Here is a 57,410-nt window from a genome sequence, read left to right on the forward strand (position 1 = left end):
GCTGGAGCGGTTCGTCGCGAGTATTGCCCCATGTCTGATCAGCAAACGGCGATGATGGCACCACCAGCGTGCGGGTGTCCTCGCCCTGCTCATTCAGCCAGTCGGCAGCTTCGTGCCAGTAGCCCGGAACCTCGGAAAAACCGCCTGCCGGAGCGAGGCGGGCGCTCCACGCAGGGGCGGTGGCACTGGCGATAACCACCAGAACCAGCATCGATGCGATAGCGCGCGGGTGCTTCTCAGGGTGCAGCCACTGCTGCCAGCCAGTGGCTGCTGAATCGCTCGGCGACTGGTCAGCGCGCTCGTTCTTGTGCTCGTTCGCCGGCTCTCGCCACGGCCATGGCAGCTGGGCTGTCGCATGAGCGAAGCCGATAACAAGTGGCAGGCGCACAATTGTGTCGAATTTGTGCAGGTTGCGTACTGCTGCGAGCGTGGAATCGAGCACCTCTCGAGCCGATTCCCACACCAGCCCGAATGGCTCCGTCCAGGCCGCCACGATGACAAGCCCGATGAGCAGCATCATCAGCCACATCCGACGCAGCGGCAGTGAGCGCATGACCAAGCCAAGCAGACCAATCGCCGCTACGGCCAGAGTGGCGTAAATGAGAATGGGCTCCGCGACCAGCGCATTTCCGCCCACTCGCTCGAAAGAGACAAACGGGGTCCACGAAGTGGAGCCGCGGAGCGTCTCGCCGAGACTCAACCAACGAGTGGTCACGCCGGAGGACTCGATGTAGTCCGTAAACGGTGGTGAGTACTTGCCCAGCAGCAGTAGTGGCACAATCCACCACATGCTGACCGCTGCACACGCAGCCAGCCAACCGCCGAGCATCGCCCACGCACGCCCGCGGCGAGGCCCCGTAAAAGCGAAGAAGAGCAGCATCAGACCTGCGGGGATGCAAGCCGCAGCTGTACTGACCGCATTGACCGCGCCAGTGCACAGTACCGCTAGACCGGACAGCAATACGGCACGGGCAGTCGCACGCCAGGGCAGTTCCTCGCGCCGGGCCGCGACCCGTAGGAGCGGAAGCAGAATCCACGGTGCCAGCGCTACGGGCCAGGTCTCGGACGAAATCGCGCCCAACGTCGTAATCACACGCGGCGACAACGCGTACAATAACGCCGCCAGTACGCGAGAGGTATGCGTGCCGACGCCTATAGCTTCGGCCACGCGATATGCGCCGGTAAAAGCCAAGCAGAGAGTAAGGCTCCACCACAGCGCCTGGATCAGCCAGCCGGGCGCTAGGACATCGGGCAGCAAGCTGAACAGCGCGAAGAATGCGCCCTGCGGAAAGAGATAGCCATATGCCTGGTTTTGGAGCTGTCCCAGTGGCATGGTGTCTGACCACATGTTGAGCGAGGCGGACAAAAACCCGATGGGGTCTTCTGTCAGGTCGTGCTTTGTGTCAGCGACAGTCTTGCCGGGGGACTGGATGAATGCCAGCAGGCACAGCAAAACCCACCAAGGTACAAGCACGCGCTTACGCGCTCGAACAAAGGTGGGCATAGCGTTAAAGGAGGGTTAGCGTTAAGGGCTTAACGCTGACCGTACTCGACACCGCCAAGCAGAGCGTCATCGGTGGAAACAGCCTGTGCTTCCGGAATTCGGTCTTCGGTCAGAGCCTGGCCGATGCCGAAGATAGCGGCACCACCGAGAAGGGCGCCAATGAGCGCCGAGGCCAGGGCAGGGCCAACGCTACGACGCTGCTCGGAATCAGTTTCGTATGCCATGTTGAGGACTCCTCGTGTGCATTAAGTCAATACTGTTTATAAAACTACACTCTGTGACATCTGTAAACCAGTGGAACAGCTGGGAATCTCTCCCTGCCTTGAATTTTGGGTGGTTTCAGCGGTCATTGAGTTTTCTTAGTTGAGAGATTAACCCATTTTCTATCAGCTAAGTAAGTTTTTAAAAATTTTCTAGAAATTATTCCTTTTCCCCCGGAACGACAAGGACCGGGCGGCCAGCATTCTTCAGCAACGCGTCAGAGGTCGAGGCGGTAAACAGACCACGCAAACCAGTCACACCGCGAGTGCCGGAGATAATCACGCCCGCATCGAGGTCGTGAGCTGCATCGACGATGGCCGACCAGATAGTAGTTTCGGTCTCTACCAAGTAAGGCTCGGCGACGAAGCCGGCCTCAGCGGCAATCTGCACACCCTCACGGCAAATACGAACAGCCTCGTCGTGTGCCGGATCGCCGTCTTCAGTAGTGGCATCCCAGTCGGGCTGCATCATGCCGGAGGCGCCAGCAGTGCGAGCAGCAGCACGCTGTAGAGGCTCCCAGGCAGTCAGAATGTAGGCCTTCTTAACGCGCAGCAGTTTTCCGGCGTAGGCCAGCGCCCGCTTGGCTTCGTCGGAGCCGTCATAGGCAATGAGCATGGAATCAGAAATCGGTTCAACCATTTTCAGTTCAATCCTTACGTCAGAGATAGCCGAAAGACTGTCAATAGATACAGAAAAAGAGATGTCGCTGTAGTCCAGGATAGGACAACAGCGACATCGAGTACGTCAATCTTTAAAGCTACTCCGAACGAGCGGCTTGAATCAGATAGAGAGTCATTAACAGAAAGCGGTAACGTCCACTGTTATGGCAGCAGAACAAAATCCAGGGCAACCTCAATCAAAAGTTCCTGGGTCCTCGAAGAACGCCATTGCACTCGGCGTCCCCGTCCTTGTCATAGCCGTAATCGTTGCGGCGCTGAACTTGCGACCGAGTATCGCGTCGATCGGTCCGGTGCTCGATCAGCTCCTCTCCGACCTCGGCGCATCCTCCGCCTTTGGTGGTCTGATTACGGCCATTCCGGGGCTCGCGTTTTTCGCGATTGGGTTGTCCGCGGTGTCCGTCGGCAAGCGGATGGGCTTAAGCGGCGCGCTTACACTGTCTGCGACGTTGCTATTTGTCGGCCTTGCGGTGCGCCCGTGGGTGAGCAGCATCTGGCTATTGCTGTTGTTTACTGCGTTATCGGTTGCGGGCATTGCGCTGGGAAATGTGCTGCTACCTGCGTGGATTAAGGTGCACGGTGGTCGCCATACGGTCGTGCTGATGATGCTGTACTCCAGCATGATCGCCCTCGGCGGTGGACTGGGGCCAGCGACGGCATTTTTGATTAGCGATTCTCCCGAGACATCTGCAGGTGGTATCGAAATGTGGCGCTGGGCGCTTGCCGCATGGGCAATCACCGCCCTGGTGCAGCTCGTCGTGTGGTTGCCGCTGCGTGCACGCATCGGATTCGACTACCCGAAGGCGCCGGTCAGTGCCTCGGCAAGCACACCAATCTGGAAGTCACCGACAGCCATTGCACTGGCAGTTTTCTTCGGCGTGCAGTCGATGAACGCTTACGTGCTGATGGGCTGGATGCCGAAAATGCTTATCGACGCAGGCATCAGCGTCAGCGTAGCTACCGCGGCATCCATGATTGTTCAAGGGCTGGGCATCATCGGCGGTCTGCTGATGCCACCGCTGATTGCACGGCTCCGCACCATGTCCTACGTCGCCTTTGGTCTCGGCTGCCTTTTCTTCCTCGGGTACGCGTTGATGATTCTGATCGACCAGCGGGGAGCGGCGGAAACTGGTGTTGGATACGCGATTGGGGCTGCGTTCCTGCTGGGCGTGGGTGGTTTTTGTTTCCCCATGGCTATCGCGCTGATTCCGGGCCGCACGCGCAGCCATGAGCTGACCGCGCGGCTGTCCGGCTTCGTGCAGCCAATCGGCTACATTTTCTCCGCAGTCGGGCCATTCCTGGTGGGTGTGGCCGCTGGAACGACGGAAACGTGGACACCTATTCTGGTCGTACTGCTTGGTACTACGGTCGTGCTTGCAGTGCTTGGGCTGGCTGTCGGTCGGCCAACGTACATTGATGACGAACTGGCCGACCGAGGTATCGGTGAAAAGAAGCCGGGGCGTATTCAGCTCGACTGAATTTAGGGGAGTTAGCTCCACTGCATTTGAACCCGGGCCAACTTAGCTTTGAACCTATGACAAAGAAAAAGAATTTAATCGCGCTGGCCTGGAGTTTTATTCTCGGACTGCTGTTCATTCCGGGTTTGATTGCCTCTGTTGTGCTTCTGCCGTGGATTCCGCTCATCGGCCGAGGTGCCGACTGGCTCTCTCGCTGGGTGGCATCGTGGTCCGGCACCCCGATTGCCAACCGCGTGACCAATCGTTGGTTCGACATCCGCAACTTCGTCAACTTGCTCGTCCAGTTGGCCATTGGCTTTGTCACCTTCACAGCGTGGGTCGGCGGCGGCTTCACTGTCGGTGTGCTCTTCGCTGCACCTTTCCTGGTTGATGAAGTGCAGTTTTTCAGCTGGACTCTGACGGACCCAACACAGAAAATTGCTGTTGCCTGGGTTTTCGCCATCCTCTTTTTGGCGCTGACCATCGCCATCAACTTCGGTGCCGGCCTGCTGTCCATTTGGCTCTCCCGCGTCATCCTCGCACCATCCAGCGAAGAAGTTACCCAATCCCGCGACGTGCTCATTGACTCCTTCTCAGGCGAGCGCCGCCGCATCGAACGCGAGCTTCACGACGGCCCTCAGCAACACCTGACCGCCTTGAAACTCAACATTGCCGCTGCTCGCATGGGTAAGACTGAAGAAGAGGTAGCCGAGGCGCTCACCGCCGCCGATAACAATGCAACGCAGGCGCTTGCACAGCTGCGCTCGGTGGTGCTTGGCATTGCTCCGCCGGTACTGTTTGAAAACGGTCTGGTGGCAGCAGTGGAGGAACTGGCCGCGCACTCCGGAATGCAGGTAGCCGTCCATGAAGATGGTGTCTCCGACTTCGGCCCGCTCGATGAGACCACAGCGTTGCTGGCGTACCACTGTGCAGCGGAAGCGTTGACCAATGCCACCAAACATGGTCACGCCGACAGCGCCGAGATCACTCTTGCGGTTCAGGCTCCAAAGAAGGCGCTCGTGTCCCATCTCGGTACGCTTACGGTCACCGTGCGCGACAATGGCGTAGGCCTGGAAGCACCATCGGGGGCGGACGCTGTAGATCTCGTAAAGCATGACGATGGAACCGGCATTGCAGGCCTGCGGGAACGGGCGGCAGCGCTCGGTGGCACCGTGTCGCTCACCAACGCCGACGGTGGTGCCGAATTGCGGTTGGAACTGCCCGTTCGCCAAGGAAGGACACGATGAAAATACTGCTGGCAGAGGACTCCGTACTCCTGCGCGAGGGGCTAACCGGCCTGCTGCGGGCGCTGGGGCACGAGGTCGTCGCCGTCGGCGATGCGGATCAGCTGCTCGCCACCGCCGAAGGGCAAGCGTTCGATGTCATCGTCACCGATGTCCGGATGCCGCCGAACATGCGTGACGACGGACTGCTCGCGGTCTCCACACTTCGCCAGGACAACCCTGACCAGCCGGTTGTGGTGCTCAGTCAATACGTAGCGGCCAGTTATCTGGATCGCCTGCTGCAGCATGGTGGCTTTGGGTACCTGCTTAAGGAACGCGTCTCGGATGTCGACCACTTCGTCGCAGCACTGGAAGAAGTGCGTGGTGGTGGTACCGTGGTTGACCCTGAAGTGGTCGCAACGCTGCTTACTGCAAAGCAGGACGGCATCGCCGCGCTGACCCCGCGCGAGCGCGAAGTGCTCGACCTGATGGCGCAGGGGCTTAGTAATAAGGAAATGGAAAAGCGCCTGGTGCTGACCGCTGGTGCAGTGAGTAAGCATGTGGCGAATGTGTTTTTAAAGCTCGGCTTCCAGCCGGAGGATAGCAACCGTCGTGTTAAAGCAGTGTTGCGGTGGCTGAGATACACTGCACCGTCGCCGTCGCCGTCGTCGTCGCCGTCGGCTTAGGTTGCGCCCCTGAATCAGCTCCATACCCACGCAAAAGCCCCCGCGCCGACTCCTTCGAAACGGGAGTCGGCGTGGGGATTATGGGTAATTGGTGCTACTCGGATATAAGAAAGGCGAGGGTGGAAGCCTCGTCATCGACGAGACGCAGGCTCCGACCGTGCGGTTGATCTACCAGCTGTTCCTTGATGGGATAGCGATCAGTGAGATTAAAACCGAGCTCGCTGCCCGCAAGATTCTCACCCCGCGCGGGAAAGAAGTGTGGTCAACCTCGACAGTGTGCTCCATCCTGTCCAACGAAAAATACAAGGACGACGCCCTGCTGCAAAAGACGTTCACCACCGATTTCCTTACTAAGAAGATGAAGGTCAACGAAGGCGAAGTACCCCAATACTATGTATCAGGTAATCATGAGCCGATTACCGAACCGCGTATCTGGGATCAGATGCAATACGAACTCGCCACCAGGCATGGCAACATATAGTCAGCGAAAGTCGGGTTGTTCTCCACCCGGCTGGAATGTGCTCGGTGTGGGGCGTGGTATGGGCGTAAAACGTGGGCGTCGAACACGAAATGCAAAGACGCAGTTTGGCAATGCAACCATAAATACACAGACGAACATCCCTGCAGCAGCGCGACGGTGAAAGACGAGCAGATCGAAGCGCTGATTGCGGAAAACCAGCGGTGTGCGCTCGACCAGGACGCCTGCCAATCCGCGTACGCCGAACTCGATACTACCTACCGTAAGACGCTCGCACGTAGAACAAGCCTGGAAAAAGATATCGCAGCGAACACCGCCAAGCACGCCGCCATCACCACAACCCTGAATGATCTGACAGGGGAACCTGTGAGCGAGTTTCACCCCGCACAATGGAGCGCACTTATCGACCACGCCATTGTCACCGAGGACGCGATCCGGTTCGTGTTCCGCACCGGTGAACAGGTGAGGATTGCCCTGAAAGGGTGATGTTCGTATCAGTTGACGTGCACAGTAGACACACCTCCCAGAAATATAGTAAGGTTAGGCATGCCTAAGAAGGATGGTGCTTACGTGAACGAAAGTGCAACGGATCGGGTTGTTGAAGGCGAGTATGGGTCGGCGAAGGAAAAATCAGTCGCTGGCCAGAACGCGATCCGTCAGCTATCGCAGCCGGTGAAAGGCAAACTGTTTATCGCGCAGGCCTTAACGTTCGCCTCTGGGGTGTTGGCTATCGCACCCTATGTGGCTTTGGTGGAGCTGGGAGCTGCGCTGATGCAAGACCGGGTGGACCCGGCGCGGGTGAACTGGATCGTGATGCTCCTTGTTTCTGCTTACATGGCGCGGTTGACTTTGTATTTTGTTGCGTTGGGCGTGACGCATTTTATTGACCTGTCGTTGCGTAATCAGATGCGTCGGCAAATTGCCGCCCGAATGTCGACTGCTCCGCTGTCGTGGTTTACCCGCGAGGGCGAAGGGAAGATCCGCAAGACCATTCAGGATGATACGGCCACGGTGCACACAGTGATCGCACACGGGCCGATCGAGAAACTGAACGCAATCGTCTCCCCGCTCGCCTTGTTGGCCTATGCGTTCGTGGTGGATTGGCGGCTCGCTCTGCTGTCGATTGCGACGATTCCGGTTTATGTGGGCATGTATGGCATGTCGATGCGTGGGATGAATGAGAAGACCGCGGAAATGGACACCAAGCTTGCTCAGGTTTCGGCAACGATGGCCGAGTTCGTTGCCGGTATCTCAGTGGTGAAAGCGTTCGGCAAGGTTGGCCAAGCACATAAAGCCTATTTAGATGCAGCTAACGAGTTTTCTAAGTTCTACCGGGCGTGGTGTATGCCGCTGGTGTCGATGTCGGTCGCCTCATTTTCGTGGGTGTCGATCCCGGTGTTGTTGATCGTGAACCTTGGCGGTGGCGCGTTGATGATGAACGCCGGTTGGGTGAGCATCTACGAGGTGATAGCGACGACGTTGATTGCCTTGGTGCTGCCGGGAGCGTTGATGGCAGTCGCAACCATCGCCTGGTCTTATCAGCTCGCAGGTTCAGCGGCAGTACGGCTGGTGAATGTCATGGAGCTACCGGCGTTGAGTCAGCCCGATGCGCCACAGACACCACACGGTCATGATATCGAGATTCGGGGTGTGTCGTATGCCTATGACGACACCCAGGCATTAGACGAGGTGAGCCTGAGCATTCCGGCAGGCACGGTGACCGCGCTGGTTGGCCCGTCGGGTGCGGGGAAGTCGACGTTGGCGAGTTTGATGGCCCGCTTTGATGACCCGGACGCTGGCACGATCACCATCGGCGGGGTTGATCTAAAGAGCATTTCCCAGGATGTGTTGTATTCGACGGTCGCATTCGTCCTGCAAGATGCACAGCTTATTCGCGACACCATCCACAACAACATTGCCCTGGGCGCGCGAGACGCAACCTTGGATCAGGTGCGGCAGGCGGCGAGAGCAGCGCAGATCGACGAGTTCATCATGAGCCTGCCAGATGGTTACGACACTGTGTTGGGGGAGGACACCCACGTTTCGGGCGGGCAGGCAGCCCGTATCGCGATCGCCCGGGCGCTCATGGTTGATGCCCCAGTGTTGGTGCTGGACGAGGCGACGGCGATGGCGGACCCGGAATCGGAATCGAAAATCCAACAAGCTCTCTCGACTCTTGCCAAAGGCAGAACCGTGATTGTGATCGCCCACCGACTGGCCTCGATCAGGGGCGCGGATCAGATTGTCGTCATGGAACGCGGGGGCATTGCTGTGGTCGGTAAACACGACGAGTTGTTGGGTAATGCGCACTATCAGGCACTTCTTGCCCAAGGTGCATGCGAGGAGATGACACGATGAATCAACTATTGCTGCCACGCTTTAAGCGTTTGATGGAACCCGCCTCGTGGCGAGACCTTTCGGTTGGTCAAGCGTGGGGTGCGGTCTCAGGACTGTGTCACGGCTTTGCCCTGCTCGCGCTACTCCCTGCAGCAAGCGCCTTGGCGACCGGAATGCCGGTGTGGGGGCTGTCGTTTTGGGGCTGGCTCATCGCCTTGGCGGTGTTCGCGGTGCTGGGCGTGGGCACGGAGTTTTATGGCATGCGCACCGGCTATATCGGCGCGCTTGGATTCATTCACGACGTCCACCAGGCAGTAGGTAACAAAGTAGCCCGCCTACCGTTGGGAGTGTTCGATTCGGGTAGCTCTGGACGGCTGTCGCGCATGGTCACCCAGGAAATGATGAACTTGGGCGAGTCGGCGGCACATTTCATTTTCTCTCTCGTCCAAAAACTCTCGGCCGTGCTGGTGATCACTGTGGGAACCTGGTTCTGGGATTGGCGGCTGGGACTGACCTTGACGATCGCGTTCCCGATCATGCTTGCCTTCCTCCATATTTCCCGTGTGCTTCTCGATAAGGGCAAGAAGGTTTCCGAACCAGCCGAATCGGAGCTGGCGGCTCGCATGGTCGAATTCGCCACCTGCCAAGGCGCGCTGCGCTCCTGCCATGTCGCCGACGACTACCCGGCCCTTGATCGGGCATTCAAACAGGCTGACCGCAAGGGTCGCAAAGCATTGTGGATCGAAACACTAGCGAACCTGATTAATGGGATGTTCGTTCAAGCGCTCATTGTGGTGATGATCTGGCTGACCGCCCAACTCGCCCTCGGCGGGCAAATGAATGCGCTGAACGCCGTGGTCACAATCGGCATGTGCCTGCGGTTCACCACCATGCTCCAAGACATCGGTGGCTGCATGACCGGGCTGGAAGAACGCCGCCAGCAGATGAACCACGTCGACAAGGTCATGGATGCCCCCGAACTGTCCGAACCCGATGCCTCTACACCGATAAACGCCCCTGGTGATGTTCGTTTCGAGGACGTCACCTTCGGCTACGATCCGGACACCCCGGTTCTCCGTGATATTTCCTTCCATGTCCCGCAAGGTGGCATGTGTGCCCTGGTTGGTCCATCTGGGTGCGGGAAGACGACGATCGCCCGGTTGGTTGCACGTTTCTGGGATGTGCAGTCCGGCAGCGTGCGCGTTGGCGGAGTGGACGTGCGCGAGCAGACCACCGAAGATTTGATGCGCCAGGTGTCTCTTGTCTTCCAAGACGTCTACTTATTCAACGACACTCTCGAAGCCAACATTCGCCTTGGCAACCCAGAAGCCACCGATGAAGAAATCAGGTGGGCCGCTGACCTGTCGGGCGTGACGGAAATCGTCAACCGCCTCCCAGATGGCTGGAATTCATTGGCGGGTTCTGGCGGGCGTGCACTGTCAGGTGGGGAACGGCAACGCGTCTCTATCGCTCGCGCCTTGGTGAAGAAGGCCCCGATCGTGCTTTTCGATGAGGCCACCAGCGCATTGGACGCGGAAAATGAAGCCAATATTGTTGCGGCGATGAATGAGCTACGCAAGCACTCCACGCTGATCGTGATCGCCCACAAACTTGAAACCATTCGACAAGCTGACCAAATTATTGTGCTCTCCCACGGTGGGCGTATCGCCCAGCGCGGGTGCCACGACGAGCTGGTCAACCAGCCGGGTCAATACCGCGATTTCTGGCAAGAGCGCATCAACGCAGGCGGATGGCAACTCGTCTAAACACAGCGCATATCAGCACATAAAAGGAAAAACTATGTCCACACCCACATCCTCGCGCCTCAACGCGCGCGACTTCATCAATATCGGCGTCTTCACTGCCTTGATGTTCGTCATCGTGTTTGCATTCGGAATGCTCGGGTTCATTCCGGCTGCCATGTATGCCGGCTTCTTGCTTTCTATCCTCGTTAACGGCATCGTCTTTGCGCTGTTTACTGCCCGCACTCCGAAGATGGGGGCGTTGACAATCATGCTGATTATCATCGAAATCCTCTTCTTCGTGACCGGCCACTGGGTGGGAGGAATTGCGATCGCCGCTGTGTTCGGCCTGCTCGCTGACTTGGTGATCACCAAGGGGCCGAAGAGCGTGAAAGTTCGTGTCCCGCTGGCATATGCACTGTTTATTCTGCCGATCTATGTTTCCCCGTGGATTCCGCTATTTATGAACCAAGACGCATATATGTCGCAGATCGCCGAACAAATGGGTGCCGAGTATGCCGCCAAGATGGCACAGGTCGTCACGATTCCGATTCTGCTGGGCTTCTTCGGCGTGATGCTCATCGTGGGCTGGCTTGCTGGTCTGTTGGGAACCAGGGTCGCGCGCAAACACTTTGAACGGGCCGGTCTTGTCTAAACTTCCCGACCCGCGCACCATTATCGCAGCGCTCGTCATCGTCTCCACCACGATCTACAGTGCCTACTCGCCGTGGTTCGTGTGTACTCTGGGCGGATTCGCCGCCGTGATGCTGACGAGCGCTACGATCAACCCCAACACGCTCGTGCGCCCGAGCTGGGTGGCCGTCTACCTGGCCACGTTTGCGGCTCTCGGCACACTCGTCTTCGTGATACCCCTGGTCTGGAAATCAACAGCCAGCGCGTTCCTCGTGCTGTTTCTGCAGTGGATGTGGCGATTCAGCGTCAGCGCAGGAATGGGAGCCTACGCGATCGGCGTAATCCGACCCGCCACCTTGCAAAAAGCACTCGCCAGCTCACGAATCCCGACCTGTTTCACGATCCCGATCTCAGTCGCGTTACGTGTGCTGCCCGTGATCGGCCACGAAGTTAAAGCGATCTCAGATGCCATGAAACTACGCGGCATGTCCGTGCTCTCACTGCGTGCGGCGCAATACTTCACAATCCCTCTGCTATCGACCGTGGTACGCAGCGGGGACGAACTGGCATCGGCCGCCCTCGTGCGCGGACTGGGCGGAACCGCAAAGCCCACCTCAGTCACAGTCGTGAAATTCCGAGTGGTCGACGCAGTCATTCTGCTCATCGTTATCGGCTTCGCGATATGGAGAATCGTCCTATGACAATAGCCCAAGCAACTAGGGTCACCTTCACCTATCGAGGAGCAGACCACCCCTCAATCAACGACGCAACCATCACCATCACACCCGGAACCGTCACCTTGCTGTGTGGCGCATCCGGGTCAGGAAAAACCACCGCACTACGGCTATTTAACGGGCTCATCCCGCACTTCCACGACGGCGACCTTACCGGAAACGTCACAGTCGACGACATTGACGTGGCACAAACAGACCTGCCACGCCTTGCCCACCACTGTTCGACAGTGTTTCAAAACCCGCGCACCCAGTTCTACACCACCCACGTGCGCCAAGAACTCGCCTTCGGCCCAGAAAATCTCGGCCGCGACCCGCAGGAGATCTGTGCCCGCATTGACGAGGTCGCAGCCGAGTTAGGTATCGCCGACCTGCTGGAATCCCGCGTCACACAACTATCAGGCGGACAGATGCAACGCGTGGCCTGCTCCGTCGCCATGTGCAACAACACGTCGCTGATCGTCTTTGACGAGCCAACCGCGAACTTGTCCGCTGACGTTATCGACCAACTCGCCACACTCATCGCCAGGCTCAAAGCCGATGGACACACCATCATCATTGCTGAACACCGGCTAAGTTTCCTTTCCGGGATCGTCGACCGTGTCTACTGCTTCGACAAAGGCAAGATTGTCCTCACCGCAACCGGCGAAGAGTTCTACGCTACCTCGGATGAGGAGCGCAAACAGCTTGGGCTGCGATCCCTAGTGCCCGTATCCATGCCGAGCCTGCCCGAACCAGAAGGTGAAGGGCTCACAATCGACAACCTCGCCTTTGCCTACCGCCACGGAAACACAGTCCTCAATATTAACCACGTGTTGTTTCCGGCAGGGAAAATCACGGCACTCCTCGGCCCGTGCGGGTCAGGCAAATCAACACTGGCACGCATTGTTTGCGGACTAGAAAAAGCCAAACATGCATCCATCACACTCGGCGGACAAAAATTCACCAGCCGCGACGCCTACCTTGTGATGCAAGACCCTACCCGACAGTTGTTCTCAGATACCGTCATCGACGAAGTCACGCTCGGCACGACCAAAGCCGAAAAGCAACACATCGATGCCCACGCGATCCTTGAAGAACTCGACCTTGCCGACCACGAGGCTGATCATCCGCAAGCACTCTCTGGCGGGCAACGTCAACGTCTGGTTATTGCTACAGCGCTTGCTGCGAACAAGAAAGTTTACATCTTCGACGAGCCCACGTCCGGTGTTGGCTACAAACACCTTGTCGCGATTTCCCGAGTAATGCGTAAACTCGCTGACACTGGTGCCGTCGTCATCGTCATCACCCACGATGCTGAACTCGTTACCGAGGTCGCCGACCACGCTATCCACCTCGACCAAATCAACGCCTGCTAACGCAAACGCTCACTCAGCCGAAAGAGAGGAAAGTGTTTCTACAGGTCAGAGTTAACGCGCTATACACTCGCTAACGCAAGCGATTTTCTTGACCCCCTTGGGGCATACTCGCTAACGCAAACGCCTACTTATCATTTTCGACGTCTAAGTGGAGCCGATGACGGGAATCGAACCCGCGCCGCCTGCTTGGGAAGCAGGAGTTCTACCATTGAACTACATCGGCACACAGTAGGCGGAATGATTAAAAGCACGCCACGGGATTGGCACAGTAGGTGTGGCATGCAGGAAATCAGTCGCCCTCTGTAACTTCAATGTAGCACTCTCGATTCGCGTCGAAAAAATTGGTTGGCAGCAGCTCCGCTGAATTTATCGCGGGCATATCCTGCAACCCGCGCACGCTGTGCATTACAGAGCGGTTAAGCTGGTCTATGTGTTGCTCTCAGATCGTGATATTCGTGCCGCTATCGATGCCGAAGGCTCCGGCCATCTCGGCATTGATCCTTTTGACCCGAAGATGATTCAGCCTTCGTCCATCGACGTGCGTCTGGACAAGTTCTTCCGAGTTTTTAACAACTCGCAGTACACGCACATCGATCCGAAGTTGCCGCAGGAAGAACTGACGTCCCCGCACGAGGTTCCAGAAGGGCAGCCCTTCATTCTTCACCCGGGCGAGTTCGTCCTGGCATCGACCCTGGAGTACTTCACTATTCCTCCGAACTTGGCAGGCCGCCTGGAAGGTAAGTCTTCGCTGGGGCGTCTGGGCCTGGCAACGCACTCGACCGCCGGCTTTATTGATCCAGGGTTTTCAGGTCACATCACGCTGGAGCTATCCAATGTGGCGAACTTGCCTATCGCACTGTGGCCAAATATGAAGGTCGGCCAGCTGGCACTGTTCAAGATGTCCTCGCCGGCAGAAGTGCCTTACGGTTCCGGCAAGCTCGGTTCGAAGTATCAGGGGCAGCGCGGCCCGACGCCGTCGCGTGCGTACCTGAACTTCCGTGATGAGGAATAAGGCACCTGAAACTCGGGATATGAACTCGGAATATAAATGAATTGTGAATAGCCCCGAGTGAATTCTCGGTGAAGAAATGGAAACAATTGTTCAATAAAGAGTTTCCGCAGGTGAAAAGCCTAAATATGGGCCTTTAGTTCACACCATTTAAGGGTTAAATCGGCTTGAGGGCCTTTTATCTTTCGATAAATAATAGCCCTTATGCGTATTACGGTTATTGGTACGGGTTACCTTGGCGCCACTCATGCCGCGGCAATGGCGGAGTTAGGCCACGAGGTTCTCGGCGTAGATGTTGATCCCGCCAAGATTGAGGCATTGTCCGCAGGTCAAGTTCCTTTCTTTGAGCCTGGCTTGCCCGAACTGCTAAAGAAGCACGTTGAGTCGGGGCGACTACGTTTCACCACTAACTACGACGAAGCCGTTGAATTTGCGAACGTCCACTTCGTAGGTGTCGGAACTCCGCAGGTTAAGGGCTCGTACGCCGCCGATGTTCGCTATGTGGACGCAGCTATTACCGAATTGGCTAAGCGCGTCGTCGGCAAGCATTTAGTGTTTGGTAAGTCCACTGTGCCCGTCGGTACCGCACCGCGCCTGCAGGAGCTGGCTGCGAAGATGATCGGTGAGCGCGCCGCAGCCGGTGATGAGCAGTTGAAGAACACCAGCCTCGAGATCGCCTGGAACCCGGAGTTCCTGCGCGAGGGCTTCGCGGTAAAGGACACCCTGGAGCCGGACCGTGTGGTGCTGGGCACCCAGAAGCCGGGCATGATCCTCAATGGTGCTGGTCAGGAGGTCGAGTCAATCGCTGAGGACAGCCTGCGCGAGTGCTTCGGCCCTATCTTTGAGCGTGAGACGCCGTTTATCGTCGCGGACACCGCCACCGCAGAGCTGGTGAAGGTGTCGGCGAATGCATTCCTCGCCACCAAGATTTCCTTCATCAACGCGGTCTCTGAAATCTGTGAGGTCACAGGTGCGGATATCACCACGCTTGCCGACGCCATCGGTATGGACGCTCGAATTGGCCGCCGCTTCCTCAATGCGGGGCTGGGCTTCGGCGGCGGTTGCCTGCCGAAGGATATCCGCGCATTCATGGCCCGCGCTGGTGAGCTGGGCGTTGACCAGGCGCTGACTTTCCTGCGCGAGGTCGATGCAATCAACATGCGTCGCCGTGAAAAGACCGTTGACCTGGTACGCGGCAGCTTCGGTGGCTCGTTGCTCGGTCACACCGTGACTGTGCTGGGTGCGGCTTTCAAGCCGAACTCTGACGATGTGCGTGACTCCCCGGCGCTGTCGATTGCCGGTTCGCTGTCGTTGGCAGGCGCTTCGGTGAGCGTTTACGACCCACAGGCCATGGAGAACGCCAAGAAGAATTTCCCGACCTTGGAGTACGCACCGAGCATCGAAGCAGCTCTGGAAGGCTCGGAGATGGTTGTCGTCGCCACCGAGTGGCAGCAGTTCCGCGACATCGACCCGGTGGCTGCGAAGAAACTGGTCAAGCGCGCAGCGGTCCTTGACGGCCGCAACTGCCTGCCAACCGATCAGTGGCGTGCCGCAGGCTGGGACGTCACCTGCCTCGGCCGCGGCTAAATACTGGCCGCTCTCGAGCGCTTCGGGAACTTCATACCCTCCGGAGCCACGGTATAGGCGGCGATGAGGGTGGTAATCGGCACCGCGAGTACCAAAGCGACCGCACCGATGGTGGAACGCAGCAGCTCTGTGGCCACTACATCGGAGGTCAACGACTGCATCAGCGGCCGGTCGGAGACGCTTAACAAAATCGATAGCGGCAGTGCGGTGCCGAGGTACGCCAGTACCAGTGTGTAGACCATCGACGCGATGTGGTCGCGACCGACGCGCATTGCCGAACGGAAGACCTCCATAGGCCGCGACCGCGGAGCTGCTTCGTAGAGCTCCTGGACGGTAGAGGCCTGGGCGATGGTGACGTCGTTAAGCACACCCAACGCGCCGATGATGAATCCCGCCAGAAGCAGACCTGTGACGGAGACGTCAGGCAGGTAAAGCTGAATAAGTAGGTTGTCCTCGTTGCCGAGACCACGTAGCTGCGACGTGGAGATTGCGAGGTTGGCCAGGCCCGCCGCCAGCACCATCGTGGTGAGTGTTCCCGCCAGTGCGGAAGCTGACTTCCAGTTGATGCCATGAACGAGGAAGAGCACAGGGAAGAGAATCGCCGCGCCCGCCGTGATGGCTAAGGCCACAGAATCGCCGCCGCGTAGCAGTGCCGGAACCAGAAATCCCATCACTGCGGCCAACGTGATGCCAAGACCAATGAGGCTCAAGACCCCGCGAGTCATGCCGACGAGGATGATGAGAAGTACTGCCGCGCCGAGCCACAACCAGATTGTCGTGGTGCGATCCATGTCCAGGAAGGTGTAGGTGTTCCCGATGCTAGCGGTGTCGACAACCTGATGAGGTGCGAGGTCGACGACGTTAGTGTCGGCCGCGGGAGCCTCGGGGGCAGGTGGTGCGGGTGGAGCAGGAGCAGCAGGAGCTTCTGCGCCGGATTCAGGTGCTGGTTCCTGCTCCGGAGCCGGAGCTGGTGCCGGAGCCGGTGCGGGAGTCTCTGGGGCTGGTGCAGGCGCATCCTCTGCGCCCTCAGGGGCAGGCGCGGGAACAATGCCGGGAGGTGGTGTCATCAACCCCGGATTCGGCACGGCACCATTGTCGACAGCTCCGGTACCGGCAGCGTTTGGACGGTGAATTGCCAGGACGACCTTGTCGCCCTCCGCCAGCTCAATCTCGCCGGGCAGGCCGGATGCCTCCAGAAGAGTCTTCTTGCCCTCGTCTGGGCCCGAGGTCAGTTCAATAACCGAGAGCTGGCACTTCGGCGCCGCGGGATCGTTGAGCGAAGCCGTCAGCCCTGGCCGCGGCTGGTCGTCGAAGACACGTCCGTTGTCAGGCGAATTGCACGCGCCGACGCTGTGCTTTACGACGGTTCCCTTGACCGTCTCTGCAGCTGATGTCTGTGACTGCAGGAATCCCGGCCCCGGACTCGGAGCTTCACCCGATGGCCAGAGCCCAATCACTGCGAGGAAAGTCGCAATGCCAGCAACTGTAAGAACTGTGGCCAGTAAGCGACGTGCTCTTGTGGGGTTGTGCCGCGGTTTTGTCGGTTTTGGTTTGGCTTGTGCAGGTTCGGTTTGCCGCTCCGGTGCTGGTTTTGAATGTGCGGCTGGTTCTGCATGTCGTGCTGGGGCAGCCGAGGTTGCAGAGTTGGGTTGATTCGCGGTATTGACAGCCCGGAACCGGCCGGTAGGGGAGCCGCTGTTCGAGTTCTTCAGTACGTCGAGATGCGCACCTATGTCGGAACCCGGAGCAACGCGAAAAGGTTGCTGGTTGTCAGAGTTCATTGAATCTTTTGAATGCCTGCCCACCCTTAATAACCTAATCGCTGCACCAGCACCGGAAGGCGTACCGCCATTCCGGCGCGCCGGGCCGTGGTCATCAGCGCTATGGCCCACCTATCGATGCAATACTCACTCATCGATGCGCTCCAGTGTGTCCATAAGTGAATAGCGCATCGATATGTGAGAAGGGCAGAACCAGTAGCGTGCGCAACCTTAAGTACTGCTATTGCTTGTAGCTGACCAGGAAGTTGCCCAGGCGCTCGATGGCTTCCTTCAGGTCGCGTGCCCACGGCAGGGTGACAATTCGGAAGTGATCCGGCGTCGGGTAGTTGAAGCCAGAGCCGCCGACCATCAGGATCTTCTCTTCACGCAGGATGTCGAGCATCAGCTTTTCGTCATCGTGAATTTCGTAGACGTTCGGATCCAGCTTCGGGAATGCGTACATGGCGCCCATCGGCTTCACGCAGCTCACGCCCGGAATTGAGGTCAGTCCCTCGTAGGCGACATTGCGCTGCTCCAGAAGGCGACCCCCTGGCAGGATCAAGTCCTCGATGGACTGGTAACCGCCAAGTGCCACCTGAATGCCGTGTTGAGCAGGGACATTCGGGCATAGACGGGTGCTGGCCAGCAAGTTGATGCCCTCGATAAAGCCCTCTGCGTGGCGCTTCGGGCCAGTCAGCACCATCCAGCCAGCGCGGTAGCCGGCCACACGGTAGGTCTTGGACAGGCCGTTGAAGGTGATACAGAGCAAATCCGGGGCCAAGGAGGCAGTGGAAATGTGCTCTGCATCGTCGTAGAGGATGCGGTCGTAGATTTCGTCGGAAAGCAGCAGGAGTGAGTGCTCACGAGCGATATCCACGATGGCTTCGAGTGTCTGGCGTGTGTAGACCGCGCCGGTCGGATTGTTCGGGTTGATGATGACAATCGCCTTCGTGCGATCCGTCACCTTCGAGCGAATGTCTTCGACATCCGGGGCCCAGTTATTCTCCTCATCGCACGTGTAGTGGACGGCCTTGCCGCCGGCGAGGGTGGTTGCTGCAGTCCAGAGCGGGTAATCCGGAGCTGGAATGAGGACCTCATCGCCCTCGTTGAGCAGCGCCTGCGTGGTGATGGAAATCAGCTCGGAGACGCCGTTGCCCAGCCAGACGTCGTTGACGTCGAAACGGGGGAAGTCCGGGTCCATCTCATAGCGCGTGACGACGGCACGGCGTGCGGAGTAAATACCCTTGGACTCGGAATAGCCCTGTGCGTGGGGGAGAGCGCGGACCATGTCCTGCACGATGGTGTCAGGTGCATCAAAGCCGAACTTCGCCGGATTGCCAGTGTTGAGCATCATGATGCGGTGGCCGTCGGCCTCCATCTGCTCGGCGAGAGTAGTCACCGGACCGCGAATGTCGTAGAGGACGTTCTGCAGCTTGGAGGATTGGTCCAGTGTCTTCAGTGGAGTGCGGCGAGGTGCCCTGATGTTTCCACGACGGGCGGCAACACGGGCAGCACGGGACTGCTCGGCCTGAGCGGCCTGCGCAGCCTGAGCGTCCTGCGTTGTCTCGTTGGTGGTTTCGGTGCCCTGGGAAGTGTCTTTACTGGAACTCACCTGTCTAAGCATGCCACTTTTTTGCTCCCGCACCATGCTTTTCTCACAGCGGGGGCAGATTAATTGCACATTAATTGCGCAAAAGCGCCCTGCATGAGGATGCAGGACGCTTTACTGGGTTGCGGGCAGCTGGGGTTCTGGCTGCTAGTTACTGCTTAACTGCGGAGCCGTCGATCTGCAGGGAAATCTCGTTGCCAAGGAGCAGGCCGCCAGTCTTAATAGGAGCGTTGTAATCGATGCCGAAATCGGTGCGGTCAATCTTGGTGGCTGCCTCGAAGCCAACGCGAGTCTGCCCCCATGGGTCTTCAGCGGAGCCGAAAATGTCGACATCCAGGGTGACCGGCTTGATGATGCCGTTGATGGTCAGGTCGCCGGTAACGGTGGCCTTTTCTTCGCTCTGGAGCTCGATAGCGGTGGAAACGAATTCGAAGGTTGGGTTTTCGTCGGTGCCGAAGAAGTCCTTCGAGCGCAGGTGGTTGTCACGCTCTTCATTGTTGGTGTTGATGGAGTTCGCCTGAATGGTCGCCTTTGCCGTGGAATTCTCCGGCTTGTCGGCATCAAAATTAATAACGGACTCAAACTCAGTGAACTGACCGTGGACCTTAGTGATCATTGCGTGACGAACGGTGAATCCAACGGTGGAGTGCTGTGCATCAAGAACGTAGTTGCCAGACTGAAGAGCCATAGTGAATCTCCTAAAAGTTAAAAGTATCTCGAATGTTTCGAAGTATTTTTGTCCGCCGGAACCAACTTCCGGTGTTGACGTGTCAACGATAACTCTAGATGTGATGATGTGTCAACAAATTTCAAAGAAAATGCCGAATATTTTTTAGAAGCGCACATCCGGTCGGGCGATCGGTTCGGGGTTTTGTCATGGCTGGGCGAGGCTCCTTTGGTTGGAGGCGGTTCATATGGAGTCGTTTTAAGTGCTTATGCCCAGCATAACAGGCGTTGACATGTCAACAACCGCTATTTAGGATTGAGAATTATGCAATTCGGAATTTTTACAATTGGCGACGTCACAAAAGATCCCACGACCGGACAAATCCCTACTGAACATGAGCGAATTAAGGCAACTGTCGCCCTAGCGAAGAAGGCCGAAGAGGTCGGCCTCGATGTATTTGCTACTGGCCAGCACCACAATCCACCGTTTGTGGCACCGGCGAATCCGCCGATTTTATTAGCCAACCTCACAGCACAGACCGAAAATCTGATTCTGTCGACCTCGACAACGCTGATTACCACCACCGACCCCGTGCGCATCGCCGAGGATTACGCCTACCTCCAGCACCTTTCCGAAGGTCGCATTGATCTGATGATGGGCCGCGGCAACACCGGGCCGGTTTATCCGTGGTTTGGCAAGGATATTCGCAAGGGAATTCCGCTGGCCATCGAGAACTATCACCTGCTGCGCACCCTTTGGCGTGAGGAGAATGTGGATTGGCAAGGTCAATTCCGCACTCCGCTGCAGTCATTTACGTCCACACCGCGCCCGCTCGACGGTGTAGCACCTTTCGTGTGGCACGGCTCAATCCGCTCCACTGAGATTGCTGAGCAGGCCGCCTTCTATGGGGACGGCTTCTTCCATAACCACATTTTCTGGAATATCGAGCACACCACAGCCATGGTCAACCTCTACCGCCAGCGCTATGAGCACTACGGCCATGGTGCTGCTGATCAGGCAATCGTCGGGCTTGGCGGGCAGGTCTTCGCCGCTGAGACGGAGAAGAAGGCCAAGGAGATTTTCCGCCCATACTTCGACAATGCCCCGGTCTATGGACATGGGCCATCTCTGGAAGAATTCGAGAACATCACTCCACTGACCGTCGGCACGCCTGAGCAAATCATCGAACGTTACCTGGGCTATGCAGACGCCGTTGGCGACTACCAGCGTCAGCTCTTCCTTATCGATCACGCCGGCCTGCCGCTGGAAATGGCGTTGGAGCAGGTTGAAATCCTGGGAACCGAAATCGTTCCGGTCCTGCGTGAAGAGTTCGAGCGCCGCCGTCCGGCGCACGTGCCTTCCGACCCGCCGACGCATGCCTCGCTGGTTGCCGAGGGCGCAGATTCCCCGCACCTTCTCGTCCGCCCGGCTGAAAGGAATCAGTAGTGAAAAAGCTCGTCGTCGTAAGTGCCGGTGTTTCCGATCCATCAACCACGCGCATCCTTGCCGACCGCATCGCGGAGGCCGTCGAGGCGCAGGTCTCCAAGCGTGGCGAGGGGGTCCAAGTTGAGTACGTCGAGCTGCGCGAACTCGCTGTCAGCCTCGGCACTGTGATGTCCACAGGGCTTTACGACGAAAAATTGCGCGCCGCCCTCGATACTGTCAGCGGTGCTGATGGATTGATTGCCGCGCCCCCGGTGTTCGCAGCGTCCTACTCGGGGTTGTTCAAGATGTTTTTCGACGCCCTGGATAAGGATGCGCTGACTTCCATGCCGGTCATTATTGCTGCGACGGCTGGCACAGCACGACATTCGTTGGTGCTGGAGTATGCGATGCGTCCGCTGTTTAGCTACCTGCGCGGCACGGTTATGCCGACTGCTGTATTTGCAGCCACTGAGGACTTTGGTGCTGGCGATGGTGCCGGAAATGGCGCCGGCGGAGTGTCCGGCGCGGAGATGAACAATCGCGTCTTGCGTGCAGCTCGTGAGCTTGCCGAGTACCTTGTCGGTGTTCGCTCGGCCGTAGTCGGTTTTGGTCCAGATTTTGGGAACGAAGCTGAAGAAAAGGGTGCGGAGCATTCAGCGGGCGGGGCCAGCGAGGGGAATCGGGGTGTTGGCGAGCCGAACCAGCGACGCAGTACAAACACGCGGGTGGATACTAACGTCACGGATTTTGCCACGCTGCTAGAGGGGCTCGACGGTACCGCGAAGTAGCCGTGCGCTCACGTGAAGGGAGGGCAGGGGAGGGCGGCGTCAGCGCTCTTTAGCGGCACCACGGCAGGTTGTAGTAGTCGCAAGAGAAGGTATCGGAAAGAGCGTATTCCTTAACCTGCAGGTCGTCGCTGCTGGTCGTAGCTGTCGGTGCTGCGGTAGCGGCCGGGGCGCCGGTCAGCGCGCCCAGGGAAAGTGCTGCGGATGCAATGGTGGTAGCAAGAACAGAAGTGCGTCGAAACATTAGGTAGTACTCCGAAAGATATCTGCCTCGGCAAAGTGTCAGGGCTTTGTGGACTGCCGGACTTCGCCAGTGATTAATAAAGAAATCATAACTATTTAATCAAGAGTGTGAAGTGTGGAGGTCTCTCTACCTGCCCGCGCCTGGGGGTGGCCATTCGGCTACTCTCTGGTGTCTTTATGTAGGTGGGCTAGTGGCCGAAATGTTGATTGTCTAGTACCAAGTGGCCGACCGAGGCATTTTTGAATTGGTTCAAAAGGCGTAGTTCTAATGCGTTTAAATTGATCGCCGAAATCTTATTGTGGCGCCCATAATCGCTGGTCAGGGTCAATTAGATGTCGTATTTTCGCGTGGCAGAAATCGGTGAGATTCCATTTTTACTATGTGGATAATTGCTGCGGCCGTCGTAAAGCCAGTCGAAAATTTTCCATTACAAAACGCTGAATTTCGACTTACCTTTGCAGGTGTCAGTTCAAGTATTTCCTTACGAGTTGCTCGTCACATCCTGAAAGGATTTCGCCGTGAAGAAGACCCTGCTCTCCGGCTCCATTGCAGCCCTGGTTACCATGTCCTCGCTGGCTGTCGCCCCGATGGCGGAAGCTGCCCCAGCCCCTACCCCGGGCACCGTCGGTGGCACCTGCTCCGTTGAAGGCCAGTCCGGCCAGTCCCTGAAGATCACCGGCTCGAAGTTCGAGGTCGAAGGTACTGCGACTGTCGCTAACTACGGCGACACCGACCTGCCGCTGACCCAGACCCTGAAGGAGGGCAAGACCAAGTCCTGGAACGTCGGCGGTTCGGTCGACTTCGACCTGCTCAAGCTCTTCCATGTCACCTTTAGCGCCGGCTACCAGTCCACTCAGACCTGGGAAGTTGGCCAGACCCTCGGCCCGTACCCAGTCAAGCCTGGCTACACCGGTGTTCTGGAGTATGGCTTCCTGAATCAGTCCTTCGAAGGTACTCACCTGACCTGTAAGGGCGGAAAGTGGATTGACGCGGGTCGTCCGTACTGGGGCACCATCCCGAAGGAGCGTCACATTCGCGTTTCCATGCGCGCCAACGAAGCTGATCGCTCCGTCGACGGTGCTGCTCCGCAGGTCAAGGAGTACGCCGTTTAAGGCGGCCAGAGCCCCTAAAGCCTCGAAGTAGAAGGAAGTTTCTCCATGTTGAGCGTGAAAAAGAAGGCCCTGGCCTGCGCGGTGATGGGTGCAAGTCTTCTTGCGCCAGGCATCGTTGGACAGGTCGCGGCGACCCCGCTGACCCAGACCCCTGACCAAGATGAGCACCACACCGGTTTCACCAACACGGATAAGTGTGACCCGGTCAAGGATGCCAAGCGTCACCCCTGGGAGCAGTGGATTACCGACGAATGGGACCGCTACAACGGCACTAACTCATTCACCAACCGCACTGACCGCCCTATTCAGTACACCCTCGAGGTGACAGAGGGAGTCAACGAGTCTGTGAAGGCCATGAGCTCCGGAAATATGTGGGACGTGTTCCTCCACGGGGTGAAGAACAAGTACGGCATCGTCGAGGTCAGTCAGTGGTCGGTTGGCGACAAGCTGGGCCCGGTGACCGTCAACCCCGGTGAGACTGTTCGCGCAGACTACGGCGTGCACATGAAGTCCTTCATTGGCCGTGTTCGCACCTGTGACCAGAAGACCGGCCTGTGGCGCGGTGAGCCCTACTTCGGTGAGTACAACGGCAAGGGGCCGTCGACTCGCTTCGTGGTCTGGCACAAGACCACCAAGGAGGGCGAGCACCGTCAGCAGTGGGCGCCTGTCAGCGGTAACTCCGGTGACGGCGGCCCGGCATCCGCCACGATTAACGACTAGGAGCAGTTATGAAAAAGCGTGTTGTCGCCATGTGCTTGACGACGGTCTTTGCGCTCGGACTCGGTGCTCCGACAGCGGTGGCCGCCCCGAATCCAGGAGCCGGTGAACCGTTCGCGCCGGAGGAGTGGGTACCAGTGCCCAAGCCGGCGGCAGTTGACCGCGGTCCGGCACCGGGAACCACTTGTGAAGCTCCGGGTTCGGTGGCTGAGTTCGTGGAAATCACCGGCTCTCGCTACGACGTTGAGGGCGTTGTCTCTACGAAGAATGACATCGGTGATGAGCCGATTCCGCTGACGCAGACCATCAAGGAGTCCAAGACCAAGAAGTGGTGGACCAATATCTCTGTCAGCGTGAAGGTCAGTAAGGAGCTCAACCGCAAGTACTCCTGGGAATACTCCCGAGAGATGGTTTGGAGCCTCGGGCAGAAGATCGGACCATACGAAGTGCGCAAGGGTGAAACTGGTCGTCTGAGCTGGGGATTCCTGGTTGACGAGTTCGCCGGACAGACAGTTCGCTGCAACGCCAACTCGAAGACGTGGGAGCCAATTGGGCGCAGCTACTTCGGTGTGGCTCCGCGCGAGCGACATGTCGAGGTGACCATCCAGTAGTTACACAGTTCTCTCTCCACACTCAGCACGGGTAAAAGGGGCATATTCACGAAAGCGAATATGCCCCTTTTTGCTATCTATCTCGGGCTTGCAAAGGCTCGATTCAGAGCCGCTACCCGGCCAAATCTCAGAGCCTCTGGTTATTCTGCGGCAGCGGATGCCGGCGGGTGGAAGCCCGCATCTATTGCTTTCAGCGCCAGGTCCAGGCGAGAGGTAGCTCCAAACTTATTGAACATGCTGGAGAGGTGCTTCTTGATAGTGCCCGGCGACTTGCCGAGTTCCTTGGCGATGTCGTGGTTTGACTTACCGCGGCAGATTAGGCCGAGAACCTCTCGCTCGGCTTGAGTGATCTTGTACGAGGAAATGTTGCGGGACGGCAGAGTTTTAATCAGCCGAGTCGCAGAAATCGGCGAGATGACGGTGCCACCCTGGAAGACATCTTCAACGGTGCCAATGACAGATTCCGGGCGGGCAGTTTTGAGAATGTAGCCATTTCCGCCGAGACTCAAGATTTTCAGCATTGTTTCATCGGTATCAAATGAGGTGATAGCGATGAATTTCGGTGGATTCTCCACCTTCTTAATGCGCTCAAGTAGCTCAACGCCGTCCATGTTGGGCATATGAATATCGGTCAAAACTACGTCAACGCCACCACGGGCAATAATGTTGAGAGCTTCGTGGCCATCGCTGGCTTCATCGACCACGGTGATATGCGGTGCCTTCTTGAAATAGGTTCGCAGCGTCGAGAGTACGAGTGGGTCGTCGTCGACAATGAGAACCTTAATGTCAGACATCCGCGAACCTTTCATAGAAGTTATAAAAACCGAACAATATCTGTCATCGTGTGATATTACTACGCTAACCAGGACTTTTCGAGAGATATCTTCGTCACAGGCGGCTACTACATCAATCTTACGCTAGCGTAACCTACTGGTTGGTAGGTGGCATGTGGAGTTTGCAATTCCACACATTTCCTTCTCGTTCTGACGTGATGGAACCGTCCCACGGTCGCACTCGCCGATGCAGTGAGGAAAGCCCCAAACCGCTCGAGAGCATCGCCCGCGGCAGAAAATGCGGTAGCGCCTTCGATATCTGATTGCTGATGTCGAGCGTGAAGCCATCTTCCTCATTGCTCAGCGCCAGAATGTGAACGTTCGTTTGCGGTTCGCCGTACTTCTGAATGTTCGTGCAGAACTCCGACAGCGCCGGCGAGATAACCTCTGAAATCTGCGTCAAAGAGGGCTCGGTTTCAATCTTCGTGGCCAGCGAAACGTTAAACCCAGCTTCCTGCAGTTCATCCTTGGCCTGTTGGAGCACCTTGTTCATGCTGGGAACTCGCTCATCCTGGCCGATAGCTGAGGTCAAAGAACTCTCGTCGTCAGCTGATTTCAGCAATGAAAGCAACTGGCGAAGCTGTAGCAGGCCTTCTCGGGAGGTCTCTGCGATGTCCTCCAGGGATTCTTCAAGTTTTTCATCGGACCCTTCTCGCTCGATGGCGAGCGCCTGCGCCAGCATGGTTACGCGAGTAAAGGACTTGGCGGTGGAGTCGTGCAGTACGGTCGCCAACTCAAGGCGTTGTTCTTCCAGAGCGCGGTTAGATTCAATCGTTGCCCGCCGGCGTTGTTCTTTGTAGCGGCTGCGCATCATGCCGATGGCGTAGGCAATCACAAAAAGCAGTGTTGTCACAAAGGTCGCGACATGGTCGCGTGCGAAAGTACTTGTGTTTACGTCGTAGTTTGAAATCACCAACAACAGCAACGCAGTGATTCTCGCCGGCATCTTGTTGTTGTTAGCACGCATCACTTCCACGATGAGAAGCGCGCAGAAAATCTGCATTGGAGCCTGCTCTGTGGGAAGGAAAGTCAACGCCAAGAAATTCGCTGGGACAACCACCATGGCAAAGAGCGGCAAATACGTCGCCACTGCAACAAGAATGACCTGAAGGCCACCGATAATGGTCGGCAACAATAGATCAGAGTTGCTCTCGCGGAAAATTAGCGCATCGAGAGCAGTGAGGATCAGCGCAATGACCATCTCCACTGACCCCGGAGTCCTCAGAAAGTCCCTTATCTGTGACAGCGATTTCTTAATCACTACGCCAAGACCTCTTTCCACACCACAACGCGGTCATCTCTAACGGGATGCAGTAATCAATATGCAGTAATCAATATATTGTCAGTGCGGTTGAGAGTGCCATTTGCATGATTAATGCCGTGGCGCAGGGATCGTCGTAAAGCACAAAAAATCCGCCCGGGAAGAATAACCTCTCGGGCGGATTCCTGCTTACTTAGCGAGCGCTACTTACGTCGCGCCGATCCTGGCAGCGGAACTCCGTGCTGGTTGCGCGGAAGGTTCTTAGCGCTTGCCGACGGCGCCTGCGTCTCCTCGGCTGGGGCCTCAGTGGCCTGCTCGGTGGAGGCGGCATCTTCCGCCGACTGCTGTTCAGTAACCTCTGGCTGCGCCGGAGCCTGCTCTGCCACTGGCTGAGCAGGAGCCTCCTGAGCTTCGGTTTCCTCTGCTGCCGGGGCAGGGGTGCTAGCGACTGGCTTGGCCTTGCGTGCGCCACCCGGGATTGGAGCGCCCTTGCGTGCGCCGCCCGGAACCGGAGCACCGGATGCGGTCTTCGGCTGCTCAGCTGCTGGCTGGTCAGCTGCTGGCTGCTCGGACTCGGTGGCCGCTACTTCAGCAGCGGTGTCCTCGGCGGGAGCGGTTTCCTCGGCCTTCGGCTTGGCGGCCGGGGCTGCCTTCTTAGCACCACCTGGAACCGGGGCACCCTTGCGTGCGCCACCCGGAATCGGAGCGCCCTTGGTTGCCTTCGGAGCCTCAGCCGGAGCTTCGGTTTCTGCAGCTGCTGGCTCTGCCTGCGCGGCCGGCTTAGCGGCCTTGGCGCCGCCCGGAACTGGAGCGCCCTTCTTAGCGCCACCTGGAACCGGTGCGCCGGCCTTTGCTCCGCCTGGCTTCGGAGCGCCGCCCGGAGCTGGAGCACCCTTCTTGGCACCGCCTGGGGTCGGGGCGCCGCCCTTTGCACCACCTGGAACCGGGGCGCCGGCCTTGGCGCCGCCTGGCTTCGGAGCGCCACCCGGAGCAGGAGCACCCTTCTTGGCGCCACCCGGAGTTGGTGCGCCGGCCTTGGCACCGCCTGGCTTTGGAGCACCACCCGGAGTCGGAGCGCCCTTCTTGGCACCACCTGGGGTCGGTGCGCCGCCCTTGGCACCACCCGGCTTCGGAGCACCACCCGGAGTCGGAGCGCCACCCTTGGCGGCAGCGCCTGCAGCAGCACCAGCAGCTGCGGCACCAGCGCCGGCAGCGGAAGCCTTCTCTGCCTTCTTCTTCTCGGCAGCCTCAGCCTTCTTGCGCTTAGCTTCCTCTTCCTCGAGGCGCTGACGCTCTTCCTCTTCAGCCTTCTTCGGATCGACCCAGCCACGCTCCGGCTGCTCAATCCACTCCGGTTCGCGTGCCTGCGGCAGCTCGCCGTCGACCTTCACGGAGTCGCGGAGCATCTGGGCGATGTCCAGGACCTCCGGCTTCTTCTCGTCGTCCTCGATGACGTTGTTGACGCCATCGTTCATCATCGTCTTACAGAACGGGCAGCCGATGGCAATTGCCTCAGCGCCGGTTCCGACAGCCTCTTCGGTGCGGTTTACGTTGATGCGCTGACCGATGGTCTCTTCCATCCACATGCGAGCGCCACCAGCACCACAGCAGAAGCCGGTGTTCTTATTACGTGGCATTTCGACGAGGTTGGCGCCGGACGCGCCAATCAGCTCACGCGGAGCTTCGAATACCTTGTTGTGGCGGCCCAGGAAGCATGGGTCGTGGTAGGTGACCTGGCGGCCCTGACCCGAAGCAACCGGCTGCAGGCGGTTAGCACGAACCAGCTTGTTCAGCAGCTGGGTGTGGTGGACAACTTCGTACTGTCCGCCCAGCTCCGGGTACTCGTTCTTGAAGGTGTTGAAGCAGTGCGCACAGGTGACGACAATCTTGCGCTGCTTAGGCGGCACACCGTCGAAGACCTCGTCGAGCTGCTCGATGTTCTGCTCAGCCAACATCTGGAAGAGGAATTCGTTACCAGCACGGCGAGCGGAGTCGCCAGTACAACCCTCGGCCTGGGAGAGCACAGCGTACTTCACACCTGCGGTGTAAAGCATCTCTGCAACAGCCTTGGTGGTCTTCTTCGCATTGTCGTCGTAAGCACCGGCACAACCGACCCAGAACAGGTACTCGGTATCGTCGAAGCTCTCGACATCCTCGCCCCAAATCGGGACAACGACGCCTTCCTTGCGGACCTCATTGATCCAGTCGGCGCGAGTGGAAGCGTTCTGGCCCCACGGGTTGCCCTTGGTCTCAAGGTTCTTGAACAGGCCAGCCAGCTCGGTCGGGAAGTCCGACTCCACCAGGACCTGGTAGCGACGCATATCAACGATGTGGTCGATGTGCTCAATGTCAACCGGGCACTGCTCAACACAGGCACCACAGTTGGTGCAGGACCACAGAACGTCCTGGTCGATGATGCCCTCGTCGCCGTCGCCAACCAGCGGCTTGGTCAGGAGTGCTGCGCCAGCACCTTCGCCCTCGCGAGCGGTTTCGATGGTCTCGCCAGCCAACAGGTACGGGGCAGAAGCGTAAGCGTGGTCACGCAGCTGGTTAACCAGCAGCTTCGGGGACAGCGGCTTGGAAGTGTTCCATGCCGGGCACTGCTCCTGGCAGCGACCACACTCGGTGCAGGAGGTGAAGTCCAGCAGAGCCTTCCAGGAGTGGTCGGTGACTACGCCGGTGCCCATGGAGTCAACCTCCGGGTCAGCCTCTTCCAGGTTCAGGATTTCGCCGTTAGAGGTCATCGGCTTAGCCCCAGCGAGGGCGTTGTAGCCGTCAGCGTTGCGCTTGAGCAGGATGTTGGCGAACGCCAGGAAGCGGTGCCATGCGACACCCCAAGTTAGGTTGCGGCCAACAACGAAGAGCCAGACCATACCGGACAGCAGCTTAATCAGCGCGAAGATGGACACCATGACTTCGGAGGCCGGCAGAATCTGTGCGATACCACCGGTGACGAAGTTCGCCCAGGTCCAGACCTCGGCGCCAGTGTTACCGTGGTCGCCGTAGGTAGCCAGCTTGGCAGCCTTGACGAACATCATGCCCAGGCCCTCGATGAGGACGACAGTCTCAACGAAGTAGGCAGCCTTGGCGTTGGAGCCGTAGAAGCGGCTCAGGCGCTCCTTGCCCAGGTTGGTCTGGCGGACGAGAATCAGTGCCAGGATGCCCAGGGTGGTGCCCAGACCGAGGATTTCGTCAATGAAGTGCCAGACCGTCCAGTCCTTCAGAAGAGGCCAACCGCCAGCGGGCCAGAAGGTCTGAATGTACGCCTCGAACCACACTAGGGAACCGAGGAGGAAGCCCACCATGACGAACCAGTGAGCCACAGCAACGCCGGGCTTCTTGGCCATCTTGGTGTGACCGACGATCTCTCGGATCATGGTCCAAATACGGGTTCCCCATTCACCGGTGTGACCGTACGTCTTTTGGCCCACCATGATGGTCTTCACCATATGGGTGAATCCCTTAATAAAGATGAACCAGCAGGGCAGGGACAACAGGACGCCAATAACGCCGACTGCGACGGTGAATCCAGTAGATTCCGGAATCGCCGTGTCAGCCGTCGCCGCGGCGAGGTTGAGCACGCTCATAATGTTCCTTCTAGGCTGGCTCAGCCAGGGTGATGGCTGAGTGAAAATAGTTCTCTTGTGAGTTGTATCACGAGCCACGGACGCGTACATAACTAACGCCGTAATTAGTGCTGAAATCATGGCTATGTGGTGTAACCTGCGCATTTTCGGCGATTTTCGCAACGAATGGGTTTCTTAATTCCGCCCGCTGATCATGCTCTAAATATATTCCATTAGAAAAATAAGGGTGTACAGGGTGGCGTGCGTCACTTTATGCTGACTTTTGCGCTCCACAGTTTTACAAACGAAACGAAATACGCTAATGCAAACTGTTTTCAAAAAGTGTGGGGTTGTACGTCAGTTGTTTTCCGACTAATCAAGGAGTTGATTGATCATGACCTCCGTGCAGTCAGACCGTGTCCGTTCCGGGCAATCCTCCCAGTTCACCGCCGCAGTTGTTGATGAATTTGGGCCAAACCTCAATGTTCGCGATGTCGATCTGCCAAAGCCGGGGCCGAATCAGGCGCTCGTGAAGTTGATTGCCTCCGGCGTCTGTCACACTGACTTGCATGCGACAGAGGGGGACTGGCCGGTCAAGCCGGAGCCGCCTTTCATTCCGGGGCATGAGGGAATCGGCGAGGTGGTCGAGCTTGGCCCTGGAAAGCATTCGGTCAGCGTGGGTGACATTGTCGGCAATGCATGGCTGTGGTCCGCGTGTGGTGACTGTGAGTACTGCCGGACCGGCCGCGAGACTCAGTGCAACGACGCCGAGTATGGCGGCTATACCCAGGACGGTTCCTTTGGCGAGTACATGCTGGTCGACACGCGGTATGCTGCTCGCATACCGGAGGGCGTGGACTACCTGGAGGCCGCGCCGATTCTCTGCGCCGGCGTGACTGTATATAAGGGCCTCAAGGTTTCCGAGACGAAGCCGGGGCAGTTTATGGTGGTTTCTGGCGTCGGTGGATTGGGGCATTTGGCGGTCCAATACGCCAAGGCGATGGGTATGCGCGTAATTGCCGTGGATATCGCGGAAGACAAACTCGACCACGCAAAGGAGTGGGGTGCCGAGTTCGTTGTGAACGCTAAGGATGAGGATCCGGTCCAGGCGGTTCAGGCCTATACCGATGGTGGGGCTCACGGCATTCTGGTCACTGCTGTCCATAGGGGTGCGTTCGGCCAGGCGCTTGGCATGGCGCGCCGCGATGGAACCATTGTTTTCAATGGCCTTCCGCCGGGGGAGTTCCCAGCGAGCGTGTTCGACATTGTCTTCCGCAATCTCACTATTCGTGGTTCGCTCGTCGGCACGCGTCAGGATATGGCCGAGGCTCTCGACTTCTACGCCCGCGGGCTGGTCAAGCCGACAGTTAAGGAGTGCTCGCTGCACGAAATTAACGATGTCTTCGAGCTGATGCGGCAGGGCAAGATTGATGGTCGCATGGCCATTCGCTACTAGTCCTAGGCTCTAGTCGGCGCCTCTATTTCTCGACCGCCCGTCTCATCTGGTCCGCAGATAGCCATACTCCGAAAAGGTCGCCGTCGGGTCTGAATCGCTTGCCGACGCTCACGTCAACGGGCACCGGTTCAAATCCGAAGGCTTCGACTGTTGCTCGTGCGGCCTCGAGGGCCGCAGGGTCTGTCGACATGACTGCAATCGCTCGGCGCGGTGCGCCCTCGGCGATCTCTTCCGGGGTTCGGTAATCGCTAATCAGTTCCTCGTAAGAGACGTGGTTTAGTGTCTTGGCGATGTGGGCCCCTGGGAATCGCTTGGCGAGGTCCGCCGTTGTTACGGACTCTGGGGAGTCGGTTCCGGTGGCCTCCCAGGGGGTGGTGGCGCTCTTGGCCCCGGGGTGGCCTCGCCTGCCCCCCCAGAAACATTTTTGCCAGCTTTTTGTAGGAAGTAGCGCCGAATTCGCGGTTACTTCCTACAAAAAGCTGGCAAAAAGTACTTGGGTCGCGCCGCCGCGCCTCGCACCCAACGCCGCCGCGCGCTCTTACGAGTTGGTGAAGTTTGCCTCGCGCTTTTCAGTGAAAGCGGCCATGCCTTCCTTCTGGTCATTGGAGGAGAACAGGGAGTGGAAGGTGCGACGCTCAAAGAGCAGTCCCTGCGACAGCGTCATTTCGTAGGCCTGGTTGATCTGTTCCTTAATCTGGGTAGTGGCAACCAGCGACTTCGACGCAATGGTGTCGGCGACCTTCAGGGCCTCGTCGAGAAGCGCTTCCGGCTCGACGACGCGGGCGACCAGACCCGCGCATTCAGCTTCTTCGGCGCCCATCATGCGGCCGGTGAGGCACATCTCCATTGCCTTAGCCTTGCCGATTGCGCGGGTGAGACGCTGCGAGCCGCCCATGCCCGGAGAGATACCGAGGTTGACTTCAGGCTGACCGAACTTGGCCTTAGCGCCAGCGATGATGAAGTCCGCCATCATAGCGACCTCGCAGCCACCGCCCAGGGCATAGCCATTGACGGCGGCGATAACTGGAGTGCGGACGGAAGTCAGAACATCCCAACGTGCGAACCAGTCAGAGACATACATCTCGGTGCCGGACTTGTCCGCCATCTCCTTAATGTCCGCACCTGCGGCAAACGCCTTCTCGGAGCCGGTGATGATAATCGCGCCGATTCCCGAGTCGTTGTCGAAAGCGGTGGCTGCTGCGCCGATCTCTTCCATGGTCTTGTGGTTCAGGGCGTTCAGTGCCTTCGGGCGGTTCAGGGTGATAATGCCGACGCGACCTCGGGTTTCGGTAAGGATGTTTTCGTAGGTGGTCATTAGATACTCCTTTGGGATGGCTTGAGTTTGGTGAAAGTTGTGTATGTAGCCCGCAATTCCAAAATCTGAAGAACGTGGCTGCGGCTTGAAAAGTCTTTCCTGTATGCGAGGGTACCTGCGGTAGCGGGTGTCGTCAGGCTGTTTGAGCTGATAGGTGCAGGGTGGGGCGAGTTGGTGTCTTTTAGTGCTCGATGTGCCGGTGGCCATATTGGCTAACTAGACAGCTTTGTCTATATACTTCGCTTTATGTCGAACAAGAACACCGCAAACACGCACGAACTATGGGACATTGCTCGCAAGCTTCGGGAAAACCACACCTATGTTGACTTGACTCACGCGTTTCACGCCGGTCAGCCGAAATTCCCTGCGCTTCCCGACGAACAGCGAACACGGCTTTTCACCGTTGCTGAGCATGGATTTGAAATCGACCAGTATCAGTTTGTTGGCCAGTGGGGTACGCATGTGGATCCGCCTGTGCATTTCGTCCAAGAGACGAGAACTCTTGACAATATTGGCGTCGAGCAGATGATCCTGCCTTTGGTCGTCCTAGATTTCACTGCTGAAGTCGCTCGGGATAATGATTTCTCCCCTTCGATTGCTGATGTCGAGGCGTGGGAGGAACGCAATGGTTTGATTCCGGGCGGTGCATTTGTCGCATTTCGCAGTGACTGGTCAAAGCGGTGGCCTGACGCTGAGGCAATGGCCAATGCGGATGAAGAGGGCGTGACTCACTACCCAGGATGGAACGTTGAGGTTGTCGAATGGTTGATAGACAACCGTGGCGTTGTGGCGATTGGGCACGAGACCACTGATACGGACCCCGGCATCGTGGCTCATGGTGGCAGCTTGCCGACGGAACTCTATCTATTAGGGCGTGACCGATGGCAGATTGAACTTCTGGCTGGGCTCGACCAGGTGCCGGAAACGGGGGCTCTCGTGGTTGCCTCCTGGCCGAAGCCAAAGGATGGGACGGGGTTCCCAGCTCGAGTTTTTGCTGTTTTGCCAGTGTAATCCTCCCACTGCCTTCGAACGGTTTTCGAATACGCCATAAAGCTTCGCCTAACTCAATCCGAGCCTAGATGCGTGATTCAGCCGTCATTGTTTGAGAGCTTTGCATTGTCCGTTCACTGCGTCGACCGAAACGACGAGCCGACAGCACGGATTATCCTCCGGCGTGCATTGTCAAGATCGGCCGGCTCTATGTGCTCGCATGGGGTGAGCTCTGTGAAGGCATGGGCGGCAGTGCCGCGGTGAAGGCGGATTCCCGAGTGGCAATCCGCCTGTGGTCTTAACCTCGCTTACGCAGTGAAACTACCAATGCGGCAATACCGGTCAGCGCGCCCACGAGGCCGAGCCCCAGGCCCCAGCCGCCAAGCGTGCTGCTCGAATCCTCGCTGGTAGCAGCTGCGGAATGCTCCACGTCGTCTGAGCGGCTATCGCCGTGGTTTGTCTCGCTGGTGCCATGGTTGTGGCTGTGGTCGTGACCGTGGCTATGTTCATTGTCTTCCGACTTCTCAATCAGCTCCACAGTTGGAACCGGGTAGTCACTATCGTGGTCCTTTTCAGCCCAGTTCATCGAACCCTTTTCACAGGTTTGCAGCGTCGGCACCTCAACTGTCGACGGCTTTGCGTCATCAGCCACCTTCACGCTGAGCGTCAGAGAATCCTTCAGGTCCGACGGCAGTGGAGTCTTTGCGGTGTAGATGACCTTCTGCACCTTTTCATTCTTGCCAGAGCCGGTCGACTCCTTGGTGACATCCCAGTTCGCGTTCACGTTCGGCGTAACCTTTTCGAACTCCTCCGGGATGGTGAACTCGACCTTCGTCGTCGGCGAACCGTCGCAGCCATGGCCGACCCCGAAAGCCAGATCCGCGTAGCCGCCAATCGGGGCAGACGACGGGGTTGCATGCACATGTGCGGATGCAATGGCAGGGAAGGCGAGGGTTAGTGCGGCGCTTGCCGACGCTACTGCGAGCCCACGGAAAAAGGGGAAATGGTGTCGCTGTGCATTCTGAGGCACGAAAAACTCCTAAATAAGTGGGATGAATTCTTGGCTCAATCGCCCCGTAAATGGGGAGAATTTAGACATGTATTAGTGGAGCCGCCAGAGCTGATTCGGTGTCAGGCCATGGGGTAACAAGGGCATGGCCTGTTGATGAGCCGGTGGCTGCAAAACACGTCAGGGGATTAGTCGGTTCGCTGTGCAGGAAAGTTCCCAGGGCTAGTGCTAGGAAATTCTTTGTCCCCCTGGAGTCCAGAGGCAGGATTCTGTATAGAAAATTGCGCTGTCGGCTACCGTGAGTGGCTTTAGAGCATAGTCTTGTAAAAATCTTTTATCGCGGTGACCTGCGGTGATGACGGTTTTTTTAGAAAAGTTGAGTCGGGTTGGAATAACTTTGTCCCATAGTCCGTTGCATAGCATGACAAACATTGAGTCGGACACACTCAAGTTTGCTTGACAGATTTTCTACGGCAATGCAGACTTGAGCGCGTAAGACTTAAGGGCAATTCTTTTACTCTTCTAGAAAGGTGTTCATCATGGGACGCGCTGTTGGTATTGACTTGGGTACGACGAACTCCTGTGTCTCCGTCCTCGAGGGCGGCGAGGCTCAGGTGATTGCGAACGCTGAGGGTTCGCGCACCACTCCGTCGGTGGTTGCATTTGCAAAGAATGGTGAGGTCCTGGTTGGCCAGTCCGCTAAGAACCAGGCTGTCACTAACGTTGATCGCACTATTCGTTCGGTCAAGCGCCACATGGGTACTGACTGGAGCATCGAGATTGATGACAAGAAGTACACTCCGCAGGAGATTTCCGCTCGTACGCTGATGAAGCTGAAGCGCGACGCTGAGTCTTACCTGGGTGACGACGTCACTGATGCGGTTATTACCGTTCCGGCTTACTTCAACGACGCTGAGCGTCAGGCAACCAAGGAAGCGGGTCAGATTGCTGGCCTGAACGTCCTGCGCATTGTCAATGAGCCGACTGCTGCTGCACTTGCTTACGGTCTGGAGAAGTCCGACAAGGAGCAGACCATTCTGGTCTTCGACCTCGGTGGCGGTACCTTCGACGTCTCCCTGCTGGAGATCGGCGACGGTGTTGTTGAGGTTCGCGCAACTGCTGGTGACAACAAGCTCGGTGGCGATGACTGGGATCAGCGCATCGTTGACTGGTTGGTTGAGAAGTTCCAGTCCAGCAACGGCATTGACCTGACCAAGGACAAGATGGCTCTGCAGCGTCTGCGTGAGGCTGCTGAGAAGGCCAAGATTGAGCTGTCCTCCTCGCAGCAGGCATCTATCAACCTGCCGTACATCACCGTTGATGCTGACAAGAACCCGCTGTTCCTGGACGAGACCCTGTCCCGTACTGAGTTCCAGCGCATCACCTCTGATTTGCTTGACCGCACTCGTAAGCCGTTCCAGCAGGTCATTGCTGACGCTGATGTTTCGGTTTCCGACATTGACCACGTCGTGCTGGTCGGTGGTTCCACCCGTATGCCGGCAGTCTCCGAGCTGGTCAAGGAACTGACCGGTGGTCGTGAGCCGAACAAGGGCGTTAACCCGGACGAGGTTGTCGCAGTTGGTGCTGCTCTGCAGGCCGGCGTTCTGCGCGGTGAGGTCAAGGACGTGCTGCTGCTCGACGTCACCCCGCTGTCGCTGGGTATTGAGACCAAGGGCGGTGTCATGACCAAGCTGATCGAACGCAACACCACTATCCCGACCAAGCGTTCGGAGACCTTCACCACTGCTGAAGACAACCAGCCGAGCGTTCAGATTCAGGTCTTCCAGGGCGAGCGTGAGATGGCTGCAGCTAACAAGCTGCTGGGCTCTTTCGAGCTGGGCGGTATCGCTCCGGCACCGCGTGGTGTCCCGCAGATTGAGGTCACCTTCGACATCGACGCCAACGGCATTGTCCACGTCACCGCTAAGGACAAGGGCACTGGTAAGGAAAACACGATCACCATCCAGGACGGCTCCGGCCTCTCCAAGGAGGAGATCGACCAGATGATCAAGGACGCTGAGAAGCACGCTGACGAGGACAAGAAGCGCCGCGAGGAGCAGGAAGTCCGCAACTCGGCTGAGTCCATGGCTTACCAGACCCGCAAGTTCGCATCGGAGAACGAGGACAAGGTTTCCCAGGACATCCGCGACCGCGTTGAAGAGGCCGCCAAGGAAGTCGACGAGGCTCTGAAGGGCTCCGACATCGAGGCCATCAAGTCCGCCGTCGAGAAGCTGTCCACCGAGAGCCAGGAGATGGGTAAGGCTATCTACGAGGCTCAGGCAGCTGAGGGTGCAACCGCAGCCGAGGGTGCTGAGGCCGCTGACGCTGACGACAACGTCGTTGACGCTGAGGTCGTCGACGAGGACGAGAAGGACAAGTAAGAATGACTGACCAGGATCAGGGAAACCAGCCCACCCCGGAGGAGCCGGCCAACCTGGCCGATCAGGTCAACGAGGTCTTCGAGCAGGCCAAGCTTGACGACGACGTGGAGCCGGCGACCGAAGGTGCCGCCGGCGACACCGCCGCGGAGGAAGCTGCAGACCCAGTTGCAGCCATCCAGCGTGAGTTGGATGAGCGCACGGAGGACCTGCAGCGCCTGTCGGCGGAGTTCGCAAACTACCGTCGTCGAGTTGACCGAGACCGTGAAGCCGAGCGCGTACAGGCGAAGGCAAAGCTGGCTGGAGAACTGCTGGTTTTGGCTGATGACCTCGACCGGGCTGAAGAGCACGGCGACTTGGCAGACGGCACGCCGCTGAAGGCTTTCGCGGATAAATTCCGTGGCGTGCTGACCGCACAGGGTGTTGAGGAATTTGGTGCCGCAGGAGAGGAGTTCAACCCGGACATCCACGAGGCTGTCCAGGATCTCTCTGAAGGGGATGACAAGGTTCTAGCCAATGTGCTGCGCAAGGGCTACCGAATTAATGACCGTGTCATTCGTACGGCGATGGTAATCATCGGCGATCCGCAGTAGCGGAGACACAAGTGACGCAGATTTCTTTGAATTAGTTTTTCTGAAAGGAGGAGATGCACCATGACTCAACGGGAATGGGCAGATAAGGACTATTACGCTGACTTGGGCGTCTCTAAGTCTGCGTCACTCGACGAGATTAAAAAGGCCTACCGCAAGTTAGCCCGGGAGAACCACCCGGACAAGAACCCGGGTAACAAGGCCGCTGAAGATAAGTTCAAGCGAATCTCCGAGGCATACTCGGTGGTCGGTGACGAGGACAAGCGCCGCGAATACGATGAGCTGCGTGCAGCTCTCGCAGGTGGTTTCCGATTCCCCGGTGCCGCAGGTGCCGGCGGAGCCGGTGCTGCCGGTGCACGTGGATTCGACTTCGACGTGTCGGATCTCTTCGGCGGAGGTGCCGGATTCGGTGGCAATGCTGGTGGTGCAGGTGGCCTAGGTGATTTCCTGGGCGGCTTCGTAAACCGCAATGGTGGCGCTGGTGCTGCCGGGCGGCAGAAGGCCCGCCGTGGTGCGGATGTGGAGACAGAGATTACGCTCGATTTCCGCGAGGCTGCCCAAGGTGTCACCATCCCGCTGCAGCTCACCAACCCGTCGCCATGCACGAACTGCAATGGTTCGGGTGCAGCGCCGGGAACCTCACCGGTGACGTGTACCACCTGTCATGGTTCGGGATATGTCAAGGAGCAAAAGGGGGCCTTCGGCTTCTCCAGTCCGTGTGCGGACTGTGGTGGCCAGAGCACTCGTATCGAGAACCCTTGCTCGCAGTGTAACGGCACCGGTGTGACCACCCGCCGTCGTACCATCACCGTTCGCGTCCCCGCAGGTGTGGTGGACGGCCAGAAGGTCCGTCTTGCGGGCCAAGGTGAAGCGGGACTGCGGGGACGTCCGGCCGGTGACCTCTTTGTCACCGTTCATGTTCGCCCGGATGAAGTCTTCACCCGCAGCGGCAACGACCTTGAGGTCACGGTGCCCGTGAGCTTCGGCGAGCTCGCACTCGGCGGCACCATTACCGTGCCGACGTTGGGTGACAAGATTCGCGTGCGTGTCCCGGCTGGCACAGCCGATGGCCGAACACTGCGTGTGCGCGGTCGAGGAATCCCGAAGCGCAATGGCACTCCGGGTGACCTGCTGGTAACCGTGCGTGTGAAGGTGCCGACCAATTTGGACGACAATGCCACTTCGGCATTGCGCTCCTACGTCGAAGCGGAACGTGCCAGCGGGTTCAATCCTCGTGAGGGTTGGGCAGGTGCGAAATAATGTCCGACAACACTGAGGTCTATGTCATATCCGTAGCCGCGAATCTCGCGGGCATGCATGCGCAGACGCTGCGCAATTATGACCGACTCGGGTTGGTAACTCCGCAGCGAACCTCCGGCGGAGGTCGGCGCTACACCAAACGCGATGTGGCGCTGCTGCGTGAGATTCAGCGTCTGAGTCAGGAAGACGGCGTCAACCTGGCCGGTATTAAGGCCATCATCGACCTGACTGAGCGGGTGGATTCGCTTGAGCAGGAAAATGCAGAACTGCGAGAGCAGCTCTATCAAGCAAAGGCACAGGCTCGTCGTTCGCGAGGCGAACTGGTTCACGTCCCACGCTCTACGGCAGTGGTGATGTGGGAGCCGCGCACGCGGCGCGGGCGCAGAGGTGATCGTGGCGGGGAAGGATAACTCACACGGGTGATTGAACGGACTAAGCAGCGTCGGCTGGTTAGTCCGTTTTCTCTTGGCTTGTTAATTTGGGCCGCGGATAAGCAACTGTTGATCTGAGACGCCGGTCAGCTATCAGTTAGCCACCGGTTGGTCTCGCGAGTGAAAACTTCATCGTCAAAGTAGTGTTCGATGTGTGGGTTGCCCTGAACGTGCCGATACTTTTGAGGAATATCCTGCACGGGAGTGACCATGAATTCGGCCAAGTCTCGCATGGACAGGCCACGCTCACTCAGGTTGAGTGCGTACGCGCCGAAGTCTTTATCCGCCGGGTTTTTCCCATGAATCCCCAGTTCGGCAGGAATCCGAATGGGGTCCATCGGGGACGTCGCCACCGCCACACGGTGGCTATTTTCATATTCGGGTCGGGCTGTACCGTCCGGCTTGAGCAGTTTCATGTCGTTTGCACGCTCCAGTCCAGGGCCAACACCTGGCGGAGCTATGAGCAGCACCCTATCCGCGTAGAGGCCACTACCAAGGGAGGCCTGCGAGACCACCGTCGCCCCATAGCTATAGCCGGCGACAACGTGCCGCTGAGTAGGAGACTGGGCATGGGCGGTAGCGCCACCGGCAACTGCAGTGTCACCGCTATCGACACCACCGGAACGCTCAATCAAACCGGCTTGCAAGTGCTGCAGCCGCTCTGCAGCAAAATTGTGATACTCGGTGCGTATGGCCTCACGGAGGTTGGGTGGCGCGTCATAGGAAAACAACACCACCGCCACATCCTCCGGATTTCCACCGGCGGCGTGGAAGGTCGCGGCTACACGCTCGAACTGCTTGCTAGCGTCCTCCGCGCTAGAGCTGGTACCGGGGACGAGAGTGATCACAGTCGATGCTCGCTCAACGTCACCGAACGCAATCGCAGAATGTCCAGGCGAGGACTCCAATAGTTGTCCAGGAGGCAGCCCCAAAGCCCTGGCGCGAGCGGACATGGCGGCATCTATCTCTGATAGCGGGCTACTCGAATACGCCCCAGCCCATCCGCTCCCAACTTCCAAGTCCCAACCACCGTCAATCTCTTTGTCGCTAGTGGTGCCAGTACCACGACCAGCCTGCGATGGCTGCAATCTACCCGAGCCACTAGCTCCGCTTGCCACCAGTGGTGAAAGAGCTGAGATTGCGCCCGCCGCCTTCTCATCGAGTCGGTTGAGTTCAGCCAAGGCCGACTGAATCCGAAGCTGCGAGGTTGCACGCCATTCGGCCATGGTGAAAGGCCCGGAAGGAATTTTGGGATGAACGAGGCTGCGCGCAATCGTAGACAGCATGCCCTCCGGCGGAGTCACCGCACCAGAAACCAGATTCACCTGAAACCCCAGGTTGGTTGCCTGGTTTACCGCGTCGGTAAGTTCGCGGATGACGTCGTTAAGCATGGCGGCGGTATCGCTGCAGCAGGCGGCGAGACGTTCGAGCGCTACGCTGCTCCGGCGCAGACGCGTGGAGCTGTGGGTGACAGAAGCCTCGGCGGCGCTGCGGTTGTCGCCGGCGAAGTCATCCTCTGAAAGCGCGTTGAGTGCGCCCTGGGAACTGTCGGCGGAATCGGTGAGGGCGCGCGCCCCGGAACGCAGCGCCCGGGCGAGGATCTCCAGCGAATCCACACGCCACAGCAGCGCTTCGCCTACCGTGACCATGACGGCTTTTCCAAGGCGGCGGACTGGTCATGCTCGTGCGCGAGAGCGCTGACCGCGAGGGCATCGGCAGCCTGCGCAACAACGTCGATGTTTGTGCACGCGGCAAGCAATGATTCCGACCACTTCCCACAAGTAGTGGAGGCAGCGGGGACAATCCGTGAGCCGGGCAGGGCAGAGGTGAGGTCGGCACTTCCCGGGGCAGCTGCGACGATGGTGGAAAGACCATCAATACGAGTGGAGATCTGCTGGTAAGAGCGGCTTAAGGCGGATAGTTGAGCTGGATTGACTGTGATGTGTTCGGCCATGTTTTTGATTCTGCTGGGTGGCGAAAGGCAGCGGAAGAGCATCTTCAGCGAACTGTGGATAACTCTGAGCGATAGCAACGCACGGCGACGTCCTGTGGATAACTTCAGGACAGTCAATCCGGGGGAGCCGGTAACATTTAGGCATGCGTATTGCACTGGCTCAGTTGGAATTGTCAGCATCGGTTGAAGAGAATCTGGACGCGGTAAAGGTGACTATCGCGCGAGCAGCACAGGACAACGCCGATTTGGTGGTCTTCCCCGAGGCCACGATGAAGGCGTTCAATTCCGGTCGCCTGGATGCCGTGGCGGAGTCCAGCAGCGATAGGTTCGTAGCGGAGGTCTCGCAGGCCGCTCACGATGCCGGAATCAGCGTGGTAGTCGGCATGTTCCGCCCGGCAGATGAAGTGGAGCGCGACGGTAAGACGATGCACCGTGTCTTCAATTCGCTGCTCCTGGCTTGGCGTGATGAGGACGGCCCCGGTGTCGAGTTCTACGACAAGCTCCACCTCTTCGACGCTTTCGGGTTTCGCGAATCCGATACCGTCGCGCCGGGCAACGCGCACGTGGTGTGTGATGTCCCGCTTGTCGACGGATCGTCGGTCGCCCTCGGCCTTGCGACATGCTTTGACATCAGGTTTCCGGAGCAATTCATTCAACTGGCCAACCTGGGCGCGGAGGTCATCGCGCTGCCTGCATCGTGGAATGATGGTCCGGGCAAGGTGACGCAGTGGCAGACTCTGGTCTCGGCGCGTGCGCTGGATAGCACTTGTGTGATTGCAGCAGTTGATGCGGCCCGGCCTGGCGGGGCTAAGGCAGCGGGGAAGGATGAGGGGCCAACTGGCGCGGGGCACTCCATGCTGGTCAATGCGGACGGCGGGGTTATTGCCTCGGCGGGCTACAGCCCGCAGTTGCTTGTCGCCGATGTTGATATAGCGGAGGTGGAGCGGATTCGCCGCTCGATTCCGGTGCTGGAGATTCGCGATCAGGGCTAGCTGGGAAGCAATGAAGAGGGCCGAGCCGAGCTGAAAGCAGGAGTGGGGGAGCGAAGATTGCGGGATATTAGCCTATAGTTCTACCGATTCGGGCGAAGTCCTTTATATTTCTTATCATGCTGCTCCACATCCTCTGGGTCATTGGAATTACGGCCGAAGGCGTCACCGGTGCGCTGGCGGCCGGTCGAATGCGCATGGATCTCTTTGGGGTTTCAACAATTGCGTGCATGACTGCCATCGGCGGTGGCACCCTGCGAGATGTCATTCTCGGCCACTATCCGTTGGTGTGGGTTGCAAGCCCACAATATTTGCTGGTTATCGTCGGTGCCGCACTGATCACGGTGCTGTTGGCCGACTTCCTGATGAAGCACTTCCGAGTCGTGTTCTTGGTCGCTGACGCGATCGGTTTGTCGGCGTTTTCCATCATCGGTGCCCGCGTGGCCATGGAGATGGGGCACGGTGTCATCATCGCTATTGTCGGCGCCGTTCTTACCGGTGCGTTTGGAGGTGTGCTCCGCGACCTGATGTGTGACCGCGTCCCACTGGTGTTCCAAAAGGAGCTCTATGCCTCCATCGCAGTCGTCGCGGCGACGCTTTACTACGTGCTCGACATGGTTGGCCTGCACGAGAGCATCAACATTATCTGCGCTGTACTGTCGGCGCTGTTCATTCGACTAGCGGCGCTGTGGCGTGGCTGGTCGCTGCCGGTATTTGACTACCAGGGGCGCGATTAAAAAAAACTCCCGCACCAAGAAAAACCTGGTGCGGGAGTTTTTAGTTGCGCTAGCGGCTACCTAGAGGCGCCCACAAGCGCAGATGCACAGCGAAGCGCAAATGCACAGCGGACGATTAGGAAATCGAAGCCTCGTAGATGCCCTTGACGGACTCAGCCATGGTTGCGTTGAAGTCTTCGTCGGACTGCTGAGCAGACAGGCCCTCAGACAGTGCACGGGAGAAGGAAGCAATCATGCCGTGGTTGCGGGACAGGCGCTCGTTGGCGTCCTCGCGCTCGTAGCCACCGGACAGGGCAACGACGCGCATGACCTTCGGGTGCTCAATCAGCGGCTTGTACAGGTCATCCTTGGTCGGGATGGAAACCTTGATCATGACCTTCTGGTCATCGGCCAGGTCATCCAGGCCGGCGAGCAGCTCGCGCAGGACAATGTCCTCAGCCTCTGCCTTGTCGGCAGCGTTGATGTCGACCTCCGGCTCCAGAATCGGAACCAGACCGTGGGACAGAACCTGCTTGCCGAACTCGAACTGCTGAGCAATGTTGGCCTTGATGCCCTCTTCGTTTGCCTCAGCAATAAAGGAACGCATCTTGGTGCCGAAAATGCCCTTAGCGACACCACGCTCCAGCAGCTCATCCAGGCCCGGGCACGGCTTCATAAGCTGAACGCCGTTTTCCTTGTCTGCCAGGCCCTTGTCGGTCTTCAGGAACGGGACGATGCCCTTCTTTTCCCACAGGTACTGAGCGGTCGGGATTCCCTCAATGTCGCGATCCATGGTCTGCTCGAAGAGAATCGCGCCAATAATCTGCTCAGAGTTGAAGGACGGGGAAGTGATGATGCGGGTACGCATCTCGTGAACCAGGTCGAACATTTCATCTTCGTTCGAGTACTGATCCTCGTTGATGCCGTACAGGCGCAGAGCCTTCGGGGTGGATCCACCGGACTGGTCGAGAGCGGCGATGAAGCCCTTGCCCTCAGTCATCTGACGTGCCTGCTCGATGTTCATTCGAGTCCTTTCGTGAGAATGAAAGAATGTCATCTACCAGGGTAACCAAAACAGTATGAGTGCGCTGCCCGCCCATCACTCACATGGGGGAAGTCGAAGCAGGCGGGAGTGCGCTGGTGAGGGCGTCGGACGGCGTATTGGAGTGCGTCCGCGCGTGGTTTCTGGAGCTCTCCAATGTTTTCTAGTGCTTTCCGGTGCGCTACTGCGCTTAACGACGCTGCCGAGCGCAATCCTTTTCGCTGTGGATGTGGCGTGAATCACAGTATGAAATTGTAAAATTTGAAGTTGAGTGGAACAGACTCAAGGCTGAATACGTTATGGGTAGTGAATGACAAAGTTGAGTCAAAGGGGCGCAAGTTATGAGTTTTACACCAACAACTAAGACTGGAGAAGTTCTCCAGGAAGCTATGAAGGCCGCGACCAGCGCGGGTAACCCGGATATTCGGCCTGGGCACATTCTGGTAGCGCTGCTGGAGCAAAAGGAGGGTATTGCGGCTCCGCTGCTTGAGGCAGCGGGTGTTAATCCTTCCGGGGTTTTGACCCGCGCTAAGGAGCTGGTCGCGGGGTACCCGTCGGCAAGCGGGGCGAATATGGCGAACCCGCAGTTTAATAGGGATGCCGTTAATGCACTGAACGCTGCCGAGGAGCTGGCGGGCGAGCTTGGAGACGAGTATGTCTCCACGGAAATTCTGCTTATCGGTGTAGCAACTGGCCAGTCGGAGGCGGCAACTGTGCTGCAGTCGGCGGGCGCTACTGCCGAGGCATTAAAGGGCGCGCTGACTAGCGTGCGTGGATCGAGGAAGGTTACAACGGAAAATCCAGAAGAGCAGTACCAGGCTCTGGAAAAGTATGCGACGGACTTAACCGCGCGGGCGCGTGAGGGCAAGATTGACCCTGTTATCGGCCGCGATGCGGAGATTCGTCGCGTGGTTCAGGTCCTAAGTCGTCGCACCAAGAACAACCCTGTGCTCATTGGTGAGCCGGGCGTTGGTAAGACGGCCATTGTCGAGGGGCTGGCGCGACGCATTGTTGCGGGTGATGTGCCGGAATCTCTGAAGGGCAAGACGCTGATGAGCCTGGATCTAGGCTCCATGGTCGCCGGTGCGAAGTACCGCGGTGAGTTCGAGGAGCGCCTGAAGGCGGTTCTGGACGAGATTAAGGAATCCGACGGTCAGATTATTACCTTCATCGATGAGATTCACACCATCGTTGGCGCTGGCGCCACGGGTGATGGCTCGATGGATGCGGGCAACATGATTAAGCCGATGCTGGCTCGTGGTGAGCTCCGCCTGGTCGGTGCGACGACCTTGGATGAGTACCGCAAGTACATCGAGAAGGATGCTGCGCTGGAGCGTCGTTTCCAGCAGGTCTTTGTCGGTGAGCCGAGCGTTGAGGACGCCATCGGTATTCTGCGTGGCCTGAAGGAACGCTACGAGGTCCACCACGGTGTTCGTATCCAGGATTCCGCGCTGGTGGCTGCGGCAACGCTGTCGGATCGCTACATCACATCCCGCTTCCTGCCGGATAAGGCCATTGACCTGGTGGATGAGGCCGCATCGCGTTTGCGTATGGAGATTGACTCCTCGCCGGAGGAAATCGACTCCGCGGAACGTATTGTGCGCCGCCTCGAAATCGAGGAAATGGCCCTGGAGAAGGAAACTGACATCGCGTCGAAGGAGCGTCTGGACAAGCTCCGTGAGGAACTTGCAGATGAGCGCGAGAAGCTCAACGCTCTGAAGACTCGCTGGCAGAACGAGAAGTCCTCGATTGATGATGTTCGCTCCGTTCGCGAAGAGCTCGATGCCCTGCGCACTGAGTCCGAAAAGGCTGAGCGCGAAGGTGACTACGGGCGCGTCGCAGAGCTGCGTTACGGGCGCATTCCTGAGTTGGAGAAGAAGCTGGAGGCCGCCGAGGAATCGGTCGCTGACGCAGAGGAAAACTCCATGCTCAAGGAGGAGGTCACGCCTCAGGAAGTCGCTGAGGTTGTCTCCGCCTGGACGGGTATCCCGGCTGGCAAGATGATGCAGGGCGAAACCGAGAAGCTACTGGAAATGGAGCTCAACCTCGGCCGTCGCGTCGTTGGTCAGAATGCCGCTGTGGAGGCTGTCTCCGATGCTGTCCGCCGTTCGCGTGCGGGTGTTGCCGATCCGAACCGTCCGACTGGTTCCTTCCTGTTCCTCGGTCCAACTGGCGTTGGTAAGACGGAGCTGGCCAAGGCGCTGGCGGAGTTCCTCTTCGACGATGAGCGTGCGATGGTTCGCATCGATATGTCCGAGTACGGCGAGAAGCACTCTGTCGCTCGTCTGATTGGTGCCCCTCCCGGATACGTCGGCTACGACGCTGGCGGTCAGCTCACCGAGGCTGTTCGTCGCCGTCCGTACACCGTCGTGCTTTTCGACGAGGTTGAGAAGGCTCACCCGGACGTGTTCGATGTGCTCCTGCAGGTGCTCGATGAGGGGCGCCTGACTGATGGTCAGGGTCGAACCGTGGACTTCCGAAACACGATTCTGATTCTCACCTCCAACCTCGGTGCTGGTGGTACGCATGAACAGATCATGGATGCGGTCAAGATGGCCTTCAAGCCGGAGTTCATCAATCGTCTCGACGATGTAGTGATCTTCGATCCGCTGACCTCCGAGCAGCTGCGCGGCATTGTGGACATTCAGGTTCGCAACCTGGCGGAGCGTCTGGCTGCACGTCGTCTGGTGCTGGATGTCTCCGATGGGGCACTGGATTGGCTGTCGGAGCGCGGCTACGACCCGGCCTATGGTGCCCGTCCGCTGCGTCGCCTGGTGCAGAAGGCAATCGGCGATGAGCTGGCACGTCGACTGCTCGCGGGCGATGTTCGCGATGGTGACCGAGTAGAGGTTACGGTTGCTGACGATGGCGAGTCGCTGAAGGTTGTCGGCTATGGCGAGGACGGCGTAGCCCGGGGCTAGGGCGCCCAATCCTCAGGGCGATACCTGTTCAGCAGGCTGTCCGTTTGTTGGGGCGGTTTGGGAGATTTTTCTCCTGAACTGCCCCTTTTTGTGCTTTTGTTGTCCGGGCTTATGTTCCTTGCGGCCGATCGCGTGGGCTTGTTGCATTCCGGTCGGCCTGGGGTGCACCGGTATAGTGCGCAAATATGACTAACTTTCAGTGGCGACCAGCGACAGACTCCGACCGCCCCTTCATTGCCTGGATGGACGAACTAACGGAAACGTTCGGAGATGAAAGTCAGCCACTGCCGGAAGACTATGTAGTGACGAGGCGTCAATACGTCGACCAGTGGGACGCGAGTCAGGGCGGGGTTATCCTTTTCGCCACTTCGCTTGACGACGCTGACCTCGAGTCGCTCAGTGGCGACATGACCCGCACTGACCCGTTTGAACCGAGAGTTTCTCGCGAAGCTACCTATAGTGCGGCCGCCATTAAGGCGGAATGGTTGGAGCGCGGGGATTCGTCGTCAAGCGAAGAATGCGAGAGCTATGAAGTGCCGGTAGGGGCGGCCTGGCTGCGTACGTTTACGAAGGGCGATCCGGGGTACGGTTTTGTGGAAAATGGGATTCCTGAGGTAGCGATTGCGCTGCGTCCGGGTGTAGTCGGACGCAGGCTGTCGCAGCCGATGATTGCGGGGCTTCTTGAGTATGCGCGTGAGCTGGGGTACCCGGGGGTTAGTCTGGCTGTCCATGATGCCAACCCGCGGGCGGCGAAAGCTTATGTGAAGGCGGGGTTTGAGCTAGTGGGGCGCTCGAGCTTCCCGGACCACGATGTGATGGTGGTGCGGTTTTAGGCTTTCGGCGTGCAGTTTTTTTTGGGGGGGGCTGCGCGGGTGGTGAGGGACTGCGCGAGTTGGTGGGGTTTTCAGGGCGGATGGTGGGGTGTTTAGGCGCTGGAAGCGAGGCAGCGTTTCGGAAAAAGGTTCGAAAAAGTTGACTTAGGGGGTTGTGGTGTGTCGAATGGGTGTGCGATAATGTGGGGGAGGGAAATTAGTTAGTCCATTTGGGGATTCGGATTGCTAGCGTTTTAAAAGGGGGGGTGGGGAAATGTCTACACCATCGGCGTCAAACGGCGGTGGACCGCTTTCGACATCGCAGGTTTTAGATGCGGTTGCGCAGTTTGAAGCTCTGTCGACAGTCATCGTGGAGAACTTCGAAGTACTTGCACCGGATCATGCGCACGACGCATATAAGTCGATTGAGAAAGCGCGAAAACGACTCGCAGTAATTGATGCGACTTATGTGGAGACAATGAAAGGGCGGATGCCCAGCGCGGAGCACCGAAGGATCGCGTGGCTAGCGCAGGAGATGCGAATCTCGCGAGCAGAAGCGAGGCAGCGTATCAATGTCGTCGGACGTCTGAGTAGGAATGTTGATCCGTTTGCTCCGGCGAATGAGGATGTGCGAATGCCGAACCTTCGTCAGAAAGTTGAGGAAGGTGTTGTCGGTGCGGATGCTGTTGCGAAGATTGACAAAGCCGTTCGCGAGCTGCCGGCAACGGAGCATGCACAGCTGTCTAGGCTGCTGGACAAGCACATTGCAGATTTAGTGGACAAAATCCGTGTTGATGATCTCAATAAATTGCCGAACCGTCTGCGGGCGATGCTGGGGGTTGATGACCCGTATACGGATGAGGACCGTGCTCGGAAACGAAGCCTAAAAATCGGTGCTCAAGGGCCGGATGGCATGAGCCGGTTGAGCGGTGTGGTTACGCCTTCGTTTGCGGCGGTGCTCAAAAGGCTGCAGGCAGATTATGCGCGACCTGGCGGGTTGCTCGAAGAAGGTGCCGATGACCAGCGGAATCCGGAGCAGCGTTTCCATGATGCCGTGGAAGCGGCGGTGAATGGGGGCTTTCAACCGGGCGGTGAGCTTCAGCCGGCGCGGGGGACGACATCGGTGGTCACCGTCGCGCATATCGCAGATGTGGCAGCGTTAGCTGGAGTCTCCCTGCCTGAGGGGGAAGATTTTGTACTTCCTGGATCGGGTAAAGCGGTCTCAGACGCGGGAGTGCGAATTTCCATTAGTCAGGCCGTGCAACAGATGGTCGATAGAAATTCGTTCCTCCAAGTCTTGGGGAATGAGGGGCAGACCTTGTACTTTGGTCGATCCCGCAGGCTGGGGACTTTGCCGCAGTATCTGGCCCTTCTTGGAGAGGAAGGAGGTTCCTCCGCGCCGGGCATGGGCACTCCGGGAGCTATGTGCGATGTTCACCATGTGCAGTCGTGGGCTTCCGGTGGTGGCACTGACCTGGATAATCTCACGTTGGTGGATCCGGGTACGCATCGAAAGATCGATGATGCTCGATGTGATGAAAATGCTTGGTGGACGCTCCGGCCGGATGAGGTGCCGGAGATTCTAGGAACTGACGAAGGGGACGGGGTTAGCGGGGAGTGTGAGCCGGCCTCTACTGATCGTGTGGTCTGGGTGCCCCCGAAAGACGAGGAAGGAAACCGGAAAGCGGAATCCAATGAGGACCCCGATACGTTCGATAGCCCGGGGCGCTGGTTGCGTCGTAAAGCGCGAGAGAAACGGACGAGGGACACAGCGGATGGCAATGGTGGGACGGGACAGGATCCCGGTGGGTAGTCGGATTGGGAGGCGGGGCCTGGCTTAGAGGTTGATCTTCCGTTTCGTAGTCAGCTTTGCGTTAATGAAGCGGTTAAGAAAAGGGGTGCCGACGCTGGCGGCATAGTGCAGTAGTTTTTCTGCGGTGGCACAGCCGATTCCATGGCCGGTGCCTGAGATGAAAACGGCCAGGTGGGCAGCATCTTCAGGCACCTTCCCAAGCTCCTAGTTTTAATAACGTACATATCGCGCTACCAAGTCAATCGATTTAGAATCCGGAATTATGACAACATCCATCTCGGTACAAGAGCTTCGTGACAAGATTGCCGGCGGCGGTCGTATCGTCGTCGTTGACGCACGCTGGTCGCGTGCTAAAAAACCATATGACTCCTACGCCACGGCTCACATCCCACTGGCCGTGTTCTGTGATCCCGAGTTGGACCTAGCAGGTGTTCCAAGCCGAGAAGCTGGTCGCAACCCGTTGCCGGATATCGAGCGTGTGCGCGATGCCGTCCGTCGATGGGGAGTCCGCTCGGAGCATCTCGTGATCGTCTACGACGCGGGCGATGGACTGTTCGCGTCACGTGCTTGGTGGATTCTGCGCTGGGCAGGTTTGGAGAATGTGCGTGTCCTCACCGGTGGGTTAGCTGCTTGGGAAGCAGATGGAAACGAGACTGCCTTCGGGCCCGGAAATCTGCCGCGGCCTGGAACGATTGCGGTGAGTGAAGGCAATATGCCTGTTGCCAGCCTCGATGACGTACGCACCTGGTCTGAGCGTGGAATTTTGGTGGATGCGCGTGAGCCCAGCCGTTTTGAAGGTCGTAGTGAGCGCGTCGATCTGCAGGCAGGTCACATCCCGGGTGCCGTGAACCTGGCGGCTCGCAGTCTGCAAAATGCCGACGGCTCCTTCCTGCCTGTTGAGCAGCTCCGTGAGCGCTTTGCCTCCGTCGGTATCGAAGACGGTCGCAATGTAGCGGTCTACTCCGGTTCCGGTCTTCATTCCTCGCTGTTCATTCAGGCTATGGAAGAAGCGGGCATCACGGGGGCCTCTCTGTATGTCGGTGGCTGGTCCCAGTGGGCTGGCAATCCGAGCCTGCCTATCGTCCGCTTCTAAGCGGGCCCGGGCCAGGGCGACCGCCCCAGGGCCCCAGATGTGCCGTCCATGTGGCTTTTGCCCCTCGCCCTTTACCGTCCTAGAGAGTCCCGTACGCTCTCTCCTCGGGCATTGGCATTGCGCCAGACGGGGGACGGCATCTTGTCGCTGACCAAATAGAACGGCTTCTGGCTTAAGCTAGGAGATTAATGATTCCCCTAGTATTCACCCTCGCAGCGATTCTCATCATCGCCGCAGTCGCGCTGTTCGTTGTCGACCGCCGCCGTCGCAGCACAAGTGAGACTGCTGTGGCGTCTCCGTCATCGCCATCGCTTTACGACGAGCCCTCGGACTCCACCGGCGAAGTAACCGGTGTGGCGGCAGAAGATGTTGTGTCCGAACAGTCGGATTCTTCGGAGCAAGGCAGCCCCGAGACAACTTCTGTGGCGAGACCGAATGTCGCAGCTGACGCTGACTCTGAGGTTGCCGCTGAGACTGATAGCGCCGCTGAAGTTGATTCTGAAACTGAGGTTTCGACGACAGAACTGGGGACTTCAGCTGTAGAAAAGACACCGACGGAGCCTGAATCTGTCTCGGGAATCGAGCCGGCGGCCACTGCTGAAATGCCCGAAGCAACAGAAGACGCGGGTGCTGCCGAAACATCGGAAGCAGCAGCTGATCTGAATGCGGGAACGGACGTGACTCTCCGAAGCGGCGCGGAGTCTGGCACAGAATCTGGAGCAGGGCCTGGCATGGAGCCAGCCGAGTCGGTGACTGCTGAAGATACCGATACCACGGATGAGCCCGAGACAGGTTTAGTGGACAACACCAGTGCCATAGATGCCAACAGCACCACTGCTCCTGACGCTCGCATTGGAACTGTTGACGGTGCAGAATTCGAGGCTGTGCCCGGCGAAAATGCCGAGACTGACGAAGTGCCGCAATCATCCGATCGTGCGGCGCGCACCCAGGCCACCCAGGCCACCCCGCCCACTGTGTCCACCCAGCCCGCGCAACCGCAGCGCGCTCAGCAGCAATCAGTGGCCCCTATCCGTCGACGTATCAGCGGTCGCCGTGTGCGTCACTTGCGGAAAGCCTGGGCGCAGGAACGTAATTCTGTCTATAACCGTGTGGACCATGAGCTGCCGTCGTACTGGCAGCGTACGCCGGACGGCGATGCCAAGGCCGTGGTCTCCGGTTTCGCCTTTGGCCGGGAAATGCACCTCGCCGATGTCGGCGGCATCACCACCATCGCCATCCGCCGCTCTGTATCCAGCGATGAGGTTTTCGAGTTGCGCCGCAGCGGCGGCACGACGCTGCCTCACGTAGCTACCGAAGCCGGCCTGGTAGTCGCAGCTACCGACCCAGAGCTCATTCATCGCATCTTCGACGACCGTGCAACCCGCATGCTTGCCGACGTACACCCGGCCATTACCCGCATGTGGTCCGAAAACTCCTGGTCCTTGGCTCAGCTGATTGATAATTCAGTGCCAGAGGACTGGGACGGTGCACTGGCATCGCTGTCGGACTTCTCCGACATTGCGCGCAGGTTGCCACCGGCGGAAGGCGAAACCGTCGCTCCGGACACTAATCAGTGGGATCCCACTCGTTTGCAGCTCACCGAGCAGTCCGTTGACTCTGGTTCCTTGATTTCGGATGGAACCGGGCGTGGGCACTTGCACGCGGTACCAGATCAGCGTCGCAACGGTTCTGCTAACCACGAATCGCAGGATCACAGCTCACAGAACGGGCATGCCCAGAGTCACAGCGCGCAGAATAGCAAGGGCGAAGAGCCGCTGGACGTTGAGGAAATTGTTTACGCAGATTCTCCTTCGTCCTCGTCCGCTGCTACCGCGGATGCAACCACGGATGATTCGCAGTGGCCGTCGCAAAGCAATGCACAACCCACGGTGGTGCAGGCGATTGACGGTTCGTCGTGGCGCCCTACGCGGGATATACCGCTGGATCCGACGGCGCTGCCTTCGCGGTCAACGGCACGAAAGATGGGTGCAAACGTTGGTGAGTCGGAGGACATTGGGGATTCTGGCCAGCAGATTCCTGCGCTTGGTGAGGACCCCGAACATAGCCGGATGCGCTCGAGCCAGGGGCGTGTGGTGCGATCAATTGTGAAGCCCGCCAGTATTTTTACCGACGCCGCCCCAGACCTCGACAGCAGCGACGACCCCACCGAATCTGTATCCGAGGACAAGGGCGCAACCCCTGATTCCGCGGACGAGTAGAACCAGACATATCCTTGAGCACACAGTCGTTTATTTAGGAGACAACCTCAGATGAGCATCCACACGAGCAATGTCAATCAGGAGAAGCTGCAGCGTTTGGCCGAGTTGGTCAAGGAGCTGGCGGTTGTCCATGGCAAGGTCACGCTGTCGTCTGGACGTGAGGCTGACTACTACGTTGACCTGCGCCGCGCCACCCTACATCATGAGGCCTCGCGTCTGATTGGTTCCCTGCTACGGGAGCTCACTGCAGACTGGGACTACGCGCACGTCGGTGGTCTGACGCTTGGCGCGGACCCGGTGGCTACCTCTGTCATGCACGCCGAAGGGCGCCCAATTGATGCCTTTGTGGTGCGTAAGGAAGCCAAGAAGCACGGCATGCAGCGCCGCATCGAGGGGCCGGACATTGTGGGCAAGAAGGTCCTGGTTGTTGAGGACACCACCACGACGGGCAACTCTCCGCTGACTGCCGTCGCTGCCCTACGTGAGGCCGGTGCTGAGGTTGTCGGTGTCGCCACGGTGGTTGACCGCGCGACGGGTGCCGGCGAGGTCATCAAGGCTGAAGGCCTGGAGTACCGTTATCTGCTCGGTTTGGATGACTTGGGTCTGGCCTAAGAATCTGAGCGCTAGAGCTATCGCCGAGCCTCACCCTGCTCGCCGAGCCTCACCCTGCTCACCGAGCCTCACCCAGCTCACCGCCCCAACGCAGTCCCACGAAAGAGGAACATCCCCATGACCACCAAGCGCGCAGGACTCCTGTCCAAGCTCACCACGACCAAACTTCCCGGCACAAAGGAAACCGTCGCTGACATGTTTGTGCGTCGCACGGGCGAGGGCCTCGGCGCACTCGTCGGTATCGCCAGCGCGAGCTCCGACACTCGCCGTGCCCCAGAACGTGCCGGCTACATCGCCGCCAGTGCGGTCAACGTTGTCTCCAGTGCCTTCGGCTGGGAGACTCCACGTCGAGTTTCCAAGACTGTCCTCATGCCACTGTTGGCGGCCAATGTTTGGCGCCGTCGCCACGAGACGTCTCGCTTTACGACGACCACCCTGCTCATCGGCCTCGCCGGCGGTTGGCTGGGCGACTTGATTCTCATGCCGAATAAGCCGAACCTGAACCGCGGTTCTGTGCCGTTCGCAGTTAACCAGGTTGCCTACCACGTGCTGCTGTGGCGTGCCGGAGCTCGGATTAGCGCGCTGCGTGCTGCCATTCGCTTCCCACTGTGGGCTGGTTCGGTACCGCTGGTCGGTGCTGTAAAGCCCGAGGCGCTGCCCGCTGCTGTTGGCTACGGTCCGCTGCTGGCTGTGACCTCCGCACTGGCCGATGACCCGGCGCTGCTGGAGGGTGCCGGTGCTGTCGGTACTGATGAGCAGACCGGCCTACCGATTGCCGATGCCGCCTACGGCCTCGGCCACGGTGGCAACCTGTTCCTCGTCTCCGACACGCTACTGATGGCTCGAAAGATGTTTGCGGAGGAGGGCGTCGTCGGCAAGCTTCTGAATGCGGCAGTGATGGACACCTACACCGTGGCGCAGTTGTTCCTGGTCGAGGGGCTGTTGGCTCTTGACCGCGCCTGAGCCCGGGAAGGGGCCGACGGAATGGTTTGAGGCTCGTGTCGGGGTGGGGCCGTGGGAGCAGGAGCACCCGAACGAACCCCGGCCGACCGGCCCAGAATACGATGAGCAGCTTCTGGATGAGGGCGACCGACGTAATGTCGTCGATGCCTACCGCTACTGGACGATGGAGGCTATCGTCGCGGAGCTGGATAAGCGTCGTCATCCGTTGCATATCGCCATCGAGAATTTTGAGAATGACTCCAACATTGGCACCGTGGTACGCACCGCAAATGCCTTCCTGGTGGAGGCCGTGCACATCGTGGGGCGCAAGCGTTGGAATCGTCGCGGCGCGATGGTGACTGACCGCTACCAGCACTTGCTGCACCACGAGACGGTGTCGGAGGTCATTAGCTGGGCGCGCGAGCATGATTTGGCTGTCGTGGCCGTGGACAATGTGCCGGGCTCCGTACCCATCGAAACCGTTGAGTTGCCCGAGCGTTGTCTTTTGCTCTTCGGCCAGGAGGGGCCGGGAGTGACTGAAGAAGCACAGCAGGCGGCGGATTTGACGGTGTCGATTGCCCAATTTGGCTCGACGCGTTCGATAAATGCGGGGGTAGCGGCGGGTATTGCCATGCACTCTTGGATTCGTACTCATGCAGATATCACCGCGGCCTGGTAATTGTCTGCTTAGGTGTTTTATTTCGAAGGCTGTTTTAGAGCTGTTTCACAGCCGTTTTAAGGAGAGCCAGTGGTTCTAAAAATGTCGCGTCCGGAGGCCGAAACGTGGGCCTATCGTGCGGACGTGGCTGAACAGGCGATTCGCAACCGTCATGCGGCGAAGCTGTGGGGTCTTCCGGGCACGAATTTGGCAATGGCTTCCTGGCCCGCGCCGCTTCGACATAAGGTCTTCATCAACTGGCATTACTGGTGGCAGGCGCAGTATCTCGACTGCCTGGTAGACGCAGCCAAGCGCGTGCCTTCTAAGGAGAAGTACCGCGCTATCCGCCAGACCACTCGGGGTATCCGCATTCGCAACCTCACGCTGCTGACCAAGAACAAGTACTACGACGATCGCGCGTGGATGGCGTTGGCGCTCGGGCGTGCCGACGCTGTCCTCGGCGCATCGGTGCCCAAGAAGACGACAGCACGGCTGATTTCATGCTTGGGCGATGGTCGGCAGGAGTCCACGGGTGTGCTGCCGTGGCGTGAGCAGGACCTCTTTTTCAACGTCCCCTCGAACGGTCCTGCAGCCATCGCTCTGGCCCGGGCTGGTCGTATCAAGGAGGCAGAGGAACTTATCGATTGGGTTTACGCCAACCTCCTGTCGGACTCAGGGCTGCTCTACGACGGCATTCGCTTGTCCATGGCAGGTGCCGTCGTGCAGAAGGGCATGTTTACGTACAACCAGGGTGTCATGATTGGCGCTTGCCTCGAAGTGGGACTTGCGCTTCGGGCGCACGGCCAGCGTGAACAGGCGACGAAGTATTTCACGCGCGTGCAAAACCTCATCCACGCGGTGGCAAAGGATTTGGCGACCACCGACAATGTTATCGCCGGTGCCGGTGGCGGCGATGGTGGTCTGTTCAACGGCATCCTGGTGCGATACCTCGCCGATGCGGCGGTGCGTTTGCCTGGAGACAATCGCATGAATCGCGCGGCAGCTCGCATTGCTCGCCGACTGGTTCTGGCTTCGGGGGAGAAGTGCTGGTACCACCGCCTCGAGGTTGATGGCCTGCCGCTTTTCCCCGCAGATTGGAACGATAATGCTCAGTTCCCACAGGGCGGTTCGGTTGCGCAATCAGTCGGTGGCGCGGTTCGCGGTTCGGCGATTAAGGAGCGTGACCTCTCTGTCCAACTGTCGGGTTGGATGCTGATGGAAGCGTGCGCCCGAGTGGCCGATTTTGTTGCGACCAAGCTGGAAAATGGTGAGTCGTTGGATTCGACGAAGCCGAGCTGCCCGGAGTAGTCGGGGAACGCTAGTTGGTCGTCATCTGGCGCTTGCCGACGTTGTACCACCGCGCTGTGCCCGCCGTTGCCAACAGGGAGTCACCTACTGAGCCCCTGCCATCGCCACGTGATGCCTGGCACAATAGGACGCATGAAACTCAATGACATGATGGCTCCTGCTCCCGTGAAGCTCCCCGTTCTTGACGAGGCCGTTGCTGCCCGCAACGGTGGCGCAAGCCCGGAGGCCGTGGTTCGCGCATGCCCGCGCGATTCCCAGGCTTGGGCGGATTTGGCTGAAAGCGCCTTGTCCGAGGGCCAGGAGATTCAGGCCTATGCCTTCGCTCGCACTGGTTACCACCGCGGTCTGGACCTGCTGCGTGGAAACGGCTGGAAGGGGTTCGGAGCCATTCCGTGGGAGCACGAGCCGAATCGTGGTGTGCTCCGCGCCTTCGCAGCGTTGGCTAAGGCTGCTAAGGCTATCGGCGAGGATGATGAATTCGATCGCATGATGGCGTTGCTGCGTGACAGTGATGAATCCGCGTTGCCAGAACTGGGTCTTTAATCGCGCACAGAGATTCAGCGGGCACATAAGAGTGCACAACAGCACAACGGGTACATAAAAAGCGCACAGTTTTTTACATGAGGATG

General features: G+C 58.5%; 51 protein-coding genes and 1 tRNA gene (1 of these 52 only partly in view). 35 read left to right on the top strand and 17 right to left on the bottom strand.

Annotation, left to right across the window (positions count from 1 at the left end):
- The 3 genes from HMPREF3053_RS00460 to HMPREF3053_RS00470 all read right to left on the bottom strand — a co-directional run.
- Positions 1-1,504, bottom strand: partial view of an alpha-(1->3)-arabinofuranosyltransferase domain-containing protein gene (locus HMPREF3053_RS00460; RefSeq protein ID WP_070767109.1) — the 5' portion only. The gene continues 2,099 nt to the left of window position 1, outside the view; 1,504 of the gene's 3,603 nt are visible here — the first part of the coding sequence; it begins with the start codon at positions 1,502-1,504; the stop codon falls past the left edge of the window.
- A gap of 29 nt (positions 1,505-1,533) precedes the next feature.
- Entirely contained in the window at positions 1,534-1,728 is a 195-nt protein-coding gene (locus HMPREF3053_RS00465) for a DUF2613 domain-containing protein (protein WP_005510537.1), read from the bottom strand.
- Between the two features lie 196 nt (positions 1,729-1,924).
- Positions 1,925-2,404 carry a universal stress protein gene (locus tag HMPREF3053_RS00470; protein ID WP_005510532.1) on the bottom strand — a complete coding sequence of 160 codons (480 nt, stop codon included), beginning with the start codon at positions 2,402-2,404 and terminating at the stop codon, positions 1,925-1,927.
- A gap of 184 nt (positions 2,405-2,588) precedes the next feature.
- Between HMPREF3053_RS00470 and HMPREF3053_RS00475 the strand changes: the two genes are divergently transcribed.
- From HMPREF3053_RS00475 to HMPREF3053_RS00520, 10 genes are all read left to right on the top strand, one after another.
- Positions 2,589-3,920, top strand: coding sequence for an MFS transporter (locus tag HMPREF3053_RS00475; RefSeq protein ID WP_083317196.1), 1,332 nt, complete (start codon positions 2,589-2,591; stop codon positions 3,918-3,920).
- A gap of 56 nt (positions 3,921-3,976) precedes the next feature.
- A complete protein-coding gene (locus HMPREF3053_RS00480) occupies positions 3,977-5,146 on the top strand; it encodes a sensor histidine kinase (protein WP_070437227.1) in 1,170 nt (389 codons plus the stop codon).
- Positions 5,143-5,808, top strand: coding sequence for a response regulator transcription factor (locus HMPREF3053_RS00485; protein ID WP_070437225.1), 666 nt, complete (start codon positions 5,143-5,145; stop codon positions 5,806-5,808). Before HMPREF3053_RS00480 ends, HMPREF3053_RS00485 begins: the two co-directional genes overlap by 4 nt.
- Positions 5,809-5,899: 91 nt before the next feature.
- Positions 5,900-6,289 (top strand): recombinase family protein, encoded by a 390-nt coding sequence (locus tag HMPREF3053_RS11155; RefSeq protein WP_070429408.1) that lies wholly within the window; start codon positions 5,900-5,902, stop codon positions 6,287-6,289.
- 15 nt (positions 6,290-6,304) lie between these two features.
- Complete coding sequence (locus tag HMPREF3053_RS11165) at positions 6,305-6,772, top strand: recombinase zinc ribbon domain-containing protein (protein WP_224433374.1); 468 nt, start codon at positions 6,305-6,307, stop codon at positions 6,770-6,772.
- Positions 6,773-6,856: 84 nt separating this feature from the next.
- A complete protein-coding gene (locus HMPREF3053_RS00500; protein WP_070437316.1) occupies positions 6,857-8,644 on the top strand; it encodes an ABC transporter ATP-binding protein in 1,788 nt (595 codons plus the stop codon).
- Complete coding sequence (locus HMPREF3053_RS00505) at positions 8,641-10,389, top strand: ABC transporter ATP-binding protein (protein WP_070437222.1); 1,749 nt, start codon at positions 8,641-8,643, stop codon at positions 10,387-10,389. Before HMPREF3053_RS00500 ends, HMPREF3053_RS00505 begins: the two co-directional genes overlap by 4 nt.
- 34 nt (positions 10,390-10,423) lie before the next feature.
- Positions 10,424-11,020 (top strand): MptD family putative ECF transporter S component, encoded by a 597-nt coding sequence (locus tag HMPREF3053_RS00510; protein WP_070437219.1) that lies wholly within the window; start codon positions 10,424-10,426, stop codon positions 11,018-11,020.
- Positions 11,013-11,699 (top strand): energy-coupling factor transporter transmembrane component T family protein, encoded by a 687-nt coding sequence (locus HMPREF3053_RS00515; protein WP_070437217.1) that lies wholly within the window; start codon positions 11,013-11,015, stop codon positions 11,697-11,699. The genes HMPREF3053_RS00510 and HMPREF3053_RS00515 overlap by 8 nt, the downstream gene beginning before the upstream one ends.
- Positions 11,696-13,087: an ABC transporter ATP-binding protein gene (locus tag HMPREF3053_RS00520; protein ID WP_070602388.1), complete on the top strand. Its 1,392-nt coding sequence runs from the start codon at positions 11,696-11,698 to the stop codon at positions 13,085-13,087. The genes HMPREF3053_RS00515 and HMPREF3053_RS00520 overlap by 4 nt, the downstream gene beginning before the upstream one ends.
- Positions 13,088-13,236: 149 nt before the next feature.
- Here the strand turns inward: HMPREF3053_RS00520 and HMPREF3053_RS00525 are convergent.
- A tRNA-Gly gene (locus HMPREF3053_RS00525) sits at positions 13,237-13,310 on the bottom strand.
- A 207-nt stretch (positions 13,311-13,517) separates the two neighbouring features.
- Here HMPREF3053_RS00525 and dcd point away from each other — a divergent pair.
- Both dcd and HMPREF3053_RS00535 read left to right on the top strand, forming a co-directional pair.
- Entirely contained in the window at positions 13,518-14,099 is a 582-nt protein-coding gene (dcd, locus tag HMPREF3053_RS00530) for a dCTP deaminase (protein WP_038626826.1), read from the top strand.
- A 201-nt stretch (positions 14,100-14,300) separates the two neighbouring features.
- Positions 14,301-15,683 carry a UDP-glucose dehydrogenase family protein gene (locus HMPREF3053_RS00535; RefSeq protein ID WP_070607408.1) on the top strand — a complete coding sequence of 461 codons (1,383 nt, stop codon included), beginning with the start codon at positions 14,301-14,303 and terminating at the stop codon, positions 15,681-15,683.
- Here HMPREF3053_RS00535 and HMPREF3053_RS00540 read toward each other — a convergent pair.
- The 3 genes from HMPREF3053_RS00540 to HMPREF3053_RS00550 all read right to left on the bottom strand — a co-directional run bounded on the left by HMPREF3053_RS00540 (position 15,680) and on the right by HMPREF3053_RS00550 (position 19,740).
- On the bottom strand, positions 15,680-17,140 hold the full coding sequence (locus HMPREF3053_RS00540; RefSeq protein WP_070607410.1) for a YibE/F family protein: 1,461 nt from the start codon (positions 17,138-17,140) through the stop codon (positions 15,680-15,682). The genes HMPREF3053_RS00535 and HMPREF3053_RS00540 overlap by 4 nt on opposite strands.
- Positions 17,141-17,684: 544 nt before the next feature.
- The gene (locus HMPREF3053_RS00545; protein ID WP_370449407.1) at positions 17,685-19,055 is read right to left on the bottom strand and encodes a pyridoxal phosphate-dependent aminotransferase; all 1,371 of its coding nucleotides are present in this window, start codon (positions 19,053-19,055) and stop codon (positions 17,685-17,687) included.
- Positions 19,056-19,203: 148 nt separating this feature from the next.
- Entirely contained in the window at positions 19,204-19,740 is a 537-nt protein-coding gene (locus tag HMPREF3053_RS00550) for a YceI family protein (protein ID WP_070595697.1), read from the bottom strand.
- 303 nt (positions 19,741-20,043) lie between these two features.
- Here HMPREF3053_RS00550 and HMPREF3053_RS00555 point away from each other — a divergent pair, with 303 nt between their 5' ends.
- Positions 20,044-21,165, top strand: coding sequence for a CE1758 family FMN-dependent luciferase-like monooxygenase (locus tag HMPREF3053_RS00555; RefSeq protein WP_070546015.1), 1,122 nt, complete (start codon positions 20,044-20,046; stop codon positions 21,163-21,165).
- A complete protein-coding gene (locus HMPREF3053_RS00560; protein ID WP_070767110.1) occupies positions 21,165-21,932 on the top strand; it encodes an FMN reductase in 768 nt (255 codons plus the stop codon). The genes HMPREF3053_RS00555 and HMPREF3053_RS00560 overlap by 1 nt, the downstream gene beginning before the upstream one ends.
- Before the next feature lie 49 nt (positions 21,933-21,981).
- Here the strand turns inward: HMPREF3053_RS00560 and HMPREF3053_RS00565 are convergent, their stop codons facing one another.
- Positions 21,982-22,173 carry a hypothetical protein gene (locus HMPREF3053_RS00565; RefSeq protein ID WP_048734418.1) on the bottom strand — a complete coding sequence of 64 codons (192 nt, stop codon included), beginning with the start codon at positions 22,171-22,173 and terminating at the stop codon, positions 21,982-21,984.
- 518 nt (positions 22,174-22,691) lie between these two features.
- Between HMPREF3053_RS00565 and HMPREF3053_RS00570 the strand changes: the two genes are divergently transcribed.
- Genes HMPREF3053_RS00570 through HMPREF3053_RS00580 form a run of 3 tightly spaced genes read left to right on the top strand, consistent with a single transcriptional unit; the run spans position 22,692 to position 24,613 of the window.
- Positions 22,692-23,285, top strand: coding sequence for a hypothetical protein (locus HMPREF3053_RS00570; protein WP_016421574.1), 594 nt, complete (start codon positions 22,692-22,694; stop codon positions 23,283-23,285).
- A gap of 45 nt (positions 23,286-23,330) precedes the next feature.
- Entirely contained in the window at positions 23,331-24,005 is a 675-nt protein-coding gene (locus HMPREF3053_RS00575; protein ID WP_070595699.1) for a hypothetical protein, read from the top strand.
- 8 nt (positions 24,006-24,013) lie between these two features.
- Positions 24,014-24,613, top strand: a complete 600-nt coding sequence (locus tag HMPREF3053_RS00580; RefSeq protein WP_005511781.1) for a hypothetical protein — start codon at positions 24,014-24,016, stop codon at positions 24,611-24,613.
- Between the two features lie 140 nt (positions 24,614-24,753).
- Here the strand turns inward: HMPREF3053_RS00580 and HMPREF3053_RS00585 are convergent, their stop codons facing one another.
- The 3 genes from HMPREF3053_RS00585 to HMPREF3053_RS00595 all read right to left on the bottom strand — a co-directional run bounded on the left by HMPREF3053_RS00585 (position 24,754) and on the right by HMPREF3053_RS00595 (position 30,294).
- Positions 24,754-25,407, bottom strand: a complete 654-nt coding sequence (locus HMPREF3053_RS00585) for a response regulator transcription factor (RefSeq protein ID WP_016421571.1) — start codon at positions 25,405-25,407, stop codon at positions 24,754-24,756.
- Positions 25,408-25,540: 133 nt separating this feature from the next.
- Positions 25,541-26,647 carry a histidine kinase gene (locus tag HMPREF3053_RS00590; protein ID WP_222867644.1) on the bottom strand — a complete coding sequence of 369 codons (1,107 nt, stop codon included), beginning with the start codon at positions 26,645-26,647 and terminating at the stop codon, positions 25,541-25,543.
- A 263-nt stretch (positions 26,648-26,910) separates the two neighbouring features.
- Entirely contained in the window at positions 26,911-30,294 is a 3,384-nt protein-coding gene (locus tag HMPREF3053_RS00595; protein WP_070767111.1) for a heterodisulfide reductase-related iron-sulfur binding cluster, read from the bottom strand.
- A gap of 373 nt (positions 30,295-30,667) precedes the next feature.
- Between HMPREF3053_RS00595 and adhP the strand changes: the two genes are divergently transcribed.
- Positions 30,668-31,729 (top strand): alcohol dehydrogenase AdhP, encoded by a 1,062-nt coding sequence (adhP, locus tag HMPREF3053_RS00600; protein ID WP_070767112.1) that lies wholly within the window; start codon positions 30,668-30,670, stop codon positions 31,727-31,729.
- Positions 31,730-32,267: 538 nt separating this feature from the next.
- Here adhP and HMPREF3053_RS00605 read toward each other — a convergent pair.
- On the bottom strand, positions 32,268-33,044 hold the full coding sequence (locus HMPREF3053_RS00605; RefSeq protein ID WP_049171737.1) for an enoyl-CoA hydratase: 777 nt from the start codon (positions 33,042-33,044) through the stop codon (positions 32,268-32,270).
- Positions 33,045-33,290: 246 nt separating this feature from the next.
- On the opposite strand from HMPREF3053_RS00605, the gene HMPREF3053_RS00610 reads away from it, so the two are divergent.
- Positions 33,291-34,055 (top strand): cyclase family protein, encoded by a 765-nt coding sequence (locus HMPREF3053_RS00610; RefSeq protein WP_049171735.1) that lies wholly within the window; start codon positions 33,291-33,293, stop codon positions 34,053-34,055.
- Positions 34,056-34,332: 277 nt separating this feature from the next.
- Here HMPREF3053_RS00610 and HMPREF3053_RS00615 read toward each other — a convergent pair whose 3' ends face one another.
- Complete coding sequence (locus tag HMPREF3053_RS00615) at positions 34,333-35,064, bottom strand: YcnI family protein (protein WP_049171733.1); 732 nt, start codon at positions 35,062-35,064, stop codon at positions 34,333-34,335.
- Positions 35,065-35,582: 518 nt separating this feature from the next.
- Between HMPREF3053_RS00615 and dnaK the strand changes: the two genes are divergently transcribed.
- Genes dnaK through HMPREF3053_RS00635 form a run of 4 tightly spaced genes read left to right on the top strand, consistent with a single transcriptional unit; the run spans position 35,583 to position 39,681 of the window.
- Positions 35,583-37,424 carry a molecular chaperone DnaK gene (gene dnaK / locus HMPREF3053_RS00620; RefSeq protein WP_048734453.1) on the top strand — a complete coding sequence of 614 codons (1,842 nt, stop codon included), beginning with the start codon at positions 35,583-35,585 and terminating at the stop codon, positions 37,422-37,424.
- 2 nt (positions 37,425-37,426) lie between these two features.
- On the top strand, positions 37,427-38,014 hold the full coding sequence (gene grpE, locus HMPREF3053_RS00625) for a nucleotide exchange factor GrpE (protein WP_016421563.1): 588 nt from the start codon (positions 37,427-37,429) through the stop codon (positions 38,012-38,014).
- A 60-nt stretch (positions 38,015-38,074) separates the two neighbouring features.
- Entirely contained in the window at positions 38,075-39,271 is a 1,197-nt protein-coding gene (gene dnaJ, locus HMPREF3053_RS00630; protein WP_070767113.1) for a molecular chaperone DnaJ, read from the top strand.
- Positions 39,271-39,681: a heat shock protein transcriptional repressor HspR gene (locus tag HMPREF3053_RS00635; RefSeq protein ID WP_049171730.1), complete on the top strand. Its 411-nt coding sequence runs from the start codon at positions 39,271-39,273 to the stop codon at positions 39,679-39,681. The genes dnaJ and HMPREF3053_RS00635 overlap by 1 nt, the downstream gene beginning before the upstream one ends.
- 107 nt (positions 39,682-39,788) lie before the next feature.
- Here HMPREF3053_RS00635 and HMPREF3053_RS00640 read toward each other — a convergent pair whose 3' ends face one another.
- Entirely contained in the window at positions 39,789-41,351 is a 1,563-nt protein-coding gene (locus HMPREF3053_RS00640; protein WP_049171727.1) for an alpha/beta hydrolase, read from the bottom strand.
- Entirely contained in the window at positions 41,339-41,656 is a 318-nt protein-coding gene (locus tag HMPREF3053_RS00645; protein ID WP_070767114.1) for a hypothetical protein, read from the bottom strand. The genes HMPREF3053_RS00640 and HMPREF3053_RS00645 overlap by 13 nt, the downstream gene beginning before the upstream one ends.
- A 143-nt stretch (positions 41,657-41,799) precedes the next feature.
- Here HMPREF3053_RS00645 and HMPREF3053_RS00650 point away from each other — a divergent pair, with 143 nt between their 5' ends.
- The gene (locus tag HMPREF3053_RS00650) at positions 41,800-42,648 is read left to right on the top strand and encodes a carbon-nitrogen hydrolase family protein (RefSeq protein ID WP_070767115.1); all 849 of its coding nucleotides are present in this window, start codon (positions 41,800-41,802) and stop codon (positions 42,646-42,648) included.
- 116 nt (positions 42,649-42,764) lie between these two features.
- Positions 42,765-43,382 (top strand): trimeric intracellular cation channel family protein, encoded by a 618-nt coding sequence (locus HMPREF3053_RS00655; protein ID WP_038626783.1) that lies wholly within the window; start codon positions 42,765-42,767, stop codon positions 43,380-43,382.
- A gap of 115 nt (positions 43,383-43,497) precedes the next feature.
- Here the strand turns inward: HMPREF3053_RS00655 and HMPREF3053_RS00660 are convergent, their stop codons facing one another.
- The gene (locus HMPREF3053_RS00660) at positions 43,498-44,385 is read right to left on the bottom strand and encodes a fructose bisphosphate aldolase (RefSeq protein ID WP_070560409.1); all 888 of its coding nucleotides are present in this window, start codon (positions 44,383-44,385) and stop codon (positions 43,498-43,500) included.
- 359 nt (positions 44,386-44,744) lie between these two features.
- Here HMPREF3053_RS00660 and clpB point away from each other — a divergent pair, with 359 nt between their 5' ends.
- The 3 genes from clpB (at position 44,745) to HMPREF3053_RS00675 (ending at position 49,949) form a co-directional block, all read left to right on the top strand.
- A complete protein-coding gene (gene clpB / locus HMPREF3053_RS00665; protein ID WP_070767116.1) occupies positions 44,745-47,324 on the top strand; it encodes an ATP-dependent chaperone ClpB in 2,580 nt (859 codons plus the stop codon).
- A 185-nt stretch (positions 47,325-47,509) separates the two neighbouring features.
- Positions 47,510-48,157, top strand: coding sequence for a GNAT family N-acetyltransferase (locus HMPREF3053_RS00670; RefSeq protein WP_049171720.1), 648 nt, complete (start codon positions 47,510-47,512; stop codon positions 48,155-48,157).
- Between the two features lie 253 nt (positions 48,158-48,410).
- Positions 48,411-49,949 carry an HNH endonuclease signature motif containing protein gene (locus HMPREF3053_RS00675; RefSeq protein WP_049169846.1) on the top strand — a complete coding sequence of 513 codons (1,539 nt, stop codon included), beginning with the start codon at positions 48,411-48,413 and terminating at the stop codon, positions 49,947-49,949.
- 24 nt (positions 49,950-49,973) lie between these two features.
- On the opposite strand, the gene HMPREF3053_RS11130 is transcribed toward HMPREF3053_RS00675, so the two are convergent.
- Positions 49,974-50,141, bottom strand: a complete 168-nt coding sequence (locus HMPREF3053_RS11130) for a hypothetical protein (RefSeq protein WP_187271215.1) — start codon at positions 50,139-50,141, stop codon at positions 49,974-49,976.
- 70 nt (positions 50,142-50,211) lie between these two features.
- On the opposite strand from HMPREF3053_RS11130, the gene HMPREF3053_RS00680 reads away from it, so the two are divergent.
- The 7 genes from HMPREF3053_RS00680 (at position 50,212) to HMPREF3053_RS00710 (ending at position 57,324) form a co-directional block, all read left to right on the top strand.
- The gene (locus HMPREF3053_RS00680; protein ID WP_049169848.1) at positions 50,212-51,042 is read left to right on the top strand and encodes a sulfurtransferase; all 831 of its coding nucleotides are present in this window, start codon (positions 50,212-50,214) and stop codon (positions 51,040-51,042) included.
- A 188-nt stretch (positions 51,043-51,230) separates the two neighbouring features.
- A complete protein-coding gene (locus HMPREF3053_RS00685; protein WP_070767117.1) occupies positions 51,231-53,261 on the top strand; it encodes a type III secretion system chaperone family protein in 2,031 nt (676 codons plus the stop codon).
- A gap of 51 nt (positions 53,262-53,312) precedes the next feature.
- On the top strand, positions 53,313-53,873 hold the full coding sequence (pyrE, locus tag HMPREF3053_RS00690) for an orotate phosphoribosyltransferase (RefSeq protein ID WP_049189439.1): 561 nt from the start codon (positions 53,313-53,315) through the stop codon (positions 53,871-53,873).
- A gap of 117 nt (positions 53,874-53,990) precedes the next feature.
- Entirely contained in the window at positions 53,991-54,836 is an 846-nt protein-coding gene (locus tag HMPREF3053_RS00695) for a lysoplasmalogenase family protein (protein WP_016421548.1), read from the top strand.
- Positions 54,823-55,494, top strand: coding sequence for a TrmH family RNA methyltransferase (locus HMPREF3053_RS00700; protein WP_038626765.1), 672 nt, complete (start codon positions 54,823-54,825; stop codon positions 55,492-55,494). The genes HMPREF3053_RS00695 and HMPREF3053_RS00700 overlap by 14 nt, the downstream gene beginning before the upstream one ends.
- Before the next feature lie 69 nt (positions 55,495-55,563).
- Positions 55,564-56,781 (top strand): glycoside hydrolase family 76 protein, encoded by a 1,218-nt coding sequence (locus HMPREF3053_RS00705; protein ID WP_049169856.1) that lies wholly within the window; start codon positions 55,564-55,566, stop codon positions 56,779-56,781.
- Between the two features lie 132 nt (positions 56,782-56,913).
- Entirely contained in the window at positions 56,914-57,324 is a 411-nt protein-coding gene (locus HMPREF3053_RS00710; RefSeq protein ID WP_016421545.1) for a DUF3151 domain-containing protein, read from the top strand.
- Positions 57,325-57,410: the final 86 nt, after the last annotated feature.

This window comes from Corynebacterium sp. HMSC064E07 (assembly GCF_001815745.1).
Taxonomy (GTDB): Bacteria; Actinomycetota; Actinomycetes; order Mycobacteriales; family Mycobacteriaceae; genus Corynebacterium; species Corynebacterium jeikeium_D.

Bases quoted from the DNA above. Each gene is read 5' to 3' on its own strand.
- HMPREF3053_RS00465 (WP_005510537.1), bottom strand. From the start codon at position 1,728: ATGGCATACGAAACTGATTCCGAGCAGCGTCGTAGCGTTGGCCCTGCC.
- HMPREF3053_RS00470 (WP_005510532.1), bottom strand. From the start codon at position 2,404: ATGGTTGAACCGATTTCTGATTCCATGCTCATTGCCTATGACGGCTCC.
- HMPREF3053_RS00475 (WP_083317196.1), top strand. From the start codon at position 2,589: ATGGCAGCAGAACAAAATCCAGGGCAACCTCAATCAAAAGTTCCTGGG.
- HMPREF3053_RS00480 (WP_070437227.1), top strand. From the start codon at position 3,977: ATGACAAAGAAAAAGAATTTAATCGCGCTGGCCTGGAGTTTTATTCTC.
- HMPREF3053_RS00485 (WP_070437225.1), top strand. From the start codon at position 5,143: ATGAAAATACTGCTGGCAGAGGACTCCGTACTCCTGCGCGAGGGGCTA.
- HMPREF3053_RS00505 (WP_070437222.1), top strand. From the start codon at position 8,641: ATGAATCAACTATTGCTGCCACGCTTTAAGCGTTTGATGGAACCCGCC.
- HMPREF3053_RS00510 (WP_070437219.1), top strand. From the start codon at position 10,424: ATGTCCACACCCACATCCTCGCGCCTCAACGCGCGCGACTTCATCAAT.
- HMPREF3053_RS00520 (WP_070602388.1), top strand. From the start codon at position 11,696: ATGACAATAGCCCAAGCAACTAGGGTCACCTTCACCTATCGAGGAGCA.
- HMPREF3053_RS00535 (WP_070607408.1), top strand. From the start codon at position 14,301: ATGCGTATTACGGTTATTGGTACGGGTTACCTTGGCGCCACTCATGCC.
- HMPREF3053_RS00550 (WP_070595697.1), bottom strand. From the start codon at position 19,740: ATGGCTCTTCAGTCTGGCAACTACGTTCTTGATGCACAGCACTCCACC.
- HMPREF3053_RS00555 (WP_070546015.1), top strand. From the start codon at position 20,044: ATGCAATTCGGAATTTTTACAATTGGCGACGTCACAAAAGATCCCACG.
- HMPREF3053_RS00565 (WP_048734418.1), bottom strand. From the start codon at position 22,173: ATGTTTCGACGCACTTCTGTTCTTGCTACCACCATTGCATCCGCAGCA.
- HMPREF3053_RS00575 (WP_070595699.1), top strand. From the start codon at position 23,331: ATGTTGAGCGTGAAAAAGAAGGCCCTGGCCTGCGCGGTGATGGGTGCA.
- HMPREF3053_RS00580 (WP_005511781.1), top strand. From the start codon at position 24,014: ATGAAAAAGCGTGTTGTCGCCATGTGCTTGACGACGGTCTTTGCGCTC.
- HMPREF3053_RS00585 (WP_016421571.1), bottom strand. From the start codon at position 25,407: ATGTCTGACATTAAGGTTCTCATTGTCGACGACGACCCACTCGTACTC.
- HMPREF3053_RS00590 (WP_222867644.1), bottom strand. From the start codon at position 26,647: ATGGTCATTGCGCTGATCCTCACTGCTCTCGATGCGCTAATTTTCCGC.
- HMPREF3053_RS00595 (WP_070767111.1), bottom strand. From the start codon at position 30,294: ATGAGCGTGCTCAACCTCGCCGCGGCGACGGCTGACACGGCGATTCCG.
- adhP (WP_070767112.1), top strand. From the start codon at position 30,668: ATGACCTCCGTGCAGTCAGACCGTGTCCGTTCCGGGCAATCCTCCCAG.
- HMPREF3053_RS00605 (WP_049171737.1), bottom strand. From the start codon at position 33,044: ATGACCACCTACGAAAACATCCTTACCGAAACCCGAGGTCGCGTCGGC.
- HMPREF3053_RS00610 (WP_049171735.1), top strand. From the start codon at position 33,291: ATGTCGAACAAGAACACCGCAAACACGCACGAACTATGGGACATTGCT.
- dnaK (WP_048734453.1), top strand. From the start codon at position 35,583: ATGGGACGCGCTGTTGGTATTGACTTGGGTACGACGAACTCCTGTGTC.
- grpE (WP_016421563.1), top strand. From the start codon at position 37,427: ATGACTGACCAGGATCAGGGAAACCAGCCCACCCCGGAGGAGCCGGCC.
- dnaJ (WP_070767113.1), top strand. From the start codon at position 38,075: ATGACTCAACGGGAATGGGCAGATAAGGACTATTACGCTGACTTGGGC.
- HMPREF3053_RS00635 (WP_049171730.1), top strand. From the start codon at position 39,271: ATGTCCGACAACACTGAGGTCTATGTCATATCCGTAGCCGCGAATCTC.
- HMPREF3053_RS00640 (WP_049171727.1), bottom strand. From the start codon at position 41,351: ATGGTCACGGTAGGCGAAGCGCTGCTGTGGCGTGTGGATTCGCTGGAG.
- HMPREF3053_RS00645 (WP_070767114.1), bottom strand. From the start codon at position 41,656: ATGGCCGAACACATCACAGTCAATCCAGCTCAACTATCCGCCTTAAGC.
- HMPREF3053_RS00650 (WP_070767115.1), top strand. From the start codon at position 41,800: ATGCGTATTGCACTGGCTCAGTTGGAATTGTCAGCATCGGTTGAAGAG.
- HMPREF3053_RS00655 (WP_038626783.1), top strand. From the start codon at position 42,765: ATGCTGCTCCACATCCTCTGGGTCATTGGAATTACGGCCGAAGGCGTC.
- HMPREF3053_RS00660 (WP_070560409.1), bottom strand. From the start codon at position 44,385: ATGAACATCGAGCAGGCACGTCAGATGACTGAGGGCAAGGGCTTCATC.
- clpB (WP_070767116.1), top strand. From the start codon at position 44,745: ATGAGTTTTACACCAACAACTAAGACTGGAGAAGTTCTCCAGGAAGCT.
- HMPREF3053_RS00670 (WP_049171720.1), top strand. From the start codon at position 47,510: ATGACTAACTTTCAGTGGCGACCAGCGACAGACTCCGACCGCCCCTTC.
- HMPREF3053_RS00675 (WP_049169846.1), top strand. From the start codon at position 48,411: ATGTCTACACCATCGGCGTCAAACGGCGGTGGACCGCTTTCGACATCG.
- HMPREF3053_RS00680 (WP_049169848.1), top strand. From the start codon at position 50,212: ATGACAACATCCATCTCGGTACAAGAGCTTCGTGACAAGATTGCCGGC.
- HMPREF3053_RS00685 (WP_070767117.1), top strand. From the start codon at position 51,231: ATGATTCCCCTAGTATTCACCCTCGCAGCGATTCTCATCATCGCCGCA.
- pyrE (WP_049189439.1), top strand. From the start codon at position 53,313: ATGAGCATCCACACGAGCAATGTCAATCAGGAGAAGCTGCAGCGTTTG.
- HMPREF3053_RS00695 (WP_016421548.1), top strand. From the start codon at position 53,991: ATGACCACCAAGCGCGCAGGACTCCTGTCCAAGCTCACCACGACCAAA.
- HMPREF3053_RS00710 (WP_016421545.1), top strand. From the start codon at position 56,914: ATGAAACTCAATGACATGATGGCTCCTGCTCCCGTGAAGCTCCCCGTT.